The sequence below is a fragment of the Trichlorobacter thiogenes genome, assembly GCF_900167465.1.
Classification (GTDB): Bacteria; Desulfobacterota; Desulfuromonadia; order Geobacterales; family Pseudopelobacteraceae; genus Trichlorobacter; species Trichlorobacter thiogenes.
Map to the genome: position 1 here is coordinate 1 of NZ_FUWR01000001.1, position 57671 is coordinate 57671.

General features: G+C 52.7%; 53 protein-coding genes and 2 tRNA genes (1 of these 55 running past the window's edge). 10 read left to right on the forward strand and 45 right to left on the reverse strand.

All coding sequences use genetic code 11. The features are described from left to right. Positions 1-297 (forward strand): transposase (locus B5D39_RS00005; protein WP_139366628.1); only part of this gene is annotated, 297 nt, incomplete at its 5' end. Between the two features lie 65 nt (positions 298-362). On the opposite strand, the gene B5D39_RS00010 is transcribed toward B5D39_RS00005, so the two are convergent. Genes B5D39_RS00010 through B5D39_RS17175 form a run of 5 tightly spaced genes read right to left on the reverse strand, consistent with a single transcriptional unit; the run spans position 363 to position 4732 of the window. Next, on the reverse strand, positions 363-1196 hold the full coding sequence (locus tag B5D39_RS00010) for a CvfB family protein (protein WP_078788331.1): 834 nt from the start codon (positions 1194-1196) through the stop codon (positions 363-365). Between the two features lie 10 nt (positions 1197-1206). After that, complete coding sequence (locus B5D39_RS00015) at positions 1207-1806, reverse strand: PqiC family protein (protein WP_078788332.1); 600 nt, start codon at positions 1804-1806, stop codon at positions 1207-1209. Continuing rightward, positions 1803-3470, reverse strand: coding sequence for a PqiB family protein (locus B5D39_RS00020; protein WP_078788333.1), 1668 nt, complete (start codon positions 3468-3470; stop codon positions 1803-1805). The genes B5D39_RS00015 and B5D39_RS00020 overlap by 4 nt, the downstream gene beginning before the upstream one ends. Further along, positions 3467-4102: a paraquat-inducible protein A gene (locus B5D39_RS17170; protein WP_208610526.1), complete on the reverse strand. Its 636-nt coding sequence runs from the start codon at positions 4100-4102 to the stop codon at positions 3467-3469. Before B5D39_RS17170 ends, B5D39_RS00020 begins: the two co-directional genes overlap by 4 nt. After that, the gene (locus B5D39_RS17175) at positions 4103-4732 is read right to left on the reverse strand and encodes a paraquat-inducible protein A (protein WP_208610527.1); all 630 of its coding nucleotides are present in this window, start codon (positions 4730-4732) and stop codon (positions 4103-4105) included. 141 nt (positions 4733-4873) lie between these two features. Between B5D39_RS17175 and hemE the strand changes: the two genes are divergently transcribed. The 5 genes from hemE (at position 4874) to B5D39_RS00050 (ending at position 8826) form a co-directional block, all read left to right on the forward strand. Then, complete coding sequence (gene hemE, locus B5D39_RS00030) at positions 4874-5896, forward strand: uroporphyrinogen decarboxylase (protein WP_078788334.1); 1023 nt, start codon at positions 4874-4876, stop codon at positions 5894-5896. A 6-nt stretch (positions 5897-5902) separates the two neighbouring features. Next, positions 5903-6262, forward strand: a complete 360-nt coding sequence (locus B5D39_RS00035) for a VOC family protein (RefSeq protein WP_078788335.1) — start codon at positions 5903-5905, stop codon at positions 6260-6262. Then, the gene (locus B5D39_RS00040; RefSeq protein ID WP_078788336.1) at positions 6259-6732 is read left to right on the forward strand and encodes a WbuC family cupin fold metalloprotein; all 474 of its coding nucleotides are present in this window, start codon (positions 6259-6261) and stop codon (positions 6730-6732) included. Before B5D39_RS00035 ends, B5D39_RS00040 begins: the two co-directional genes overlap by 4 nt. After that, positions 6708-7295, forward strand: coding sequence for an SH3 domain-containing protein (locus B5D39_RS00045; protein WP_139366629.1), 588 nt, complete (start codon positions 6708-6710; stop codon positions 7293-7295). The genes B5D39_RS00040 and B5D39_RS00045 overlap by 25 nt, the downstream gene beginning before the upstream one ends. Before the next feature lie 226 nt (positions 7296-7521). Beyond that, positions 7522-8826: a pyridoxal phosphate-dependent aminotransferase gene (locus B5D39_RS00050; RefSeq protein ID WP_078788338.1), complete on the forward strand. Its 1305-nt coding sequence runs from the start codon at positions 7522-7524 to the stop codon at positions 8824-8826. A 151-nt stretch (positions 8827-8977) separates the two neighbouring features. Here B5D39_RS00050 and B5D39_RS00055 read toward each other — a convergent pair. The 18 genes from B5D39_RS00055 to ybgF form a co-directional block, all read right to left on the reverse strand. Next, positions 8978-9055, reverse strand: a tRNA-Glu gene (locus B5D39_RS00055). A gap of 6 nt (positions 9056-9061) precedes the next feature. Then, positions 9062-9137 (reverse strand) — tRNA-Lys (locus tag B5D39_RS00060). 46 nt (positions 9138-9183) lie between these two features. Next, positions 9184-10476: an adenylosuccinate synthase gene (locus tag B5D39_RS00065; RefSeq protein ID WP_078788339.1), complete on the reverse strand. Its 1293-nt coding sequence runs from the start codon at positions 10474-10476 to the stop codon at positions 9184-9186. 21 nt (positions 10477-10497) lie between these two features. After that, positions 10498-11787 (reverse strand): ATP phosphoribosyltransferase regulatory subunit, encoded by a 1290-nt coding sequence (locus B5D39_RS00070; protein WP_078788340.1) that lies wholly within the window; start codon positions 11785-11787, stop codon positions 10498-10500. 133 nt (positions 11788-11920) lie between these two features. Further along, entirely contained in the window at positions 11921-13456 is a 1536-nt protein-coding gene (locus B5D39_RS00075; protein WP_078788341.1) for a hypothetical protein, read from the reverse strand. 158 nt (positions 13457-13614) lie between these two features. Further along, positions 13615-15111 (reverse strand): hypothetical protein, encoded by a 1497-nt coding sequence (locus tag B5D39_RS00080; RefSeq protein ID WP_078788342.1) that lies wholly within the window; start codon positions 15109-15111, stop codon positions 13615-13617. 253 nt (positions 15112-15364) lie between these two features. Further along, complete coding sequence (gene mce / locus B5D39_RS00085) at positions 15365-15769, reverse strand: methylmalonyl-CoA epimerase (RefSeq protein ID WP_078788343.1); 405 nt, start codon at positions 15767-15769, stop codon at positions 15365-15367. Positions 15770-15960: 191 nt separating this feature from the next. Next, positions 15961-16929, reverse strand: a complete 969-nt coding sequence (meaB, locus tag B5D39_RS00090; protein ID WP_078788344.1) for a methylmalonyl Co-A mutase-associated GTPase MeaB — start codon at positions 16927-16929, stop codon at positions 15961-15963. 9 nt (positions 16930-16938) lie between these two features. Further along, a complete protein-coding gene (gene scpA, locus B5D39_RS00095; RefSeq protein ID WP_078788345.1) occupies positions 16939-19080 on the reverse strand; it encodes a methylmalonyl-CoA mutase in 2142 nt (713 codons plus the stop codon). 146 nt (positions 19081-19226) lie between these two features. Continuing rightward, positions 19227-22124 (reverse strand): ATP-binding protein, encoded by a 2898-nt coding sequence (locus B5D39_RS00100; protein ID WP_078788346.1) that lies wholly within the window; start codon positions 22122-22124, stop codon positions 19227-19229. Between the two features lie 45 nt (positions 22125-22169). Then, entirely contained in the window at positions 22170-23894 is a 1725-nt protein-coding gene (locus B5D39_RS00105; protein ID WP_078788347.1) for a carboxyl transferase domain-containing protein, read from the reverse strand. A 65-nt stretch (positions 23895-23959) separates the two neighbouring features. Further along, on the reverse strand, positions 23960-24526 hold the full coding sequence (locus tag B5D39_RS00110; RefSeq protein ID WP_078788348.1) for a helix-turn-helix domain-containing protein: 567 nt from the start codon (positions 24524-24526) through the stop codon (positions 23960-23962). A gap of 143 nt (positions 24527-24669) precedes the next feature. Beyond that, positions 24670-25956, reverse strand: coding sequence for a (Fe-S)-binding protein (locus B5D39_RS00115; RefSeq protein ID WP_078788349.1), 1287 nt, complete (start codon positions 25954-25956; stop codon positions 24670-24672). Between the two features lie 235 nt (positions 25957-26191). After that, a complete protein-coding gene (gene trmFO, locus B5D39_RS00120; RefSeq protein WP_078788350.1) occupies positions 26192-27496 on the reverse strand; it encodes a methylenetetrahydrofolate--tRNA-(uracil(54)-C(5))-methyltransferase (FADH(2)-oxidizing) TrmFO in 1305 nt (434 codons plus the stop codon). Continuing rightward, on the reverse strand, positions 27493-29769 hold the full coding sequence (topA, locus tag B5D39_RS00125; protein WP_078788351.1) for a type I DNA topoisomerase: 2277 nt from the start codon (positions 29767-29769) through the stop codon (positions 27493-27495). The genes trmFO and topA overlap by 4 nt, the downstream gene beginning before the upstream one ends. Positions 29770-29783: 14 nt before the next feature. Next, the gene (dprA, locus tag B5D39_RS00130; RefSeq protein WP_078788352.1) at positions 29784-30878 is read right to left on the reverse strand and encodes a DNA-processing protein DprA; all 1095 of its coding nucleotides are present in this window, start codon (positions 30876-30878) and stop codon (positions 29784-29786) included. Positions 30879-30942: 64 nt separating this feature from the next. Then, the gene (locus B5D39_RS00135) at positions 30943-31959 is read right to left on the reverse strand and encodes a LysM peptidoglycan-binding domain-containing protein (protein ID WP_078788353.1); all 1017 of its coding nucleotides are present in this window, start codon (positions 31957-31959) and stop codon (positions 30943-30945) included. A 12-nt stretch (positions 31960-31971) separates the two neighbouring features. Continuing rightward, complete coding sequence (ybgF, locus tag B5D39_RS00140; protein WP_078788354.1) at positions 31972-32718, reverse strand: tol-pal system protein YbgF; 747 nt, start codon at positions 32716-32718, stop codon at positions 31972-31974. A 162-nt stretch (positions 32719-32880) separates the two neighbouring features. On the opposite strand from ybgF, the gene B5D39_RS00145 reads away from it, so the two are divergent. Genes B5D39_RS00145 through dnaB form a run of 4 tightly spaced genes read left to right on the forward strand, consistent with a single transcriptional unit; the run spans position 32881 to position 38409 of the window. Further along, the gene (locus B5D39_RS00145) at positions 32881-34122 is read left to right on the forward strand and encodes a peptidase U32 family protein (RefSeq protein ID WP_078788355.1); all 1242 of its coding nucleotides are present in this window, start codon (positions 32881-32883) and stop codon (positions 34120-34122) included. Then, complete coding sequence (locus tag B5D39_RS00150) at positions 34119-35846, forward strand: phospholipid carrier-dependent glycosyltransferase (RefSeq protein ID WP_078788356.1); 1728 nt, start codon at positions 34119-34121, stop codon at positions 35844-35846. The genes B5D39_RS00145 and B5D39_RS00150 overlap by 4 nt, the downstream gene beginning before the upstream one ends. A gap of 20 nt (positions 35847-35866) precedes the next feature. Further along, on the forward strand, positions 35867-37030 hold the full coding sequence (locus B5D39_RS00155; protein WP_078788357.1) for a DegT/DnrJ/EryC1/StrS family aminotransferase: 1164 nt from the start codon (positions 35867-35869) through the stop codon (positions 37028-37030). 2 nt (positions 37031-37032) lie between these two features. Next, entirely contained in the window at positions 37033-38409 is a 1377-nt protein-coding gene (gene dnaB / locus B5D39_RS00160; protein WP_078788358.1) for a replicative DNA helicase, read from the forward strand. A 62-nt stretch (positions 38410-38471) separates the two neighbouring features. On the opposite strand, the gene flgL is transcribed toward dnaB, so the two are convergent. From flgL to B5D39_RS00270, 22 genes are all read right to left on the reverse strand, one after another. Next, the gene (flgL, locus tag B5D39_RS00165; RefSeq protein ID WP_078788359.1) at positions 38472-39557 is read right to left on the reverse strand and encodes a flagellar hook-associated protein FlgL; all 1086 of its coding nucleotides are present in this window, start codon (positions 39555-39557) and stop codon (positions 38472-38474) included. Between the two features lie 12 nt (positions 39558-39569). Then, positions 39570-41009, reverse strand: a complete 1440-nt coding sequence (gene flgK, locus B5D39_RS00170; protein WP_078788360.1) for a flagellar hook-associated protein FlgK — start codon at positions 41007-41009, stop codon at positions 39570-39572. Between the two features lies 1 nt (position 41010). Then, positions 41011-41508, reverse strand: a complete 498-nt coding sequence (locus tag B5D39_RS00175) for a flagellar protein FlgN (RefSeq protein ID WP_078788361.1) — start codon at positions 41506-41508, stop codon at positions 41011-41013. Between the two features lie 4 nt (positions 41509-41512). Next, a complete protein-coding gene (locus B5D39_RS00180) occupies positions 41513-41893 on the reverse strand; it encodes a rod-binding protein (RefSeq protein WP_078788362.1) in 381 nt (126 codons plus the stop codon). 42 nt (positions 41894-41935) lie between these two features. Beyond that, complete coding sequence (locus B5D39_RS00185) at positions 41936-43027, reverse strand: flagellar basal body P-ring protein FlgI (protein ID WP_078788363.1); 1092 nt, start codon at positions 43025-43027, stop codon at positions 41936-41938. A gap of 9 nt (positions 43028-43036) precedes the next feature. Continuing rightward, positions 43037-43711: a flagellar basal body L-ring protein FlgH gene (locus tag B5D39_RS00190; RefSeq protein WP_078788364.1), complete on the reverse strand. Its 675-nt coding sequence runs from the start codon at positions 43709-43711 to the stop codon at positions 43037-43039. A gap of 15 nt (positions 43712-43726) precedes the next feature. After that, positions 43727-44464 (reverse strand): flagellar basal body P-ring formation chaperone FlgA, encoded by a 738-nt coding sequence (flgA, locus tag B5D39_RS00195; protein ID WP_078788365.1) that lies wholly within the window; start codon positions 44462-44464, stop codon positions 43727-43729. 3 nt (positions 44465-44467) lie between these two features. After that, positions 44468-45256: a flagellar basal-body rod protein FlgG gene (flgG, locus tag B5D39_RS00200; protein ID WP_078788366.1), complete on the reverse strand. Its 789-nt coding sequence runs from the start codon at positions 45254-45256 to the stop codon at positions 44468-44470. Positions 45257-45278: 22 nt separating this feature from the next. Beyond that, positions 45279-46055 (reverse strand): flagellar basal-body rod protein FlgF, encoded by a 777-nt coding sequence (gene flgF / locus B5D39_RS00205; protein ID WP_078788367.1) that lies wholly within the window; start codon positions 46053-46055, stop codon positions 45279-45281. Between the two features lie 23 nt (positions 46056-46078). Continuing rightward, on the reverse strand, positions 46079-46831 hold the full coding sequence (locus B5D39_RS00210) for a FliA/WhiG family RNA polymerase sigma factor (RefSeq protein ID WP_078788368.1): 753 nt from the start codon (positions 46829-46831) through the stop codon (positions 46079-46081). Further along, complete coding sequence (locus B5D39_RS00215; RefSeq protein ID WP_078788369.1) at positions 46828-47757, reverse strand: MinD/ParA family protein; 930 nt, start codon at positions 47755-47757, stop codon at positions 46828-46830. The genes B5D39_RS00210 and B5D39_RS00215 overlap by 4 nt, the downstream gene beginning before the upstream one ends. Further along, a complete protein-coding gene (flhF, locus tag B5D39_RS00220) occupies positions 47754-49076 on the reverse strand; it encodes a flagellar biosynthesis GTPase FlhF (RefSeq protein ID WP_078788370.1) in 1323 nt (440 codons plus the stop codon). The genes B5D39_RS00215 and flhF overlap by 4 nt, the downstream gene beginning before the upstream one ends. Then, entirely contained in the window at positions 49066-51156 is a 2091-nt protein-coding gene (gene flhA / locus B5D39_RS00225) for a flagellar biosynthesis protein FlhA (protein ID WP_078788371.1), read from the reverse strand. Before flhA ends, flhF begins: the two co-directional genes overlap by 11 nt. 314 nt (positions 51157-51470) lie before the next feature. Continuing rightward, on the reverse strand, positions 51471-52544 hold the full coding sequence (gene flhB / locus B5D39_RS00230) for a flagellar biosynthesis protein FlhB (RefSeq protein ID WP_078788372.1): 1074 nt from the start codon (positions 52542-52544) through the stop codon (positions 51471-51473). 3 nt (positions 52545-52547) lie between these two features. Continuing rightward, the gene (gene fliR / locus B5D39_RS00235) at positions 52548-53345 is read right to left on the reverse strand and encodes a flagellar biosynthetic protein FliR (RefSeq protein WP_078788373.1); all 798 of its coding nucleotides are present in this window, start codon (positions 53343-53345) and stop codon (positions 52548-52550) included. Between the two features lie 6 nt (positions 53346-53351). Beyond that, a complete protein-coding gene (fliQ, locus tag B5D39_RS00240; protein ID WP_078788374.1) occupies positions 53352-53621 on the reverse strand; it encodes a flagellar biosynthesis protein FliQ in 270 nt (89 codons plus the stop codon). 12 nt (positions 53622-53633) lie between these two features. Continuing rightward, positions 53634-54404: a flagellar type III secretion system pore protein FliP gene (fliP, locus tag B5D39_RS00245; RefSeq protein WP_078788375.1), complete on the reverse strand. Its 771-nt coding sequence runs from the start codon at positions 54402-54404 to the stop codon at positions 53634-53636. A 27-nt stretch (positions 54405-54431) separates the two neighbouring features. Further along, positions 54432-54836 (reverse strand): FliO/MopB family protein, encoded by a 405-nt coding sequence (locus tag B5D39_RS00250; protein WP_244161313.1) that lies wholly within the window; start codon positions 54834-54836, stop codon positions 54432-54434. A gap of 26 nt (positions 54837-54862) precedes the next feature. Then, positions 54863-55162 (reverse strand): flagellar motor switch protein FliN, encoded by a 300-nt coding sequence (fliN, locus tag B5D39_RS00255; protein ID WP_078788377.1) that lies wholly within the window; start codon positions 55160-55162, stop codon positions 54863-54865. Next, positions 55146-56141 carry a flagellar motor switch protein FliM gene (fliM, locus tag B5D39_RS00260; RefSeq protein WP_078788961.1) on the reverse strand — a complete coding sequence of 332 codons (996 nt, stop codon included), beginning with the start codon at positions 56139-56141 and terminating at the stop codon, positions 55146-55148. The genes fliN and fliM overlap by 17 nt, the downstream gene beginning before the upstream one ends. 23 nt (positions 56142-56164) lie before the next feature. Next, on the reverse strand, positions 56165-56722 hold the full coding sequence (locus tag B5D39_RS00265; protein WP_078788378.1) for a flagellar basal body-associated FliL family protein: 558 nt from the start codon (positions 56720-56722) through the stop codon (positions 56165-56167). Between the two features lie 188 nt (positions 56723-56910). Beyond that, positions 56911-57671, reverse strand: partial view of a flagellar hook-basal body protein gene (locus B5D39_RS00270; protein WP_078788379.1) — the 3' portion only. It continues 142 nt past the right edge of the window; 761 of the gene's 903 nt are visible here — the last part of the coding sequence; its start codon lies off the right edge, out of view; its stop codon occupies positions 56911-56913.

Below are 57671 nucleotides of genomic sequence, written 5' to 3' on the forward strand. Positions count from 1 at the left end.
CTGAACCGTAAAAAAATCAGCGCACTTGTCGGTGTCTGCCCCTATAACCGAGATAGCGGACACTTCAGAGGCAAACGCTGTATCAGTGGTGGCAGAGCCGATATACGAAGCGTACTTTACATGGCCACTCTTGCGGCAACACGTTTCAACCCGGTTATCAAGGCATTCCATAAGCGACTGAAAGAGGCTGGCAAAGTGCCAAAAGTAGCGATAGTAGCATGCATGAGAAAGCTACTGACCATTTTAAACGCCATGATTAAAACCAGTCAAAAGTGGAAGCCAGCTATGGCTAACTAAATGTTACTACTTGACAGAGAACACAGTTGCTCTGTGCACTCTGTGGCCAACTGTTGTTTTGCGGTTTAATTTTTTAGCCTGATACCATCCTCTGCCATATTGATCAGACCTTCGCGGTACAGCCCGCCCACCGCTTTTTTGAAGCTCTTTTTGCTTAACTTCAGCAGTTCAGAGATGGATTCCGGGCTGCTTTTATCGTTTAAGGGCAGAAAGCCGTCTACAGCACTATTCAGTGCAGCCAGCACCAGACCCCTATCAGAGCGGGCCTCCTGGGCGCCTCCCCTGCGCAGGGTGATATCAATCTTGCCGCCGTCCCGAATCTTTTTTACATAACCCCGCAGCTGCTCCCCTGCCTTTGGTTTGCCATACAGTTCACTGCTAAACAGCATCCCGACGTAGCGACCATTAACCACCACCTTGGCCCCCAGATCGGTGTAGGCATAGATGAACAGATCAACGGCATCCCCTTCAGACAGAGAGCTATCTGCAGGCTTCAGAAACCGGTCCAGCCTGGCTGTGGCGGCAATCCTGCCACTGCTGTCCTGATAAACCCTGACCAGCACCTGCTCACCTTTTTTGACCGGAGCAAGCTGCTCGCTAAACGGCAGCAGCAGGTCTTTGTCCAGGCCCCAATCCAGGAAGGAACCGACCTTGGCGTTGGTGACCTTTACCTTTAGGAGGGCAAACTCACCCACCACCGCAAACGGCCTCTGGACCGTTGCCACCGGCCGATCCTCTGAATCAAGATAGACAAACACCTCCAGCTCGGTTCCGATCTTTGCGCCTTCAGGAATAAACTTGCCCGGCAGCAGGATATCTCCCTCATCAGAGGTTAAAAAGGCACCTGACGGAGTAATTCTGGCAATTTTAAGATGGTGATACTGGCCAATCAACTGCATAGGGACGCTCTCATTCTTTTGTTTGTAGGCTGCGTAGGGATTGGACCACTTCTTTGGACAGGGTTGCAACTGCCCGGCTGTAGCCAGCCACTACAGCTTCATAATCAGCAGCAGCAACCGGTTCAACCAGCTTTGAGCGGCCTGTTACCGGCTTGGCACCTTTTGCGCTGCGAATCTCCCAGAGCGCATCAACCACAACCGCGTTACCCGCCTGTTCAAAACGCTGAATATCCACAAACAGCCGATACTCTGCACTGTTTGCCGCATGTTGAGGGTAGGCTGAGACACGGTCACTGTTCATCAAGCGGGAAATATTTTCTGCCAACAGCCGTGGTAGTGCCGACTTTAACGGTTCTGCCCAACGCTGGGTTTCAAGGATGGCAACCCGTGTGCCTGCATCCGGCACCACCAACTGGGGCCGGTCCACCAGCTCTGGCAATGTTACTGATGCAATGGCGATGCTGGGACTTGCCCCCCTGGGGGTCGTCGCCTCTGCCACCAACGGTGTCAGGGTATAAAAGGTAGTCTGGGGTGATCTACCGCATCCGCCCAGCAGAAACAAGCCGGACAGGCCGCACATCATGGCGGTAAGCAGGGGTTTGACACTCATCGCAGATCCTCCTTCTTGCCACGGAGCAGAGCTTCAGGGTTACGCTCCAGATACTCACCCAGTACCCGTAACGACTGGGCTGCCCGCCCCAGTTCACGCAGGGTGTCACGCAGGTCAACCTGCAGCGGCGCATCAGCCGACATGGTCTGTTTGACCTCTGCCAGGGCCTTATTGGCACCGTCCAGGGTCTTGCGGACATCCTCCATCATCAGCCGCGTTTCCGGCACCACCGTTGTATCAATATTCTTCAGCAGTTTATCAGCACTCTTCAGGGTGACATCCAGCGACTGTACGGTTTTGCGTGCATCACCGGTCAGTTCTTCAAGCGGCATCTTCTCAAGCTTTTGTACTATCTTCATCAACGAAGTCTGGAACTGCGCCATATTGCCGCTAATGGTAGGCAGTACGGCAGGATTTCTGCCCCAGTTGATTCTGGCCGGGGCTGCTTCAGGAAAGAAATCCAGGGCCACATAGAGCTGGCCGGTGAGCAGGCTGCCACTTTTAAGCTGCGCCCGGAAGCCTTTTTTTACCATGGCATCCAGCAGTTTATGCGAGTCTGCGAGCGATTTCTGATCAGTGGAAGAAGAGGAACGGGGCTTGAGCCGTTCTGGGTAGAACCGGATCTGGACCACCATGGTTACATTCTTACTTGCCGGGTCCAGTTCAGCCTTGATTTTGGCAACCTCTCCCACCGTGATGCCACGCAGATCCACCGGGGCGCCAATCGTCAGGCCACGAACTGACTCTTTGAACACCAGGATATAGTTTTCAACAATATTATCCGGGCGTTTTAACGCCTCTTCCTTATTGCTGAACAGGGTAAAGTTCCTGCCCTGCTCTGCCTGGGGCGCCTCATCAAAGTCATCGGGGGTCTGGAAGGCGATCCCCCCCATCACAATTGAAAGCAGTGATTCGGTATTAACCGTCATGCCATTGGCGTCCAGCTTGAAGTCAATACCACTGGCATGCCAGAAAAGGGTGCTGTTTCTGACAAATTTATCGTAGGGGGCCTGTACAAAGACCCGCAGCGTGACCGTCTCACCATCTTTCTCCAGATCAGAAGAGACCACTTCCCCCACCTGCAGATGCCTGAAAAATATCGGCGACCCCACAGAAAGTGATCCAATGTCAGTTGCATGCAGCACAAACTGGCGGCCCGGCATATCCATGGTAACCACCGGCGGGGCTTCAAGGCCGGTAAAGGCGGTTTTATCCTCCTTTGACTTACCCGCATCCATACCGATATAGGCCCCCGCGGTCAGAGTCCCCAGACCTGAAACACTGCTGCCGGTAATCCGTGGGCGCACCACCCAGAAACGGGTATCAGACTTGAGGAAATCAGCCGCCTCCTTGGCCAGATCTGCAGTAACCAGAACACTGGAACGATCCTTGGCAATGGTGATTGATCTGACCAGGCCGATCTGGACATCCTTGTACTTGATCTTGGTCTTACCCGCCTCGATCCCCTCACCACTCTTGAAGCTGATGGTAATGACCGGACCTTTTTCGACATACGCCTTGACTGCCAGTGAAAGGCCGACGATCAATGCAACGATCGGTATCAGCCAGATCAGCTGTGCTGAACTTCGGCGACGTCGATCAATAATGGCATCGGGAATATCAGCCGGTTGTGCAGCTTCTTGCTTAGAGTCTGTTTCACTCATAATTCTCTCTCTTTTCTCAGCGGGTCCCACATCAAACGCGGGTCAAACTCCATGGCTGCAAACATGGTCAGCACCACCACCGCACCAAAGGCGATGGCTCCGGTACCTGCCCTGACCGTAGCAAAGGACTGGATCTGCACCAGGGCTGCCAGCAGCGTTACCACAAAAATATCCAGCATGGACCAGCGGCCCACCAGCTCCACAATCCGGTAGAGCAGAATCCGGTGTTTAATCCCCCAGGTTGAACCTCGGCGGACTGAGACAAGTAACAGGGTTAATACCACCAGCTTAAAGAGCGGCACCAGGATACTGGCAACAAAGACTATCACAGCAATACCGGGGTTACCGTTATGCCAGAGGTGAATCACACCACTGAGAATGGTATCCTTGCGGTAACTTACCAGGGTGCCGGTTTCCATCATGATCATCAGGTTTGCCGGAATGTAGAGAATGTATGCTGCGATCAGAAACGCCCAGCAACGGTGCAGGCTGTCTGGTCTGCGGAAATGGAGCCGCGTATTGCAGCGAGGGCAGCGGGCCGCCAGATCACCCTGCTCAAGCCTGGAAACCAGACCACAGACATGGCAGGCGCAGAACCCCTGGCCTGCCGCTGACCGGCCGGGCCATGCCATCTACAGCCCCTCCCGGCGTTGTTTCAGGTCCAGATGCATCCAGACATCCCGTGGATTAAACGAAGAGGCCAGCGCCGCCAGCAGCAGGGTTAAGCCACCAAATGACCAGAGCGCCACCCCCGGTATAATCTTGAAATCCTGCACCAGCTTGACCAGCGAAACCAGGATCCCCAGCATGAATACCTCAACCATCCCCCACGGTTTGATGGTCTGTAACAACCGCATGACCTGGCTGGTTCCTGGCAGCAGATGTCCACGGTACAACGGCAACAGCAGATAGAGCATCAAGCACAGCTCCAGGGCCGGCACCAAAATAGCGGTTATAAAGGTAAGGCTGGAGACCAGCGGCATATCCTGATTCCAGAGGTCATGTACCGCCTGCAACAGGGTGACCGCATTGCCGTTACCCTGCAGGTTGATCCCCAGAATGGGAAAGCTGTTGGCAATCAGGTACAGGATGGAAGCAGCCACCGTCAACGCCAGGCTGCGGTTAATGCTGTCTGGAAGATTGCGATACAGTGTTGCTCCGCAACAACAACAGCAGGCCGCCTTCCCTTGCGGCAAAGGGATTTCACGCAGCAGCAGATCACATTCATGGCAGGCTATCAATGTTTTGTGAGGTTCAGGCATAGTCGAAAACTATAAACGACAGCCAGAGAAAGTCAATCAGTCGTAACACTCTGCACAGGTATGTCTGACGGCTTTTTTGTGGCACGAACAGGGCCGATAATGCTATAGTGCCGCCGTTTCCAGATCTGCGAGGTATATACCATGAACAATCGTTTTCTAGATGCCTGTTGGGGCAAGCCGGTGGACCGCACTCCGGTCTGGCTGATGCGTCAGGCTGGCCGTTATCTGCCTGAGTATATGGCTGTCCGTTCCCGCTGCAGCTTTCTTGAGCTGTGCAAAACCCCTGAACTGGCTGCGGAAGTTACCATCCAGCCGGTGGATATTCTGGGGGTGGATGCAGCCATCCTGTTCTCCGACATCCTGACTCCGGTTGAGCCGATGGGGCTGAAGCTGGACTTTGTGCCGGGTCCGGTCTTTGAAAATCCGGTTCGCACCATGGCTGATGTAGAGAAACTCCGCATTCCAGATCCTGAAAGCGACGTTCCCTATGTGCTACAAGCGATCAAGATCCTGCGCAAGGAACTGGCCGGCAAGGTGCCGCTGATCGGTTTTGGCGGGGCTCCCTTCACCCTGGCCTGCTACATGGTGGAAGGCAAAGGCTCCAAGGACTGGGCCACCATCAAGCGGATGATGTATGCCGCGCCAGAGGTCTATGCCGCCCTGATGGAAAAGGTGACCATGATGGATATGGAATACCTGAATGCCCAGATCAAGGCCGGTGCCCAGGCGATCCAGATCTTTGATACCTGGGGCGGGGTACTCTCACCAACCGATTATGAAAAATATGTCCTGCCCTATACCACCAAGCTTATCAACGGACTGAACCGCAAGGAGACTCCGGTCATCCATTTTGTGAAAGGTTCCGGCACCATGCTGCCTGTTGTACAAAAGGCTGGCGGTGATGTGATGGGTCTGGATTGGCACATTAACCTTGGCGCTGCCCGCGATATTCTGGGGCCGGAGATGGCGGTACAGGGCAACCTTGATCCAACCACACTCTATGCCCCCCATGCCGTCATTGAACAGGAAGTCAAGCGGGTGCTGGATGAAAACGGGGGACGCCCCGGCCATATCTTTAACCTGGGCCACGGCATTCTGCCCACCGTACCGCCAGAAAATGCCAAATTTATGGTTGACTGCGTACACAGACTTTCACAGAGGTAAGCGACCATGTCCGTTTCCATGAAAAATATTGTACTGTTTGTGACTGACCTGCAAAAGGCCAAGACCTTTTATGCTGATCTGCTGGGTCTGCCCCTGGCTGGTGAAAGCCAGATGATGATGGAGTTTTTTCCCGGCTCCGGCACCACCCTGGGGATCGCCTTGGCGCTGCAGGATGATGCCCGGGCCCTGGTGGGGCGCTATACCGGCATCTCGCTTAACGTAAAAGGGATTGATAAGCTCTGTGATCGCCTAAAGGGTGGCGGTGCAACCTTTATTGAACCTCTGGAAGAATCCCCCTGGGGAAAGATGGCGGTGGTGGCTGATCCTGACGGCAATCAGTTTGCATTGGTGGAAATGCCCAAATGATCACCGTAGATAGCCAGCTGCTGAATCAGTTGACTGAAAAGGCCAAGGCATCGCCCCGCCTGCGGATGAACCACAATTTTCATCCGGCCAACGAATCCGCCTGCCATCGTCTGCTGAATGCTATTGAGCCTGGCTCGTATATTCGCCCCCACTGTCACCTTGATCCTGAAAAGGATGAGAGCTTTGTCTTGTTGCGTGGCCAGCTGGGGGTGATCTGTTTTGACGCTAACGGTGCGGTATCCGAGAAAGCCCTGCTGATTGCAGGCTCAGATCAGGCCGTTATCACTATTCCCCATGGTGTCTTTCATACGGCTGTCAGCCTGTCACCGGGCACCATTTTCTTTGAAGCAAAGGCAGGCCCCTATATCCCGTTTTCTGAAGCAGAGGTCGCTCCCTGGGCGCCACTGGACACAGACCCTGCCTCACCTGCCTACCTGCAACAGTTATGCGCGCTTTTCAACTCACACTAATTACCTTCCTGCTGTTTTTAAGCACCACGAGTCAGGCCGCCCCTAAAATGCGCCCCTACAGTGGTATCGGTGTATTGCAGATCTCCTCTGTTGGTGTTACCGACGCACTTCAGCTCTATGGCGATCCTGGCGTCGCCCGCTGTTGCAAGGTTGAGGCATCTGCCATCACCCATCTCAACAGCTGGCTGTTTGGCAATGACCAGCCACCATCCTTGCTGGTGACAGCCCGTAAAGGCGAATGGCTTGAGGTGGAGCATGACGATGCTGGCAGAACCGGCTGGATCATGCAGGAGCGCCGCTGGAGCTACACCCCCTGGGAGCAGTACCTGAAAGGCAAGCTGATTTTGTTTCTCCGCAACAGCCCCAAAAATCAGATTCAGGTTGTCGCCCGCCCCGGTGTCAGCAAAGGGGTACCAACAACAACCAAACAGCCGATGAAGGTGATTATGGCACAGGGCGACTGGGCCTACGTACTACTTGATCAGACCAGCGCAGGCTGGATCAGATGGCGCGACGCCGATGGACGCCTGCTGGTCGGTTTTGAGTCTTCTTTGCCCAAATAATCCGTTGACGGCCCGTTACTGCACATGTTAAGAGAGCAGTCTATGTATTCTTTAACTACTATCAATGCAGCAGCACGAGCTATCACCGCCGCGGCAGACGCAGCCGCGGAGATCTCTGCTGCCCGCTGATCGTTTCGACACAACCGTTACTGAACAGCCGTAGGCATGCAGCCTGCGGCTGTTTTTTATTATTAGTCGTCAATTTAGATACTGGAGGAGCTAAATCATGCGTGTGCAGCTTGTACCGGCCGGAACCGGTGAACTGACCTATGAAATCAGAAACATTGTCAATGTTGCCGAGAAACTTCAGAAGTGCGGCGTCACCATCAATTGGGAAAACATCGGTGACCCGATTGTCAAAGGGGAGCAGATCCCTGGCTGGATGAAAGAGATTGTCTCGTCAGCGGTGATGGACAACGAGACCTGGGGCTATTGCCACACCCGTGGCGTTCTGAAGACCCGTGAGTTTATCTGTGAAACCACCAACCAGCGTGGTGGCGCACAGATTACCCCTGAAGACATCATCTTCTTCAACGGCCTGGGTGATGCCATAGCCAAAATTTACGGCTGCCTGACCCCTGATGCCCGCGTCCTGATGCCGTCTCCTTCCTACACTACCCATACCCTGGGTGAAGTCGGACACGCCAATGCCCCATCGGTACATTTCCGTCTTGACCCGGAAAACGGCTGGCGCCCGGATCTTGCAGAGCTGCGCAGTCAGGTCCAGAACAACCCATCGGTCTGCGCCATCATGATCATCAACCCGGACAACCCCACCGGCATGGTCTACAGCAAAGAGACCCTGCAGCAGATCGTTGCCATAGCCAAAGAGTTCGGTCTGTTTATCATCTCTGACGAAGTCTATAATAACGTCGTCTATAACGGAGAAAAAACGGTTCCGATCAGTGACGTGATTGGCGATGTGCCGGCCATTTCGCTGAAGGGGATCTCCAAGGAGTTCCCCTGGCCCGGCTCACGCTGCGGCTGGATTGAGGTCTACAATGGTCAGTCAGATGAGCAGTTCCGCAAGTATATCAATTTGATCCTGACCAGCAAGATGAACGAGGTCTGCTCAACCACCCTGCCGCAGACCGTTATCCCGGCCATCATGCAGCATCCCCAGTATCAGGTCTACCTAAAGGAACGGATCAGCCTCTACGAAAAATCCAGCAACATCACCTACAACTTCCTTAAGGACGTGCCTGGGCTGCTGGTCAACCGTACCAACGGTGCCTTTTACATGGCTGTAGCCTTCAAGGAAGGGGTTTTGAACAGCAGCCAAAGCCTTCCTATTGCAAATGACGAAGTACGCAATCTGGTTGAATCGCTGGTTAACCAGCCTGGCGTGTCTCCAGACAAACGTTTTGTCTATTACACCCTGGCAGCCACCGGCATCTGCACGGTACCACTTTCATCCTTTGCCACCAGCCTCCAGGGCTTTCGGGTTACCCTGCTGGAACGTGATCCTGCCGAGACTGAACGGATCTACAAGACACTGGCCAGCAAAATCAAAGAATATCTGGCATCCTGAAACAGTAAAGGGAGGCGTAAAGGCCTCCCTAATATTTCTTGGACAAAGTCCTCGCCTCTGGCGGGGACTTTTTTATTGTCACACAAACAGAAAAGCCCACGATTGCTCGTGGGCTTCTGTGCTCAAACCGGACAATGTCCGGGATTTTAATTGGCGTCCCCAGCCGGATTTGAACCGGCGTCGCCGCCGTGAAAGGGCGGTGTCCTGGGCCGGGCTAGACGATGGGGACGCATGATGGTGAGCCGCGCCGGGGTCGAACCGGCGACCACCTGATTAAAAGTCAGGTGCTCTACCAACTGAGCTAGCGGCTCAAGGAATCTCTATTTACAACAGATCGATCGGCGATGTCAATGCTTTTTATTCACCAAACGGATTTTTTAACATCATGGTCTGATCACGACGTGGACCAACCGAGACCATCACGATCGGACAACCAGCCAGCTCTTCCAAGCGCTTGACATATTTCTTTGCATTATCAGGCAGTTGATCAAATGACCGCACACCGGTAATATCAGTATTCCAGCCTGGCAGCTCTTCGTAGACCGGCACACAATTTTCAAAGGTCTCAAGCTTCGCAGGGAGGGTTTCAAGCGCCTGCCCCTCAAAGGTATAGCCGGTACAGACTTTAATGGTCTCAAAATCGCTCAGCACGTCCAGCTTGGTCAATGCAATACCGGTCAGACCATTGATGCGCACGGCATACCGAATCACCATGGCGTCAAACCAGCCGCACCGACGGGGACGACCGGTGGTGGCACCAAACTCGCCGCCCACCTGACGCAGTTTCTCGCCGGTTTCCTCCAGCAGCTCTGTAGGAAACGGCCCGCTACCGACACGGGTCACATAGGCCTTGGAGATACCGACAACCTCGTGGATCTCACGGGGGGAAACACCGGTACCGGTTGCAGCTCCACCAGCGCAGGTTGAAGACGAGGTAACAAAGGGATAGGTACCATGATCAACATCAAGCAGCGTACCCTGGGCACCTTCAAACAGCAGCTTCTTACCGGCAGCAACCGACTTTGACAGCACCAGTGAAGTATCAGCCATATACTTCTTCAGGATCTCAGCAAAGTCCTGATAGGTACGATAGATCTCATTATAGTTCAGCGCTTCTTCGCCAAGCCGCTCAAGAATGGCATTTTTCTCGTCAAGGTTTTCACGCAGCTTGCGACTAAACGCCACCGGATCAATCAAATCCATCAACCGGACACCGCGACGGCCAATCTTGTCTTCGTAGCAAGGGCCGATACCACGACCGGTGGTGCCGATCTTCTTGTCACCACTCTTGGCTTCACGGGCAATATCAATCGCCTTATGGTACGGCATAATGATATGCAACGATTCAGAGAGCAGCAGAGTGCTGTCATCTTCAAGGCGACCAGCCGCCTTCAGACGGTTGACCTCCATAATAAACACTTCAGGATCAAGCACCACGCCATTACCGATCACGCAACGCTTGCCAGCATGCAGCACACCGGAAGGGATCAGGTGCAACACCACCTTCTCATCACCAACCACCAACGTATGTCCGGCATTGTTGCCGCCCTGGTAGCGGACAATCTCGTCTGCATACTCGGTATAGATATCAACAACCTTGCCCTTGCCTTCATCGCCCCACTGGGCGCCTACCACTACCACGTTTGCCATTGTCATGTACTCCTGATTGTTTCAGCTTCGTGGCAAAAACTGCTGCCAAAGCTGTTCACGCGTTATATTTTGCTCTGTGCGGCCTACTGACTGTATCAGCCTGTACTGTCCCTGCTCTTGCACACTGCCACCAATTACCAGCACAGCCCGTATGCCGGATTGAGCAGCGTAGCTGAGTGATGAATCAAGATCCCGTTTGATGATATCTCGAGCCACAGCATAGCCGCGCTGCCGGAGTTCACGGGACAGCTCAAGCGCCTCGCGCCGATCATCAGCTGCGTTAAAGATCAGCAGATCACGCTGTTCGTGCTGCACCTCGCCCTGAAGCTCAAGCGCCTGCATCAAGCTGAAGAGGCTACAGGTAAAACCGGTCGCAGGGGCATCAAAACCGTAACGGCCGATCAGGTCATCATAGCGCCCACCACTGAACAGAGCATCACCAATCCCCGGCACAAAACCTTCAAAGGTCAGACCGGTATGGTAATCAAGGCCTCGGGTTTCTCCCAGGTCGATGGTCAAGCAGTCACTCACACCGTGGAGAGCCAAAATTTCAACTACCTCAACAATATTCTGCAAGGCCTGCCTTGAACGCTCATTCCGAACAATTCGCGCAGCCTCTTTAAGCACCTCACAGCCACCAAACAATCTCGGCAACGCCATCAGCTCTGAACGAGACGACTCAGACACGGGATAACGACCAAGCAACATCTCCACCGAAGAAACATCCTTTAACGCAACCGCCTGCTGAATAGCCCGCAACGGCTCGCCAACAAGGCCTGAAGCCTCAAAGACCCCCTGGCAAAAGGCAACCTGCCCCAGATCCACCTTAAAATCGCGCAATTTGGCAGTTGTCATCACCTCAACCGCCATGGCCACCATCTCGGCATCTGCCTCAGGCGAATCAAGACCGATAAGCTCAACACCGGCCTGCATGATCTCACGACTACGACCACTCTGCAGCTCTGCGTGACGCAGCACCCGTCCGGCATAACTGATCCGGTGCGGTAGCGGTTGATCTTTCAGACGAGTGGCAACAATCCGCGCAATCTGCGGGGTGCTGTCTGGTGGTATGGCCAGCAATCGACCGGTCTGCCAGTCGTCAAAGCGGAAGGTTCGGGCCCGTAACCCCTCACCCATACCAATTGCCAGCACATCCTCAAACTCAAGTGCGGGCGGCAAAACCTGCTGGAACCCCCAGGCAGCGGCAACCCTCAGAACCTGCTGTTCAAGCTCCGACAAGCGGGCAGCACGGCCCGGCAGGTAATCAGCCACGCCACGGGGCAGGCTGGTATCTATTTGTTTAGCGATCAATTGACTCTACCTTCTTTTCTGTAAGCACAGACGCACAAAAGCCGGAGGAGTATGCCATATCCCCCGACAGGTGTCAAAACAAAGGCGGCATGGTTTCCCAGGCCGCCTGTATGTATATCAATTTACAAAACGACTATTCAACCTTCTTAATCTGCAGTGCTGTCGCGCCCTTGCTACGCATTAGTACATCTTCACGCTGGGTCAACTGAAGCAAAAGCAGCTCACTCTTGCCCTCATCAAACCAAAAATCAGGCATGTAATTCTGTGTATCTTTGGTACGCCAGACCTCTTCCAGAGCAGCGCCATTCCAGTACAGACTGTAAACTGCCCCGCGCTTGTACATACGGGCATTGCCCAGCACCCAAAAACCATCATTCTTTCCAACCAATACTTCTTGTTTTGAGGTAACCTGGATACGCTGATTCATAAAGAACCACCGATATTTATCCCCATATGTTCTGACACGGTCCAGATCTTCTACCTGATAATAAAGCTCAGAACCACCAAAGGCATCATTGCTCCGCCAGAGTTCTTTATGTTCCTTGTCGTAGACGATCAGGTAGTTATTCTCATGGTATACGACTGTCAGTAGTTCTCCGCTGGGATGTTTAAACTGGTTAAAACTATAAACATTACCGTAACGAGGCATTGAGATTTTATTCTTCTTAATGATCTTCTTACCCTGCCACACCACTTCAAACACATCACCGTAGAACTGATCGTCTCCACGTCCCTGTTCCTGCGCATACAGCTTTAGAGGGCCGCCAGCGAGCGCAATAGCCCTAAAAAAATAGGGAAGACCTTCAGCAATCTTCACTAACTTATTATTTTTTAGCGCCCAGGCCTCTGACGACAGCTCCCCACCATTCATAATGGTTACATATAGTTCCGGCGCTCCATTTGCGTCCGCATCAATATAATCGAGCCCGACAATTCTCTTGCTGCCATCCAAGCTGAATCCTGTGAATGGGCGACCTTCTCCCTCGTAGAGTGCAGCCACAGATTGGTTCTGGGCCATAAACAATAATCGCTTACCGTCTGCTTTCATTTCTCCCATTGCCAGCAGATTATACATACCGTCCAGCCGCTTGATCTCACCCTTGTTAGGCGCCCCACGATAAAAAGCCTGCGGCCTAACGATGTCGCCTTGTGGAGCTCGCTGTAGATCCCCTTGATCGCCAGGCATAGCAGCACGAACAATATCGCCGCCATGCTGACGTACCGGCACTGTTGTCAACGGCACAGCTACGACCTGAGCTATACGAGGAATACCGTTTGCTGACAGCTTAGCCTCAAGATCAGTTATCAGCTTCTGAGCCAAGCTTGCTGCTGCCGCAAACAGAGCATCCTGACCACCGTCACCACTAACAAAGGTCCTCGTCACCGTCTGACCACCTGTGGTCTTGACAACCGCATCAATATTATACTGCTTGCCGATGCTTATGTAAGTACCATTTACCACCACCTCAGCCTCGGCAGCAGTTGCCACTGAAAGCAATTTGTCACTGGAAAGCCGCGATGCCAACAAAGACTGTACAGCAACTTTTGTTTCATCTTTGGCAGCAGCACCTACGGCGTTCATCTCACCCACATAGACCCGTAATGGCGCAGCAGCAAAGCAGGGCACAGCAGTTAATAAAACAACAAGTAGCACCAGTAGTTTTTTCATACTTCCTCCAAGTCATTGCAACCTTCAAAGCGCACAGAGTATGTCATATTGGCAGAGACCTGTCAAAACAAAGCCTTTACGCAGCACCACCTACAGACTTCACATAAAAAAACGGCACAGTTTCCTGTGCCGTTTTCAACCATCTAATCCAAGTTAGACTAGAATGTGTATGAAGCCTGCAGACGCATGGTGTATGGGTTCTGCGGTGTGGTGGCAGAAACACACGTTGCTGCAGTTGATGCAGCATCATTACATGCAGAATTCTTGTAGTAACCACCAAGCACCATATAAGCTGCCTGAGCCTTCAGGGTCAGGTTCTTGTACAACTTGTAGCCAACTTCCATGTTCATTTCTGTACCCATGAAGTCGCTATTGTTATTTCTAGAACCAGCACCTGCAATTGCCTGTGCCAAATCAATGTGCTGCTCAGCCTGAGATGCTGGCGCCCATGCAAAGCCTACGTTTGCGTTAGTAAAGAATTTTTCAGTAATGTCTGCATCAACACCAAACGTAGCCAGAGCAATGTTGCTAACCGGCTTACGGATGGCGTTATCAGTACCGGTACCGCCCATGGAGGTGTTACGGGCAACAATCATCATGCCGCTCTCATTGTAGCTGTTTACGCCGGAGGTAACCCAGCCACGGTTCTGTGCATCAGGAGCAGTGTTGTTATTACCGGAAGCATACAGCAGGGCGGTCTTCAGCTTGCTTGAGCCCATCTTCATGTCTGCTGCCACGTTAGCAGCATAGCCATGATAATTAGTCTTTTTCCCAGCAGAAGCAACAGTACCTGCTGCGCTATAACCGGCCTGCATTGCAGCAAAACCGCTTAGATTCAGACCACCCATTTTAGTTTGGCCGGAAAGACCAAGGGTGTGAATGATGATTCTGTCACGTGCCGAAACAGAAGCAGCCGTTGCGGTAGCAGCAGCAGCAGCAACATTTTTGTAGTTTGCCAAAAGGTAGTAGGACAGCGCAACCTTAGTATCTTTATTGACAGCATAGGTGTTGTCCATGATGAACAGATCTGCTGCCTGGTCACCGAGACGGGTTGTTGTCGTAGCTTTTTGCTCATTCTCATCAAAACGGCTGAAGCCCAGACCCAAGGAATAGGCACCCAGCTTAGTGGTTGTGTAGATGGCAGGAACATCTGCGTCAATCAAGAGACCTTTGATGGTATCTTTGTACGGCATCAGACCGACTTTGGTATTGAAGTTCTTGCCAACGTTGAAGTCAAGATACAGATGCTTGGTCCAGATGTTGGTACCATCGGTATCAAGCGTACCACCGTCAGACTTGTTTGCGTATGCATTGGTAGTAACACCACCGAAGCGAGTGTTCATCTCAAACTGGGTAACCATCTTCAGGTCATCACTGGCCTTGGCAATGTACTGAATCCGTGCCCGCTGATCCATGTAGTTGTTTACTTTACGTTGTTTGTTAAAGTTACTAATAACACTCACTGGGCCATCATTAGAGAAAACGGTAGCTGGGTTAATTGCTGCTCCATCACCCTTGTCAAAGTTTGAGAAATAGGTCTTAAAGGTATACATCCCGTGGAACTCGTTCTCAAAGGCCATTGCAGGAAGGGCAGTTACGGCGGTCAGGGCACCGGCTGCGGCGATGGTTAACATCTGCTTTTGAAACTTAGTCATGAAACTTTCCTCCTTCATGTGGTGTATGTACTGCCTAATAAAATGAAATTTCTTCCGATAAACTACTTTTTTGATTGCTTGGGAGTCTCACCACCCTTCATATAAATTTATGAGCAATTAAAGCAACTTACAATCATTATCTTAATATTCAACTACTTATATGTTCTACTAATTGCCGGGAATAATACAATAAATATAACAGCTGTCAAGCCTAAATCTGTAATTACTCTCATCTACTTCTCTCAAGCCCTTGTTAATGCCCGCTTTGGCACAGCTCAGTCAGAACCCCGTTACTGCTTTTAGGATGCACAAAAGCTATCCTGGTTCCATGGGCACCGTTACGTGGTGTCTCATCAATCATCCGTGCCCCCTGTACCAACATATGGGCAATTGCAGCCTCAATATCCTCCACCTCATAGGCAACATGATGGATGCCGGGGCCGTTCTTTTCCAGGAACTTGGCTATGGGGCTATCCGGGCTGGTAGGCTCCAGCAGCTCAATCTTGGACTCACCAACCTGCAGCATGGCAACCTTTACCTTCTGTTCGGCAACTTCTTCTTCGCCCTTGAAGGCCATGCCAAGCGCATCGCGATAAAACGGCAGAGTAGCATCCAAAGATTGCACGGCTATGCCGATATGGTTAATTTTTTGTAGCATTTTAGCACCTCTCACTTACTGCTCAGATCCGTATTGTAAAAATCGTATAATCTTTAACGCAGAGGTGCAGAGTAGCAGGGACGCAGAGTTGGTACAGAATAAAATCAATATTTGCTGCGCCTTTGCTCCTCTTGCCGCTCTGCGTTAAGGTTTAAAAGAATCTCCGTACCTACGTTGTTAACAAATCCATCTTACCGCCTAAAAACATCCAGCAGACGCCTGGACGCTGCAGACGGAGTGGTAATCCCTTGTGATACTGCTTCCTGCAATTGCGGGAAGATCCCCTTCACATCCTTGTGATTAAGAAACAGCCCCTTCAGGTCATCCATCAACAAAGCCCACATCCAATCCACTGACTGGTGTTTACGGGCCTCGTCAAACTCTCCTGATTGCTGCATGGTAGTACGGAAGCTGTCCAGCATCTCCCAGACTGCCGACACCCCTTCGTTGCGCAGTGCGCTGACGGTGAGTACCGGCACAATCCAGTTGCTACTTTTGGGCCGCAGGATATGTAGGGCGTTTTCATACTGCTGCCGGGCAAGTGCCGTCTTTTGTTGGTCAATATCAGACTTGTTGATGATGATGGCATCGGCCAGCTCCATCACCCCTTTTTTGATCCCTTGCAGTTCATCACCGGCGGTGGCCAATTGTAGCAGCATGAAGAAGTCTACCATGGATGCCACGGTGGTTTCAGACTGCCCCACCCCGACGGTTTCTACAATAATGATATTGTATCCGGCGGCCTCGCAAAGCAGCATGGTCTCACGGGTCCGCCGGGCAACGCCCCCCAGGGTGTCACCGGCTGGAGATGGGCGGATAAAGGCATTGGGGTCACGGGACAGTTCTTCCATCCGGGTCTTGTCACCCAGGATACTGCCACCGGTAATCTGTGATGATGGATCAACCGCCAGTACCGCAACCTTATGCCCCTGTGCGGTCAGGTAGCTGCCAAAGGCCTCAATAAAGGTAGACTTGCCAACCCCCGGCACACCGGTAATGCCAACCCGTAAACTGTTTCCGGTATGGGGCAGCAGGATGTCAAGTAGCTGTGCAGCCTTTTGGGCATGCTCAGGTTTCTTGCTTTCGATCAGGGTAATCCCCTTGCCCATGGCACGGATGTTCCCTTTTCGGATGTTATCGGCGAGTGTGTGCAACTCCATATAAATTGTTTACTTTGCCTTTTTAATCGCTTCCAGGGTCTCGCGGGCCGATTTGGTGATCGGCGTGCCCGGTCCAAAGATGCAGGCTGCACCGGCAGCGTACAGTTCTTCGTAATCCTGACGCGGGATAACCCCGCCGCAGACCACAACAATATCAGCGGCATCAAGCTTTTTCAGCTCTGCCACCAGTTGCGGCACCAGGGTCTTGTGACCGGCAGCCAGACTGGAGACGCCGATTACGTGGACATCGTTTTCAACCGCCATCTTGGCGGTTTCTTCCGGAGTCTGGAACAGGGGCCCCATATCCACATCAAAGCCGACATCGGCAAAGGCGGTGGCAATCACCTTGGCGCCACGGTCGTGTCCATCCTGCCCCATTTTGGCAATCAGAATCCGGGGACGGCGACCTTCGCCTTCTGCAAAGTCATCAACATCTTTCTTTAGGGCACTAAACTCTTCGCTCTGTTCAAACACTTTGCCGTATACCCCCGAAACCAGCTTGATCTCTGCCTTGTGACGGCCAAAGATCTTTTCCATGGCATCAGACATCTCACCCACCGAGGCCCGCTTGCGGGCTGCATCCACACAGGCCTCCAGCAAGTTGCCCTGGCCGGATTCTGCAACTGCAGTAATGGCCTGCAGGGCTGCCTGACAGTCAGACTCATTGCGCTCTGCCCGCAGCTTCTTCAGGCGGGCGATCTGGGCCTCCCGCACGGCGGTGTTGTCAATATCCAGGGTCTCAATCGGATTTTCTTTTGCCAGCTTGTACTTGTTAACCCCAACGATCACTTCACTGCCAATATCAATCCGGGCCTGTTTACGGGCGGCAGACTCTTCAATCTTCAGCTTGGGCATACCGGACTCAATCGCCTTGGTCATACCGCCCAGACTGTCGATCTCAGCGATCAGCTTGCGCCCTTCCTCGATCAGCGAGGCGGTCAGGGACTCAACATAATAGGAACCAGCCAGCGGATCAACCACCTTGGTGATACCGGATTCCTCCTGAATCACCAGCTGGGTGTTACGGGCAATACGGGCAGAATGCTCGGTTGGCAGGGCGATCGCCTCGTCCAGTGCGTTGGTGTGCAGGGATTGGGTTCCACCCAGCACCGCTGCCATGGCCTCAATGGTGGTGCGGATCACGTTGTTGTATGGATCTTGCTCGGTCAAGCTCCAGCCTGATGTCTGGCAGTGGGTCCGCAACGCCAGTGACAGCGGATTCTTGGGATTGAACTGGGACATCAGTTCAGCCCAGAGGAAACGGGCTGCCCGCAGTTTGGCGATCTCCATAAAGAAGTTCATACCGATGGCAAAGAAGAATGATAGCCGCGGTGCAAACTGATCCACCTCCAACCCCTTGGCCAGAGCAGCCTTGACGTACTCTATTCCGTCAGCCAGGGTAAAGGCCAGCTCCTGCACATTGTTGGCACCGGCCTCCTGAATGTGGTAGCCGCTGATGGAGATGGAATTGAACTTGGGCATATACTTGCTGGTATATTCAATAATATCAGCAATGATCTTCATTGATGGGGTTGGCGGATAGATATAGGTGTTACGAACCATGAACTCTTTGAGGATGTCATTCTGGATCGTACCGGCTAGTTTATCCTGGGATACCCCCTGCTCCTCTGCCGCCACAATGTAGAGTGCCAAGATCGGCAGCACCGCGCCGTTCATGGTCATGGAGACCGAGACATCAGCCAGCGGGATCTCCTTGAACAGGATCTCCATATCAAGGATCGAGTCGATGGCAACACCGGCCTTGCCCACATCGCCAACTACGCGGGGGTGGTCAGAGTCATAGCCACGGTGGGTTGCCAGGTCAAAGGCAACCGAAAGGCCCTGTTGACCGGCAGCCAGGTTGCGGCGGTAGAAGGCATTGGACTCTTCTGCGGTTGAGAATCCGGCATACTGGCGTACGGTCCAGGGACGCCCGGCATACATGGTGGCCTTGGGACCACGCAGAAACGGCGCAAAACCGGGCATGGTATCGATGTTTTCCAGCTTTTCCAGATCAGCCTGAGTATAGAGCGGCTTGACCGGAATCCCTTCAGCCGTATCCCAGGTTAATGTGGCAGTGGTCTCTTTCTTGATCTCTTTGGCAGCCAGTTTTTCCCAGTCTGCTGTCGTCTTCTTGTCAAATGTTGCCATGGTGATTACCTCGCTTGTAAGCAGTAAAGGCTCCAGATAGCGATACCTGGAGCCTTTTAGTTGGAATTGTTGTAGAGGCTAGCCACCCCCACTCGCTCCGCTCGTTTCCCCTGCCTGAATCAGGAGGGGGTCAGGGGGTGGTATCGCTACAGCACCGCCTTCAGATAGGTAGCGGTACGCTCCCGCTTTTCTTTCTCAATAACCGCAGCATCCACCTCAACAAACTTCTCATCCGGGGTGATCTTGAACAGCGGCTGGCCCTTCTGGACAATGGTGCCATCGCCACCTTCCATGATGATCTTGTCAATGGTACCGGAGAACGGTGCCCGAATGGTGTTGAACATCTTCATGACTTCGATGATGTAGAGCGGCTGATCCTTCTCAAAGTGCATCCCTTCGGTGACAAAAGGAGGCAGACCAGGTGCTTCCTGGCCATAGTACATGCCGCCGCAGACCGCAACAATCTCGTCTGCCTTGGTGGCTGGCGGTGGTACCAGAATCTTCTTCATCCGGGCCTGCAGGTCCAGATCAGTCAGATAGTCAGGGATCACCACTTCCAGGTCATCCAACACCTTCATATCCCAGAACTTGGTGTTTTCGCCGATCAGGAACAGCATGCCCAGCATCTCAAGGCCAACCTCAAAGCCGTAATGGGCAGAACGGATCTGGTCCCACATCTCCTGATCAAAACCACCTTGCGGCTTATCCTTGTGCAGGATCTCGTTCAGTTTGTCATATTCGTCCTTGTGCAGGCCGAAATGTTCACGGATCTTACGTGAGAAATCAAGCCCTTGCTGGAGCAGCTCATTATCGTGATCCCAGATGATCTCTGCAGCCGGCTTATGGGGGCGGTAATCCATATGCAGATAGTCGTAGGTGTCACGCAGCACACCCAGCGGGTTACGCAGCCAGATTACCTTGCCCTTCTCAATCTTGAAGTTCTTGGTATTGACCGAAAGCCAACCGGACAGCAGATGGGGATCATCCAGCAGCCGCTCCATCGGACGGGTGATCAGGGTGCCTTTACGATCCAGCAGGGCTGACATGTTCTTCAGCTCTTTTGCCAGCACGTCTGGTTGATCACCAAACTGCTCGGTTACCAGCTTGGCATAATGCTTCTTCATCTGGAAGAAGGCGTAGACCACATCCAGCTTGTTGGCCTCTTCCTTCAGGGTACCCACCAGAGTCAGGTACGGTACCACAAAACGGGTGGTTGGTTTGGCCATAACATTGCGGCCCAGAAACCAGTTAACCAGACCATAGTGGAATTCCAGGTTGGTGGCCAGTGAGCTGCCCCGCAGGGTGGTGCTGCGCAGCACCTCAGACAGACGCTCGTAGCTGCAGAGGCGGTCTTCACCTTTGGTCAGCAGCAGGGCGATATTGGAGTCATAGGCACCGGCCACCTTGTACTTCATGAACTGATGGGTATCAGGGTTCAGCATGCTGATCCCCTGATCATCCCGCACCTCACCCTTGATCGGCTTGGACCAGTAACGGATCATACCACCGGCATGGGGGGAGAGGGAGGCATCAGTGGCGTTCAGGCGGGCTTCCACTGAGGCATTGAAGCGCACGACCCGCTCCGGCTTGGGCAGGTTTTTCTTATGTTGTGCCAGCAGGGCCATCGCCTCAACCAGCGACTCAACCATGAAGAAGTCGTTCTTGTCCTTGGGGTTGGTGAATTTCAGGGAGTAGCAGAGCTCGGTTACCCGGTGCTCCACCTGAATCCGGGTGTTAACCTCCATGAAATAGTGACGGTCACGGTCCACGATACACTCAAAGGTGGAGGCGGAGTCCAGACCAACGGCCTGGCCAAAGCGGGCTGATTCTTCTTCCATCCGCTGCAGCACCTTCAGATCTGACTCAAGTGCAGCAACCTCTTCCTTTTTCTTCTCTGCCTTGGCCTTGGCAATGGCGGCCAGCAGACCTTCCTGGGTTACCGACACTTCCAGCAGTTTCTGCTCATGCATCTGCAGGGAACAGTCACGACCGCCAAGAGAGATACACCAGTCACCGTTACCCAGCAGCTGGATCTCGTTATGGCGGGTCTGCTCAATGTTCAGTTCGATCAGGACGTTCTTGTTATCACCAACGCCGTTGGCCTTAACCTCCTGCAGCACCTCACGAACCATGGCAGGGGCCTCTGCAGCAGCCTTGGCAATCGCCTTTTCATCGGCATTCTTGGTTCCCAGCAGAGAGGCGCCAAGAATACGTTGACCTTTACCACCGCCACCACCAATCGCCTTGATCCTGAAACGACTTTGGGGATACTTGCGGAACAGCTCTGTCACCTCTGCCTGCACCTGGGCACAGAGTTCCTCAATGGTGTAGAGGTCAATTCCCTTGGCGTAGGAGGTCATCAGGATATGGTCAGCCAGGGTCTCCAGCGGCAGCTTGGTATCTTTCAGAATCTTGGCATCGCACTCCAGCCCTTCTGCCTTGACCAACGCCAGCAGCTTTTCGCGGCTGTCATGCTTCTTGACCAGGGTACGGGCAGTCACGTTATCAATACCAGGTGTTACCGAAACATTTACCAGCAGGGCGGTCCGCTTGGCTTCGTCCTTTTTACCGGCCCGGGCCTGGGTTGCAGCACAGGGACCGATAAACTTGAGACCGGCCTTTTCAATGGCAGCCACAAACTCTTCATCTTCAGCCATAAAGCCATAGCCGGCAAAGATGGAGTCATAGCCGTTATCCTTGGCAATGCCGATAATCTGGTTGATCCGCTCAACCCGCTCTTCCTTGCTGGCGCCGGAATAATCAGGTACCCGGTGTACGCGGTTTGAATCGGTCAGCTGGCGCAGTTCAGGGGCCAGGGCATTGGGGTAGACAATGGAGTCTTTCTCTGAGAGCAGGATGCCGTAGTGGCTGATCCCCATCTCTTGATAGACATCCATGGCTTCCTTACGGATTGGACCACGGCAGACAATCAGCGGCTTCAGCTCTTCGCAGGAAAAGGAACGGACCCACTCGGATGAAGACTTGCTCAATCGGCGATCCCGGTGAATCAGGGGGTTATGCTTGTAGTAGTCGGTCTGAGGCATGGGCTTATATCTCCAATTAAAATCAATAAGTTAAATAGTGACAGATTAATGGAACTCGCGCTGGATCGCCTGCATCGGACCGGGCTTATAGTGCCGCAGCAGGAAGTTCATGTTCTCGCCCAGGACCTTACGCAGATCGGTAGGCATTACCAGCGATGAGATGGAGCCCAGAGCCAGGCCTTCCTTCGGATTCATCAACTCTTTTTCATAGCGCAGGTTCAGAGCGGCCTCTTCAATCCTCAGCCAGTCAGCCACATCCTTCTCGGCATCCTTGGTGGCCTCACCGGCATCCATACCGGCTGCAACCCGCTCCTGGACCCCTGACTTGACCTTATCCTTAACAGCGCCACGCAGCTTACGCAGCTCGTCCTTGTAGACAAACTCTTTACCGGCCGGCCCCATAACCGCCAGACGGGTGGTAGGCAGCGCCAGAACTAGATCTGCGCCGGTTGGGTAGTTATTATAGGAGGCATAGGCCCCGCCGTAGGCGTTCCGGATGATCAGCAGGATGCGGGGGGTGCGGATATCAACGATGGAATCCAGCATGGCTCGGCCAGCCTGGACAATACCGCGGGACTCCTGCTCACGTCCGGGCAGGAAGCCGGTGGTATCTTCCATAAAGATCATCGGGATATTGTAGATGTTACAGAAACGGTTGAAACGGGCGATCTTATAGGCAGAATCCACTGAAATCTGGCCGGAAGCCACGGCAGAGTTGTTGGCCACAAAACCGACCACGTTGCCCCCCAGACGACCAAAGGCGGTCACTGCCTCACGGGCACGGTCCGGTTGCATCTCAAAATAGTCACCATGGTCACAGATCTGCTGGATCATGATTGAGACATCAAAGGGGGTGTTGAAACCGGTGGGGGAGTTAAAGGCCTTCTTAAGCAGTGTGTTGATCTCCCAGGTCTTACGATCAAGGGGATCGCTGGTCTTCTGGAAACGGGCCATGACGCTATTGTTGTCAGGCACATAGGAAAGCAGTTGCAGAGCCGAACGCAATGCACCGACCTCATCCTCAACGGTCAGGTCAGCCACCCCTGATCCACCGTGGACCTTGGGGCCGCCCAGATCTTCAGGGGTAACATCCTCACCCAGTACCGACTTGACCACACCAGGACCGGCCAGACCGAAGAAGGTGTCGTTGGGCTGGATCACAAAGCTGCCCTGACGGGGCAGATAGGAACCGCCACCGGCATTGAAGCCGAACATACACATAATGGAAGGGACCACGCCGCTGATCTTGCGCAGGGCGGTAAAGGCCTCAGCATAGCCGTCCAGACCACCCACACCGGCAGGAACAAAGGCACCGGCAGAGTCGTTCATGCCGATGACAGGAATCCCTTTTTCGCCAGCCATCTGAAACAGCAGGGCCAATTTCCGGCCGTTGGTGGCATCAATAGAACCGGCACGCACCGTAAAGTCATGGCCATACAGTGCCACGTCACGACCGTTTACATTCAGGATACCGGTAACCAGCGAGGCGCCGTCAAGGTTCTTGCCCCAGTTCTGGAACAGGACATTGGGCTCTTTCTCAGTTAATACCTTGATCCGCTCCCAAACGGTCATCCGCTTCTTGAAATGCTGCTTTTCAATCTGGGCAATGCTGACCGACTTGATCGGGCGCTGAATCAGGTCATGACCTTCCTTCATCGCCTCTTCATAGCCGCCCTTTTTGCCAGGAATCTCACCGGGAATGGTGAATTCAACGGTTTCCTGGGGAGCAAACGGGTTCTTCAGTGAGGGCTTGATCGCTTTCTTGGACATCTGAACCATCCTTCCTCTGCAGTGTAATATACGGACAAAACCTTCAGAATAAATAAATCAAACAGCTACCTGGCAACCACCGCCAGCACCTGCACTTCGGTGCCATCCTTGGATAACAGGCGATGCCGCAGGGATGAGTCAAAGTAGACACAATCCCCCTCACCCAGCTCATGGCGTTGATCTTCCAGCACCAATTCGGCGGTTCCCTTCATGATAAACAGGAACTCTTCGCCATCATGGCTATAGGTATTCTCTTCCGAGACCTTCTCCATGACAGAAAGCAGGAACGGCTCCATTTTTTTGTTCTGTTTGCGCCATGACAGCGATTCGTACGAGTAGCCCTGGCTGGTACCGGCACGGGAGATGACACGCGGCATCATCTTGCGCTCATCGGCACGCACGATCTCGTAGCGGCACTCCTCCTCTTCTTCAGCAAAGAAGTGGCCAATCTTGACATCAAAAAAGCGCGCAATCTTGGAAAGGGTAGCTATGGGTGGGGAAACATTATTGTTTTCGATTTGAGAAATCAGAGCAGGCGAAAAGCCGGTCTCCCGAGCAACGGCCTGGAGGGTCAGCTTCTTCGCCAATCGGAGTTTTTTGATTTTTGCACCAATATTGAATTCGTTGCTCATCACCTAATCCACCGGAATATAAACCTGTTTTGGTGCGGCGTTTGTATACAAAACCAGTTATATTGTCAATAAAATAGTTTTACTCGCAACAAAGTTGACAACAGTATCACTGTAACGATTTTAACAGCACTAAATCAGGCTTTTTACTCTCCCAAGAGCTGACGTGCCAGTAGTTCCACCGTATGGACCACCTCTACAGTAGAACCGTGTTGTTTCAGGCCGTCATCCAGCTGCATCATACAACCGGGACAACCGGTGGCTACGGCATCTGCGCCGGTGGCGATGATTGCCTCGCTCTTAAGGTCATTGATCTCCATGGAGGATCCGTAGTGATAGACATTGAAGGTACCGCCCAGGCCACAGCAGCGGTCCGCCCCTTCCATCTCCACCAGCTCAAGTCCGGGAGTAGCCTTGATCAGATCACGGGGTTGGGCAGTCAGCTTGCGGGTTCGCAGGTGACAGGGATCATGGTAGGTAATTTTGCCGGTTGCACCGGTGCCGGTTTCAGCAGGCTTCAGCCCCAGTTGGGCCAACAGCTGGGCAGCATCTACCGTCTTCGCGGCCAACCGGTCAAGTCGCTCACGCAGCTCAGGATTACGCTTGCCCACCACCAGCGGATAGAGCCGGTGCAGGGCACCGCCACAGGTGGCACAGGCACTCATCACATAATCAGCCTCGTAACGCTCCAGGGCTGCCAGGTTCCGCTCCGCCAGATCCCGGACAGTCTCGATATCTCCACCGGACATGCCGGGCAGGCCGCAACACTGCTGATCCTTGGGAATGATAATGGTACAGCCCAGGTGTTGGAACAACTTGACCGTGGCCACACCGACCCGTGGGTAGGCAAAGTTGGTCATGCAGCCCACAAAGAAGATAACCCGCGGTTTACCCGGTTCTCCCTCGATCACCTCTGGATAACGCTCCATAAACGTGGTCTTGGCAATGGCCGGGATGTAACGTTTATTGCCCACAAACGGTAGCGGAAAACGCAGACGCAGACCTGAGTTCTCCGGTACTTTCTTAAAGAACAACGGCCCCAACAGCGAGGCGGCCTTGGCACCCAGCTTCATCCGGGTACGGCTCTTGATCACCTGCCCCACGGCAGCATGGAAGGTGGTCAGGCCGCGCTTCTTTGCCAGTGCCTCACGGGCAGCAATCACAATCTCATCGGTAGGCACATCATTGGGGCAACGATCCACGCAACTACCACACAACAGACACTTGGACATGGCCAGATAGGTCTGGTCATCCAGATCTATGTCATCCTTCAGCAGATGCTGAACCAGGGTCAGCTTGCCACGGGCCGTGGCCGGCTCACGTTGAAAGGCGGTAAAGGCAGGGCAGTTGGATCGGCAGGTACCGCATTTGACACACTTTTTGAGTTCTTCTTCGATTCGCTGCAGGGTATCAGCAACTATTTGATCAGACATTTGGTAAAACCTCTTCAAACCTGATTATCAATCTTATTTACAAGTCACATTGTAAACAAACAAGGACAGGAAAAACAAACCATTTTAACGCAGAGGCTAAAGACGAGGCGCCAAGGCGCAGAGAAATTCAAAGGCAGCAAAAGGGGAAAAGCAGATTTTTTGAATAATTGCTCTCGTTCTCAGGTTTTTGAAAGCTTTTCTCCGCGTCTTTGCGTCTCTCATACATTTCTCTGCGTTAAAAAAGTCTTTGTTTCCAGCCTTCCAGCGCAATCAGCGCCCGCTCTGCCAGCAACAGCTTTCGATCCTTTTTCTTAACCCTGCTTTCAAGGGAGGGGAACAGGCCGTAATTAACGTTCATCGGCTGAAAATGACGGACATCTGCATTGGAAATATGGTGAATCAAGGCACCTAGCGCAGTTTCCTGCGGAGGCAGCGGCGGCTGATCCCCCGACACCAATGCTGCAGCCGTCAGGCCAGCCAGAAAACCTGAGCCTGCTGACTCAACATAGCCCTCAACCCCGGTGATCTGTCCGGCAAAGATGATACGGGGATCTGACTTCAGCTGCTGTGTGGGTAACAGCAGAGCCGGTGCATTAATAAAGGTATTGCGGTGCATAACCCCCAACCGGACAAAATCAGCCTGTTCCAGTCCAGGAATCATACGCAGTACCCGGCGTTGCTCCGGCCAGGTCATCTTGGTCTGGAACCCCACCAGATTATAGAGGGTCTTGTCATTATTCTCTGCCCGTAACTGCACCACGGCCCAGGGATCTCTACCGGTAGTCGGATCAGGAAGGCCAACCGGTTTCATCGGGCCAAAACGCAGGGTCTCATCACCACGCGCTGCCATCTCTTCAATCGGCATACAGCCGTCAAAGTGGACCACTTTCTCAAACTCGCGGGGTGCAACCTTTTCAGCAGCTTGCACGGCCACAATAAACGCCGTGTACTGTTCTTGATCCATGGGGCAGTTGAGGTAATCGTCGGGATCACCCTTGCCATAACGGGAGGCGGCGTAGATTTTGGACCGGTCAAGGGATTCTGCCGTAACAATCGGGGCTATGGCATCGTAGAAATAGAGCCGCTCACCCACCAGACGGGACAGCTCCTCAGCCAGGGCATCGCTGGTCAGAGGACCGGAGGCGATTACCACCAGCCCTTCGGCTGGAAGACAGGTCAGCTCTTCACGGATCAAGGTGATGTTGGGATGGGAGGAAATTCGTTCGGTTATCCAGGCAGAGAACAGGTCACGATCAACAGCCAAGGCGCCACCGGCAGGAACCCTGGTGGCATCGGCCGCCTGCATAATCAGGGAACCACAACGCCGCAGCTCTTCCTTCAGCAGACCGACCGCATTACCCAGATCTGCCCCCCGCAGGGAGTTTGAGCAAACCAGCTCAGCCAGTCCCTCCAGTTGGTGAGCCGGAGAATAGCGGTGAGGTTTCATCTCGTACAGGCATACTTGTACGCCGCGCTCTGCGGCCTGCCAGGCGGCCTCACAACCGGCCAGACCGGCGCCAATGATGGTTACTGGTGTCATGCGGAAGTCCAGTCGCACCCTTCCTTCGGACACTTCAAGAACTCACCCTTTTTCTTGTAGACCTTCTTGACCAGCACCGGGAAGCCGCACTTGGGGCAGGGTTGGGTAACAGGGGGATCCCAAAGGGCAAACTTGCAGTCAGGATAGCGGTTGCAGGAGTAGAACAGCTTGCCGTAGCGGGACTTTTTCTCGGTCAGCTCACCTTCCTTGCATTCCGGACAGGTAACACCGGTGCCCTTGGGCTTGTTGAGCGGCTGGATATTTTTACAGGCCGGATAGCCGGAGCAGGCCAGATACTTGCCGTAACGACCCGACTTGATCAGCATTGGCTGGCCGCATTTGTCGCATTTTTCTTCTGAGACTTCCGGTTCTGCAGCCTCTTCTCCGCCACTGTTTTCAAGATTGCGGGTGTACTTGCAGCCCTCTTTGAAACCGGTACAGGCGATGAACTTGCCCCGCTTGCCCAGCTTGATAGCCAATGGCTTGCCACATTCCGGGCAGGCCTCGTCCAGAGTTTCGGTGGTCAGGTCGTCTTTCTTGACCTCTCCCTCTTTCTGCTGCAGCAGGGTGATGAACGGGTTCCAGAACTCACGCAGCAGTGGCTTCCACTGTTTTTCACCACGGGAGACCTGATCCAGCTCTTCTTCCAGCCCGGCGGTGAAGTTGTAATCCACATACTTGGGGAAGTGGGCGGTCAGCAGGTCGTTAACCACCATGCCGACATCTTCCGGGAAGAAACGCTTCTTGTCCAGGCGGGCATACTTACGTTCCACCAGGGTATTGAGGGTACTGGCATAGGTGGATGGACGACCGATGCCGTACTCTTCCAAGGTCTTCACCAGAGTCGCTTCGGTATAGCGGGGCGGCGGCTGGGTAAAGTGCTGCTCCGGCAGCACTTCCAACAGCTTAAGCGCTTCACCCTCGTCCAGTGCTGGTAGCGTACCTTCTTTTTCCTCGTCTTCGTCATCCACCCCTTCAATATAGAGCTTCATAAAGCCGGGGAAGCGAATCACCGAGCCGGTTGCCCGCAGGGTAAAGCTGTCCTTTTTCTCACCGCTGACCGCGATATCAACCGAGGTCTGATCCAGTAACGCTTCAGCCATCTGGCAGGCAACGGTCCGTTTCCAGATCAGCTCATACAGCTTGAACAGGTCCGGGGTCAGGTACTTCTTCAGCTCTGTCGGGGTCTTGTCAATATAGGTCGGGCGAATCGCTTCGTGGGCTTCCTGGGCATTTTTTGACTTGTTCTTGTAAAAACGGGGTTTGGCCAGGGCGTATTCCTTGCCATAGGCCACACTGATCAGGTCATGGGCATCTTGAAGGGCCTGAGCCGAGAGGTTAACGCTGTCAGTACGCATGTAGGTGATCAGACCGACCGTGCCGCCTTCACCGATTGCCACCCCTTCGTACAGCTTCTGGGCCGTGGACATGGTCTTTTTGGCTGAGAAACCCAGCTTGCGGGAGGCTTCCTGCTGCAGGGTGGAGGTGGTAAAGGGGGGAGCAGGGTTGCGCTTCATCTCCTTGCGGGTTACCGATGCAACCTGGGCCTTGCCTTGTGCAATGGCAGCTTTAAGAGCATCGGCACTCTTCTGATCAGGAATATCAAACTTGCCCAGCTTCTTGCCATCCACCGCAATCAGACCAGCCTTGACAGTCTGACCACCCTGTTTTTCCAGCTTGGTAGCAATGGTCCAGTATTCCTGATCCACAAAGGCCTGGATCTCTTTTTCACGGTCGCAGACCAACCGTAGGGCAACTGACTGCACCCGGCCGGCTGAAAGACCGTAGCGGATCTTCTTCCACAAAAAGGGAGAAAGGTTGAAACCAACCAGATAGTCCAGAATAGAACGAGCCTGCTGGGCATCCACCAGATCTATGGCAATGTCACGGGGATTCTGCACGGCATGGATGATGGCATCCTTGGTGATCTCATGGAACACCACCCGTTGAATCGGAATCTTGGGCTTTTTATCCAGCCCCAAAGTAGCCAGCAGGTGCCAGGAAATCGCCTCTCCCTCGCGGTCGGGGTCAGTTGCCAGCAACAGTCGATCCGCCCCCTTCAGCTCTTTTTTGATGGCATCAATATGCTTCTTGCTCTCCGGCAGCACATGGTACTTGGGTTCAAAGTCATTGGCCGTATCAACCGAGCCCTGTTTGCTGGGCAGTGCCCGCACATGCCCGAATGAGGCCAGCACCCGATAATCAGCACCGAGGAATTTTTCAATGGTCTTGGCCTTGGCCGGAGACTCGACAATTACAAGTTGATGCGCCATAGGTTCTATAATCCTTAAGGGAGTGAATAGTATGATCCGGGAAGCTGTAACAGCATCCCTTTTAGTTCAAGGCCAAGCACCATAGCCGAAACCTCTCCGGGCGTCAATTCCAGAGCCTGGGTAATCTCATCCAGATGCCGTGGCCCCTGGGCCACCAGTTCATAGACCGCTGCCTCGCGGGGAGTCAGGTTACAACGTGGCACAGCAGCGTTTTGATTAAACAATGGCAATGAATGGTCTGACGTACCGATTCTGGTTGCATCAAGAATATCACTAACGCAGTCAACCAGTTGGGCACCTTCCTTGATCAGACGGTTACTGCCACGACAGGCAGGGGAACTGATCGGACCTGGCACCGCCATTACCTCACGCCCTTGATCCAGGGCGTAGCGGGCGGTAATCAGGGAGCCGCTCTTTTCAACCGCCTCAACCACCAGTACCCCACGGGACAGACCGCTGATGATCCGGTTGCGGCGGGGAAAATGTTCTGCCAGCGGCTGAGTTGCCATGGGAAATTCGGAGAGGATACAGCCGCTCTCAGCAATCTGTTGTGCAAGCTGCCTGTTTTCAGGTGGGTAGTCAACATCAACCCCGCAGCCAAGCACCGCAACCGTAGCACCGCAACCTGCCAAGGCACCGCGGTGGGCCGCCGTGTCAATACCCCGGGCCAGACCGGAGACTACCAGCACGCCTAGTGCTGCCAGTTCAGACGAAAGTCGTTCTGCCGCCTTCAGCCCTTCACGGGTTGCCCGACGGGAACCAACCACCGCAATTGCAGGTTCCCAGGCCGGGATTGTTCCCCGCAGGTACAACAACGGTGGCGGATCGCCGATCTCAAACAGTTGGCGGGGGTACTCAGCATCCAGAAAGGTAAGCAGCCGAACGCCGACATCTTCAATCCTGCGGCACTCCGCTTCTGCAAAGTGACGACAAGCCGGGGCTGCAATGGCCTCCACAATCTGCGGCGTGATTCCCCGGACCGTAGCAAGGTCATCAGGAGCTGCAGAGAGGACATGATCCGGCGTATCAAATCGTTCCAGCAGCCGCCGGAACAGGACCGGTCCAATCCCTTCCACTGTCCGCAATGCTATCCAGGACCAGTAGTCCATGCTGCTCCCTTAAAAAATGAAGGCCGACTCAAGGTCGGCCTTCACCATATCTGCCAGCTGCACTCTAGCGAGGAGCGCTGACAACCTCGTTGCCCTTAAAGATGGCATCAATACTCTTTACAACAATTGCAGTTGAGGTGTTTTGGCCAGCTTCAACAATCACTACTGCACCGACAACCTCACTGGGCAACTGACCAACATACCGATCAACCAGCATCTTCTCAATTGCCACCTTGCGGATGACATACAACAGATTGCCCGGTTCAGCCCCTTGTGATATGCCAAGATCAAGGTAGACAACATCACCGGCAGCAATGGCAGTATTCGCATTAGCACTTTCAACTATCACACCATGCAGCGGCTTGGAGGTCATCTTCAGGGAAACACTGCGTCGCTTAACCTGCTGGTAGGGAACCAGCAGGTCACCAGGCTCAACTTCCTTAAATGAAGAGCTGATAATACCACGGGAGTTCAGCTCTGTTACCTGAGTAAGCTGCACAGTCCCCAACGGGTACACCCGATACCCCAGCTCATCTCCAGTCACCGGATGCTTAACCTCTTTTGATTTACGCAAAATGGTATACTTGCTGCCATCAAGTCCACCATGACGTGTACCGATGTCAGTAAAAACTGTATCATCCTCACCAAGCACCAGGCGGCCATGCTGCCCTGCGATGATCCTGCCACTTGGGGCCAACTCTTTTTCCATCAGCCAACCTTCATTGCCCCGCACGGTAAAAGCTTTTTCTTCAGCTATTTCGGCTTCAGCAGCCTTGACTAACTGACCAGCCGAGGCCTTTTGGCCGCCAGCCTCTGCCGGAGCATCAACAACCTCCAGCTTCCCATTCACGAAACGGACAGTTTGTCCAGGATAGATAAAGTGCGGGTTGGTAACCTCGGGATTTTTTGCCCAGAGATTCGGCCAATACCGGGGATTATTAAGAAATTTCCCGGAAAGACCCCAGAGCGTATCACCTTTCTGGATCACATAGACCGTTGACTCCTCTGCAGCCCAGATCATACAGGGGACAAACAGCACCATTATCATCAGGGATATTACCAGCTGCATACGTGATTTCATGGTCACCTCATCTTAATGTCGGCCCGAAGCCGGTTGGTCGCTGGACATCAGTCGTTCCCGCGCCTTGACAGCTGCGGGGCTGGCAGGATAGCTGCGAATAAGCCGTTCAAACGACGCCTTGGCTTTATCCGGCTGTTTCTGGGCAGCATAACTGTAGCCAATTTTTAGTAGTGCATCAGACGCCTTCAAATGACGGGGCCAGCCATCTACAACCTTCTGGAATGCAACCAGCGCCTTGGGAAGATCAGAAACACTGTAGTAACATTCGCCAATCCAGTACTGTGCATTAGGGACATATTCGCTGGCAGGCTGTTCCTTTAAAAACAGCTCAAACGCCTGAATCGCACCGGAAAAATTATTGGTACTATAGAGACCAAAGGCCTTGACATACCCCTGCGGAGGACCGGCATCCCTGCCTTTGGGAGCTGGATCAGGATTAACCACCTCTACTTTTGGCGTAGCAACAACCGCTGCAGTTTGAACCTTGGCCTGCAAGGCCTGATTCACTTCCTTCAGCTCACGCACACCATCACTCAGCTCTTTAAAGACTGCTGTGCGCTGGGCATCCCGTTCCTCCAGAGTTGCCAACCTTCCGGAAAGCTCGTTCAAACGAGCCTCGATCCCCCCCGCAATTTGGAAAAGATGCTCAACCTTTGTTTCAGTTTCTGTTTGACGTTTAACCGCCAAATCATTGGCTGCACAGCCGCCAAGCAACAATGTACCTAACGCCAGCAGTCCCAATTTTTGCAGGTGGTTCATGCAACTCTCCTGTTTTTTCTTGGGTTTCGCTGTAATTAAAGCCAGAAAAAACGCTTTGTCAAGTGAAAGTCAGGTTTTTCCGGTTTGCATTTTACAGACAGACCACTCATGTGCTAGCATTTCGCCCTCTATGACTTTATTACTATTCCAACTGGATTTAACGTGAAAAAACCTGAATTACTGGCCCCGGCCGGCACCATGGAAAAGCTGAAATGTGCCATCAGATACGGTGCAGATGCCGTCTACATGGGCGGACCAGACTTTGGCCTGCGCAATATGGCCGGCAACTTCACCCTTGCCGAAATGCCTGAAGCCCTGACACTTTGCCATAAACACGGGGTCCGCTGCTACCTAACCATTAACAGTTACCCTGCCGACCACACCCTGAACCGCCTTGAAAGCTATCTACAGGAACTGGCTCCGCTTCCCTTTGACGCCTATATTGTCAGCGACCCTGGCGTACTGCGAATGATCCGCCGGATTTCACCAGAACGGGAGATCCACCTCTCCACCCAGGCCAATACCATCAATCACGAGAGCGTGCTTTTCTGGCAGGATCAGGGGGTCGGCCGGGTCAATCTGGCCCGGGAAATGACCCTGGAAGATATCAGTGCAACAGCCAGGGCGGTCTCAATACCCTGCGAGGTTTTTGTGCATGGCGCCCTCTGCGTCGCCTACTCAGGCCGCTGTCTGCTTTCCAGCGCCATGACCGGGCGCAGCGCCAATCTGGGGGAATGCACCCAACCCTGCCGCTGGAAGTACGCCCTGGTTGAGGAGCGCAGGCCCGGCGAATATCAGCCAATCGAAGAGGATTCAAGCGGTACCTTCATCTACAATTCAAAAGACCTCTGCCTGCTGGAGTATCTGCCTGACCTTGTCAGGGCAGGTGTTGGCTCCCTCAAGATTGAAGGCAGGATGAAGGGAATTCACTATCTTGCCGGTGTGTTGCGGATCTACCGCACTGCCCTGGACCGCTTTTACGCTAATCCCGATAGATACACGGCAGACCCGGCCTGGATGGAGGAACTGGCCACCATCAGCCACCGCGGCTATACCACCGGCTTCCTGCTGGGTGATCCCAAGGATGTTGGGCAATCCTATCAGGCCGGGTACCTGCGTAGCCACAAACTGGTGGGGACGGTTGAGTCGATGCGGGGACCAGAACTGGCAGAGGTGATGGTGAGAAACCGGTTTCAGGCTGGCGACCAGCTTTCACTGATGGGACCTGCCATGAAAAATGCTGATTTCATGGCCGCTGACCTGCAGCAACTGGACCAGCACGGGGAAGCAACACCAGTAGACATTGTTCATCCTAATATGCGTATTCTGATGCCGGTACCTGTCGGTACGGCCCCTGATGATCTAATCCGGCTACCTGCACCAATGCAGGAATTTGATTCATGAGTCCACTTTACGAGCATCTCAACCAGCCCGAGGGACATTGGCTGCGGGATAGTACTGTGCTGCTGTTCCTGTTCGGCTTCCTGTTTCTGACAGGGCTTGGATCAGCGCCGCTGATTGATCCGGATGAAGGGCGCTATGCCGAGATCCCCCGCGAGATGCTGGTCCGGGGCGATTTTGTCACCCCCACCCTTAACTATGTCAAATATTTTGAAAAACCACCGCTATTATACTGGGTAAATGCCGGTTCCATGGCGATCTTTGGCCAGAACGAGTTTGCAGCCCGGCTCCCCTCTGCCCTGTCAGGACTTTTTACGGTCCTGCTGACCTACCTTGCAGGACGGCGCCTCTTTAACCGGCGAACAGCATTGACCGGGACGTTGATTCTGGGTAGTTGTGCCGCCTTCCTGTTCCAGTCACGGATCATTCTGACAGACATGCTGCTGACCTTCTGCCTCTCAGCAGCCCTGTTCAGCTTTCTGCTGGCTGTTCGTAGCAGCGAACGACACCGCACCCACCTCTACCGTCTCTTCTTCATCTGCTGCGGTCTGGCAGTATTGACCAAGGGGTTAATCGGAATCGTGCTACCCGGTGGCATCATCTTCTGGTATCTGCTGCTGAGCAGGCGCTGGCACCTGCTGAAGGGAATCCCCTGGTTCTCCGGCCTGCTGCTGTTCGCTCTGGTCACCATGCCGTGGTTTGTACTGGTGTCACAGGCAAACCCTGAGTTCCCGCATTTTTTCTTTATCAGAGAGCACTTCCAGCGCTACACCAGCACCATCCATCGCCGCAGTCAGCCGTTCTGGTTCTTTTTACCAATCCTGCTGCTGACCATGCTGCCCTGGTCCTTTTTTCTGCCGGGCAGCCTGGGCAAGGCCTGGCAGCAGCGACAAAGTGACAGGGGGACCACCCTTTATCTGCTGATCTGGCCCTTAGTCATTATCTTATTTTTTTCGCTTTCCAGTTCAAAACTGATCCCGTACATCCTGCCAACCTTTCCGCCTCTGGCGCTATTGCTGGCTCACCGGCTTACCGCTCACTGGCATACCCGCAGACCCGATTACACAGCTGCGCAGGCAGCCCTCGCCACCATACTGCTCTTGACCGGTGTAGCTCTGGCTATACTGCCGTTACTAACCTGGCTCCCACCGCTGCTCCATGCAAGCGGTCAAACCGGTCGGGATCTGGCTGCCATGCTGACCGGGCCGACACCGGTACTTACCCTGCGTCAGACCCTGCTGCCCGGCAGCCTGCTGGTTATCTTCGGCCTGCTGCTGTTCTGGATCATCCGCACCCGTTCCAGCCTGCTGCTAGTTGGGCTGCTCTGTTGTTTTGGTATCCTGCTTGACCTGCTGCTGCCCTGGGCCTTTAGTCAGTATGGTGCAGCTCGGCTCTCCTCCCGCAGCTTGGCCAAGGCCGCACTGCAGCACAGTGGCCCGGACACACTGCTGGCCCAGAGCGGCCCCCGCCAGGGGATGAACTTTTATACCGGTAAACGTCTGATCACTGTAGGTGATGCCGATGAACTGAGCTTTGGCAGCAGCCAGGGCAATCAGTCCGGCTGGTTCCTCACCCAGGAACAGTTCATGGGACTCTGGTGCTCAAACCGCCAGGTCATGATTGTTATTCCCCGCCATGAGGCAAGCCGGTATGAAGCAGCTCAAACCGGGCTCCCCCCCCGCACTCTGGCAGACAACGGGGCGTTGCTGTTGTTGTCCAACCGCTGATTGAAGGAGTATCTACCTGTATGCGTGAAACATTTCTGCCCTTTTCCACCCCTACTCTGGGAGATGAAGAAATCAACGAGGTTGTTGACTCGCTTCGTTCCGGCTGGATCACCACCGGCCCCAAGGTCAAACGTTTTGAGGATGCCTTCAAGGTCTATGTGGGCGCCCCCTTTGCTGTACCGCTCAGTTCAGCCACTGCCGGTCTACATCTGACCCTGCTGGCACTGAAGATCAAAGAGGGGGACGAAATCATCACCACGCCAATGACCTTTGCCTCCACGGTCAGCATGATCATACTGGCCGGTGGTACGCCGGTACTGGCTGATATTGAACCCGGCACGCTGAATATTGATATTGCCAAGGTTGCAGAGAAGATCACCCCACGCACCAGAGCGGTGATTCCGGTCCATTTTGCTGGGCAGTCCTGTGACCTGGACCCGCTGTTTGCCCTAGCCAGACAGCATAACCTGACCATTATTGAAGATGCTGCCCACGCAGCTGGCACTGAATACAAAGGACAGAAGATCGGTAGCCTTGATTCCATCTCCATCTTCTCGTTCCACCCCAATAAGAACATTACCACCGGCGAAGGTGGTATGGTCTGCACACCGGATGAAACCCTGGCTGAAGAAATCTCACTGCTGAAATTCCACGGCATGAGCCGTGAGGCCTGGAAGCGGTTTGCAGCCAGCGGCACCCCCAACTATGATATCATGCTGCCGGGCTACAAGTACAACATGATGGATATCCAGGCGGCCATCGGGCTACACCAACTGCCCCGTCTGGATGGTTTTATTGACCGTCGCAAAGAGATTGCCGAGCAGTACAATGCCGCCTTTGCCGGTCTGGCGGAACTTGCCCTGCCCGGCTATGCGCCATATCAGCAACGCCATGCCTGGCACCTCTATACGCCTTTGATCAGGATCGAGCTTTTAACCATAGGCCGGGACCAGTTCATGGCAGAGCTGAAAAATCTGAACATCGGCAGTGGGCTGCATTACAAGGCGATTCACCACCACAGCTGGTACCGCGAGAATCTGCCAATGGCCGACACGGAGCTGCCCAATGCCAGCTACGCCTCTGACCGGATTCTGTCGCTGCCGCTGTTCCCCACCATGAGCGACAATGATACAGTTGATGTGATAAGCGCAGTAACCGACGTCATCACCCGGTTCAGGAGATAGGTATGTCCCAGGACCAGATTCACAAACTTCCCCCCCAGAGCCTTGAGGCAGAAATGTCGATCCTGGGTGGTATCCTGATCGATAACGACGCCATCAACCGGGTGCTGGAGATGCTGGAGCCGGAGGAGTTTTACCGGGAGGCGCACCGCAAGATTTTTGGTGCCATGCTGGAGCTGTCTGACCGGCGGGAACCCTGCGATCTGATCACCCTGACCGATGCCCTGAAACGTCGTGGCGATCTGGACAGCTGCGGCGGGGCCGCCTATCTGGCCACCCTGGTTGACTATGTCCCCACCGCCGCCAACATCACCTACTACTGCAAGATCGTAAAGGAAAAGGCCCTTAACCGGCGCCTGATCACTATTGCGACTGATATCGCCACCAGGGGTTATGACGAGCAGGGAGATGTCAATGAATCGCTGGATGAGGCCCAGAAGGCGCTCTTCAGCCTGGCAGAAAACAAACTCCGCCCACAATACTATCCGGTCAAGGATGTCATTAAAGACACCTTCAAGATGCTGCAAACCCTGTATGAAAAGAAGGAACAGATCACCGGCACCCCCACCGGCTATATTGATCTGGATCATATGACTGCCGGTCTGCAACCGGGGGACCTGATCATTGTTGCTGCCCGTCCTTCCATGGGCAAGACCACCCTGGCGCTCAATATTGCCAGCCACGCCAGCGCTGAGGCCAAAGAAAAGGTCGGCTCAGTCATCTTTTCACTGGAGATGGGCAAGGAACAGCTGGTGATGCGCTTTCTCTCGTCACTGGCCCGTGTTGATGCAGGACGGATGCGTACCGGCCATTTTCTGGACAGCGATTGGCCAAGACTGCAGCGAGCAGCAGCCACCTTGCATAATGCCAACATCTTTATTGACGACACCCCGGCCATCAGCATCCTGGAATTGCGGGCAAAGGCCCGCCGTCTGAAGACGGAACATAACATCGGGCTGATCATCATTGACTACCTGCAGCTGATGCGTGCCGGAGCCAATCCGGAATCCCGCCAGCAGGAGATTTCCGAGATTTCCCGTTCGCTAAAGGCCCTGGCAAAGGAACTGCATGTACCGGTTGTAGCGCTGTCACAGCTTAACCGCAGCCTTGAAAACCGCAGTGACAAACGCCCCATGATGAGTGACTTGCGTGAATCAGGTGCCATTGAGCAGGATGCCGACGTGATTATGTTTGTCTACCGGGAAGCGGTCTACTGTGAACATTGCCGCAAAAAGGATGGCAGCTGTACTGCCAACCATGAACGCAGCGCCGAGGTCATCATCGGCAAACAGCGTAACGGTCCGATCGGTACGGTAGAATTGGCCTTTATGGGTGAGCACACCAGGTTTGAGAATCTGGCCCGTTCTGGCACGAACGAATAGCAAAAAGGGTCCTGTATCAATTGATACAGGACCCTTCAGATTTCTACTTCTTGGTCAGCAAACTAAAGGTAATCTAGCAATGACATCTGGCTAATCTTGGCAGTTGATGAATAGGTGGCATTTAATGCTGTTTCTTGCTGGCTCATCTCAATCCCCAGCTGAGCGTAGTCAACGTTCTGTATATTACCGTATACTGTCTGCAAGGTACTGATAATCGTCTTGTTCATTGTATTGGCCGAATCAAGGCGTACCGTACGTGACTGAAGATCGCTCTGTGCTGCATTTAACTGTATACCAGCCTGATACAACGCCTGTTTGCCTGCCTGAATGCCAGGTATATTGGATGCGGCAACATCTGCAATTAATTGATCCATGGTTGCCAGTATATCAACACTTCCGTAGGGACTGCCCGGCGCCGTGGGGGTCAGCAGATGATTTCCTGGAAAATTGATTGCCTGAGTAACCCCCTGGTTGATCTCAATACTGGTAACCCCGCTATCACCGGCATAGGTATTAAGCGCAGCTCCGGTTGCCGTTGCTGTTGCATTGGCACTAAGGGTCAATGAGGCTGGCGGCCCAGCGTTGATAGCAGCAATAGTAGTCCCGGCCGGTATACCAGCACCGCTGATTGCCATACCGGCACTCAGTCCGGTTACGCTATCAAGATTGCTGATCGTCGGTGACCCACTGGTGGTATCTCCGCTATTGATCAAAAAAGGCTTGGTGAGTGACTTTGTGCCGCTAAACAGATAGACCCCGTTCAGCTGGGTGTTGCCCATATCAACAATATTCTGCTTGATACTCTTCAGACTCATTAGTGCATTATTGATGACATTAGGATCTGTCTCGCCACCCGAAAGCGAAGAAACCGCTTTTTTTGCCATTTCAATAAAACTATTCATACCGGTCAGGGCAGTATTGCTCATCTTTAGCCAGGTATCTGATTTACTGATGTTGCTGGTATACTGATCAGCAACAGTCATCCGATCATTCATATTGACCAGCAAACTGACCGAGACCGGGTCATCACTTGGCCGGTTATAGTTACTGCCTGATGCAATCTTCTCCTGAATGCTGTCCATACGGGCACGTGTGCTTTGAATATTATACAACGAGTTTTGCATGGTTATGTTTGGTGTTATTCTCATGGCTCACTCCTACTACAACATTCCTATCAAGGTATCCATCATCTCAGTCGCTGTAGTAATCAACTTTGCCGAGGCCTGATATGAGCGTTGGTACTGAATTAAGTTAGCCAATTCCTCATCAAGCGAAACGCCCGAACTGGAATCCCGCAGAGTCGTCAGCTGTTTCATAAACGCCGCATCCTGTTTTTCCACATTCTGGGCAGACTGCACATCTACCCCCACCTGCGCCACCAACGTATTATAATAGTTACCAAAGGATGAGCTTGAAAGAGCCGTAAAGGTCTGTCCCTGAAGCTGCACCATACTCAACGCATTGGCATTGTCACCGGGAGCCGTTGCCGAACCGGATGCCGCAATTCCTGACTGGGTCACCAGAGGATTCAATGCAATTGTTGATGCCTCGCTTCCAGCGGTAACCGTAAAGAGATCTAAACCGGCAGCTCCGTTCAGGTCAAAACCGGCATTATGAATTGCGTTTATACCGGGCTTGGCTGGCGGACCAGCCTCTCCATTGACCATTACATTTGCCAGATTGTTGATATAGGCTTGGTAGGCAGGAATAAAGGTATCCCGCATCTGCAGTGTCGCCCAGAGTTGTCCACCATTGGGCGCCGTGTACATGGTGCCATCAACCACCGCCGTTGTTGCCGGGTTAACGGCATCCACCGCCGTCACGGTGTAGTTTGTCGGAGGCTGTGTAGAAAGGGTTAAACTGCCGTACTGCGTTCCCTTGACCAGATTTATTGTTGTGGCACCACGGGTGACATAGACATCTGTTGTGCCATCCGTATTTTCTGTGTACTGGACCCCCATCCGTTCAGCAAGGTCCCTGATCAGATAATCACGCTGGTCGCGCATTTCATTGGCATTACCGGACACCTGTTCAGTAGTGTCAATCTGGCCGTTAAGAAGTGCTATTTGTTTTAAGGTACTATTGATATCGTTTGTTAATGAAGGCAGGGCATCGTTTTGTGCCGTAGCTGCATTACTCAGTGTTTTGTCAACATAGTGAAACTGATCAACCATGATCTGAGCCCGCGAAAGAACGGCCTGACGCTCAGGCTGACCGGTCGGATTTACCGAAAGATCCTGCCAGGCGTTAAAAAAACCGGCTATTGAGGCCCCTAGCCCCTCCTGGGCGACCTCATTGAATACAGGCTGAATCTGCTGTAATACCTCTGCCTTTGTTGAGTCATAACTTCCGACAGTACCAGCATTAACCAGCTGTTTCTGCAGAAGGCTATCATAGTATCGCTCTACCGTTGAAACCTTAACCCCTGACCCCAAAGGAAAACCATTATGCGTACTGGGGGGGGCAGACTCAAGAATGACACGTTGGCGGGAATAGCCCGGTGTGTTCACATTGGCTATATTTTCACTCGCCACCTCTGAGGCAACTTGAAAAATCTTGAGGCCAGCTTTTCCTATTTCAAAGGCTGCGCTCAGTCCCATGTTACGCCTCCTTACTCACCATGACCGCTCCACTTTGGGCATTTGAGAGGTAGGTGCCGCGGACACCGTAGGTGTTAGAGGTGTTCAGTATTCTCAAAATAAATCCCAAGGAATCATTTACGACCCCCAGAAAACGTTCCAGCATGCCACGATTTTGATTGGCCAACACAGAAACCTCTAAACCGGCCTGCCTGGCTGCCTGCTGTAATGGCTCTACCTGCCCCCTGATGGACAATGGCATTTTTTCAATAACCTCAGAAAGTGTTGACGATGAAGCCAGGCCATACTGGACTGCAGTTGCCGACAGAACACCATGCAAGGTCTCAGTCATCAGGCGCTGGCGCTGAATCAGCTGTTCCTTTTGGCTATTTAATGCCTCCATTACCTGTGTATTAAGGGCGGCAATCGCCTTTTGCTCATCCTGCAGCGTCTGCTGAAGTTCCTTAAGGATTTTAGTCTGTTCAATGAGTACATCCGTCAAGCGATGCGCTGTTGCCATGTCACTACTCCTCACCTGCCGTTGCGGCTATCTTCTTCTGGGGCGGAACGGCATACCGTTTCAACAACTCTTTTTCAACCATCGACGCGAGACTGTTTGGGCCACCACGTTTTGCCGCTGCTGCGGCATATTCCTGATCAAGCATATAGCGGTAGGTTTCTTCTGCCTTACCGCCGCCTGTCAGTTTATCTTCTGCGACGGTTTCACGCATGGACTTCAACATCATACCGGTAAACATTGCCTCAAAATCCTGCGATATCTTTTTCAGCTGTTTACGCTTTGCATCTGTCAGCTGTTCCCCGCGCACCTTTGCACGTGAGCCAAGTTGCTCGGCCTTATTGTCCTGCATCAGTAGATCTGGTGCTATGGTCAAAGTGCTATCCATTATGGTTATCCTATCGGTAGTCTTATCTACTTACTAAAACGGTTAGATAATAACCAGCTCTGCCTGGAGTGCTCCAGCGGCTTTAATCGATTGCAGGATTGAAATCAGGTCCCGTGGTGTAACCCCCAACAGATTAAGCCCCCGCACCACATCACCAATGGTGTTACCCTCAGGCAGCAGTGAGAGCCGTTTCTGCTCTTCCTGCACTTTCAGCTCGGTACGGGAAACCTCTTTGGTTTCCCCTTTTGACAGAGGCTTGGGCTGAGACACCTTGGGGGTCTCTTTAATGGTCAACGTCAGGTTGCCGTGGGATACAGCAACAGCTGCAATCTTGACCTTATCCCCCATGACGATGGTGCCGGTCCGTTCATTGACTACAACCCGTGCTGGCTGATCCTGTGTAACCTCCAGATTTTCTAGCTGAGCAATAAATTCAACCGGGCGAGAGGTAAATTCGTCAGGGATCTGCACCATGACAGAACCGCCATCACTACTACCTGCTACCCCTTTAAAGCTCTTATTAATGGCGGCAACAATACGCGAGGCTGTAGTGAAGTCAGATTGTGCCAGATTCAGGCGCAGGCTTGATTTACCGGCAAGCACGTTGGGGAGTTCCCGTTCAACCAGGGCACCTGCAGGTATTCTTCCTGCGGTGGGATGGTTTTTAGTTGCCGAAGCACCTTGGCCGCCAAAGGCAAATGAATTGGTCAGGATAGAGCCCTGGGCTACTGCATAGACCTGATTATCCGCACCTTTGAGCGGTGTCATAATCAATGTTCCACCTGCTATGGTCTTGGCATCCCCCAGTGACGAGACAAGCACATCCAGCTTGGTGCCCTGCTTGGCAAAAGGAGGGAGAGTAGCGGTTACCATGACAGCGGCAACGTTTTTAACCTTGATATCAGCGCGGTTGACCGTAACTCCCATCCGCTCCAGCATATTGACCAATGATTGTACCGGAAATTTTGTCTGGTCGCTGTCACCGGAGCCGTTCAGCCCCACTATTAGACCATAGCCAACCAACTGGTTGTCCCGTACTCCGTCAAATGCAGCAATATCCTTGATCCGCGTGGCATGCACCAGTGCTGGCACAAGCAGAACTGCACAGATAACAAACAGAGCTATTCGCTTCATACTATCACCTCAGAATGGCCAGAGTTTATCCAGTACATTCATCAACCAGCCCGGTTTTTGCCGGTCTGTTATGATGCCTTCGCCGGAATAGCTGATCTGGGCATCGGCTACATAAATTGAATTAATCGTGTTTTCCGCCGTTATATCACGCTGACGGATAGTTCCTTTAACCGTTACAATCTGATCCTCGTAGTTTACCTTTACATTGCGACGGCCTTCTACTTTCAGATTCCCGTTAGGGAGTACATCAATAACCTTGGCTGAAATGGTTGCAGTCAGTGTTTCCTTGCGGGATGTTGAGCCGCTTCCGTCAAAACTGGAACTTGCACTGGCGTTCAGCAGTTTTGACAAATCGGCAAAGTTGCTGGTGATGATCTTCGACTCCTCAAGCCCCAGCATATTGGGGATACCGGCGCTGATTTGCGAGGAACGGCCGGTGGCTGTGGCTGCCTGTTTGCTGGCGCTGGCAGTTTCAGTCACGATAATAGTAACGATATCACCGATCCTGCGTGCCTTGCCGTCTTCAGTCAGTGCAATGGATGAGGCCTGCCAGATTGATCCGTTACCATAGCTTTGAACCGGCGGCTTTAACTGCTGGTCAAAGGTTGGGCTTACCACCTCCGTCTGTTGGACCACACAGCCGGACAGCAGTAGCGCTGAAAGTGCAACAAGATACCGTTTCATGCTCTTCTCCTCAGATTAAAAACCGATCTCAACGGTTGAGGCATCCAGTATGCGAGCAGCAATCTCCTTATTAGAGACCATATTCTGGACCCGGATCAGGTCACCAATACCACCGGCACTTCTGGCCCGACCTGAAACGGTGATCCTCACCCCTGCATTTTCAGCGATGATTGTTACCAGCTGACCGCTGACAATAACCGGCACGCTAACCAGCTGATTGCTCTTAATCGGCGCCCCTGCCCTGACTGTCATACGCAGCTTCTTACCTACTGCATCTGCCATATTTTTAACCGGATGTCCGCCTGCCTGGGACAGGTCATGCTTTTGAAGCAGCAGATCCGCTTCAGTCAGTACGGTGCCTGCAAGCAGCTGTCGGGCTGCCGTCAGCATTTCAGTTCGCGCATCAACCTGAACGCGCAGTGAAAAATTCTTTTCAACAACCCCGTTTACCCGCACAACCAATACAATTGTTGCTGCCCCCCAGCCATCCCATCCAGCCGGGGCAATCAGCTCAAGATCACGGGGGCCGTTTGAAACACGTATCCCCTGCGGGATGGTGAGTTGGCGCAGGGTGGTTTCCCAGCCTCGCCCCTCCATCTTTTCTGTCAGAAATCGCTCTACAGCACCCCTGACTTCCTGTTCCGAAAGCAGCACCGTTGCGGTTGTCGCTGCATGGCAAGATACAGCGCCCATCAGACAGTACAGACAGCTAATCGCCAGCAACCGGGTCAGTATCAGATTAACGAGGCGCATCAGTTACCGCTTCAGGTTGTTAGCCAGCTGCAACATTTCATCGGAGGTGGTGATCGCCTTTGAGTTGGCCTCATAGGCCCGCTGGCCGATGATCATGTTGACCATTTCCGTGGCCACATCAACGTTACTCATCTCAAGAAATCCCTGGGTAATCGTACCCAGACCGGTCTGTCCCGGTGTGCCGGTGGTTGCATTGCCGGAGGCATCGGTCTGCTGATAGAAATTCCTGCCCATGGAGGAAAGGCCGGCAGGATTGGTAAAATTGGCAAGCTGGATGTTACCCACGGTTGACGCGGTGGACTGCCCGGCCTGAACCGCCGATACCGTACCATCAGTTCCGATGGTTATCTTGGTGGAGTTGTTGGGAATCACAATCTCCGGCAGCATCGGATACCCCTCGGGGGTCACCACTCGACCATTGCTGTCCAGCTTGAAAGCGCCAGCCCGGCTGTACGCGGTACTACCGTCCGGCATCTGGATCTGAAAGAAACCATCCCCTTCAATAGCCATATCAAGCTGCCCGCCGGTATTTGAGAAATCACCCGGGGTAAACTGTTTTGATACGGCAGCCAGTTTTGCCCCCATACCAAACTGAATCCCGACCGGGATCTGCGCCGCATTGGTTGAAGGAGAACCGGGATTTTGTACTGTCTGATACATCAGATCCTGAAAATCAGCTCTGCTCTTTTTAAAACCTGTGGTGTTCACGTTGGCAAGGTTGTTGGCAATAACGTTAATGTTGCTGGTTTGGGTATTCATGCCGGACGCTGCGGTCCATAGAGATCTCATCATGGCTTAGTACTCCTTGGTTGTATTAAACACGTGCCAGATCGTTTACTGCCTTGGCAGCCATATCATCAAAGTTACGCACCACACGCTGACAGGTTTCAAAGTAGCGGCTGGCCTCCACCATCTGCACCATTTCAGCGACTGAATTAACATTCGACTGTTCAAGCGAGCCCTGTGCCACTGAGGTCAGGGGGCCGGCCACCTGTGGCGTAGCGCCTTCTCCGGCCACAAAAAGAGTCCCGGCAGCCTTGGTCAACTGATACGGTTTTTGAAAATCAAATAGTGCTAGATTGGCTACCGGCTCTCCATTGAGCGTGATTCCACCCTGGCTGTCCACCACCGGTTTACCGCCTCCGGCCTGCCCGGCAATATCAATAACGATCGGCTGGCCCTCTTCAGGACGATCACCTGCCTTTGAGAGTACCGGATATCCGTCAGCCGTCACCAGGGTGCCGTCACTGGAAAGCCTGAAGTTGCCCTGCCGGGTGTAGGCAATACCATCAGGTGTCCTGACGGCAAAAAAGCCGTCCCCCTGCAGGGCAACATCCAGCGGATTACCTGTCTGGATCAGTGCGCCTGCAGAATAGTCTGTCAGCATCCGTTCCTGTAGCAGGACAGGGTCTGCTGTCTTGGCTGGTGGTACAGCCGGAGGATTTTGATTGCCTGCAAGCACTGACTCAAAAGCCAATCGATCTTGCTTAAATCCGTTGGTTGCTGCGTTTGCAAGGTTTGAGGCAATCACGTCCAGCCGTTTCATAGCGGCTAAATTGCCTGATAATGCTGAGTACATTCCGCTGTTCATTCGTTACCTCCTTCAGCGCTCCGTCAAGGCTTAAAGGGCTTAAGTTTACCCTTCAAACGAACCATGGCCTGACTGAGAATTTGACAAATCCGGGACTCTGTCAGCCCCAAAACCGCGCCGATCTCTTTCAAATTCATCTCTTCGTAGTAGTACAGGGTCACTGCAAGACGCTCTTTTTCTGGCAAGGCATCAATCGCTGCACCGATCGCATGGGCGACCTGCCCAGACATCACCTGATTCTGCGGCCCTTTATTCTCATCGTCACCAAGAATATCTGCCAGGCTTAATGAGTGCCCTTCATCATCATCCCAGCTATCGTCAATACTGATAAAACTGAACTCATGTATTTCTTCCAGCATACAGTAATACTCTTCCAAGCTGACCTGCAGGGCTTCTGCCATCTCCGTGCCGGTTGGATTACGCCCCAGTTGATGTTCCTGGCGGTGCATCTCCCGCTCCACCATCTTGCACTTGTCACGCATGGTGCGGCTTAGTGGGTCACTGGCCCGTAACTCATCCAGAATGGCGCCCCTGATATGCTGTTCAGCAAAGGTCTTGAACTGCACTCCCCTGCCTGGGTCAAACCGGTCAGCAGCATGGATCAGACCAATCACTGCAGCGCTGGCAAGATCCTGCGGATCAAGGTGGGACGGCAGCTGGGCTGCAAAGCGATTGACCAGATAGCGCACCAGCGGCAGGTGCGACGTAATCATGGTTTCACGCAGTTGGCAGCTCCGTTCGCCGACCTGTTCTTCATAGGCCCTGAGTCTGCTCATACCCCGCCTCCCCCTGACCCTTCCAGATAGCGTCGGAAGAAGAACTGGATATTTCCTTTCAAGCGGGTCTGACGTGAGTTTTCAATAACCCGTCTGGCCAGGGTGCTAAAACAGTTTGAGGCATCAGAATCCGGGTACAGCTCATAGACCGCCTTCTGTTTTTTTACCGAGTCAATCAATCGTTCATCCCGCACGACACAGCCCAAATAATCAAGGGAGATATCCAGAAAACGCCCGGCCACATTGGCCAGCTTGCGAAACACTTCAAGGGCATCTTCACTGTCACGGGCCATATTAATCAACACCTTGAAATGGTGTTCTGAATAGCGGGTGGCCAGTAACTTGATCAGGGCATAGACATCGGTGATTGAGGTCGGTTCCGGTGTCACCACCACCAGAATCTCCTGGGCTGCCACCGTAAAGTAGGTGACGTTTTCAGAGATACCGGCCTCAGTATCAATGATCATAATGTCAAACTCTTCCTCCAGCATATCCAGCTCATCCAGCAGCTTCAGCTTCTCATGCTGACCAAGACTGGTGTATTCCTGCACCCCTGACCCGGCCGGGATCAGCTTGATACTGGGGGTGACCTCGACAATAATCTCTGACAGGCTCTTCTCTCCGGACAGGACATGGTTCAGGTTGTACTGAGGCGAAAGTCCCAAAAGCACATCCAGGTTACCCACCCCCAGATCCCCATCAATGATCAGGACCTTCTTCCCCTGGGCCGCCAGAGCCATGGCCAGATTGGCCACTACGTTACTTTTGCCGACGCCCCCTTTGCCGCTGGTGACTGAGATTACCCGTATCCCCTGTTGATCTGTCAGCGAAGCAGCACCAGATGGAGTCGGGCTGTTCTGCTTGGCAGTTCTGGCCATCTGACGCAGGGTATCGGCCTGATCACCGGTTCCGCGCACTGCACTCATTGCGCACCCTCCTTCAGAATCAGTTCTGCCAGTTTTTCCGATGTTGCAACCTCAATATCCTCCGGCACCCGCTGTCCCGTCGTAAAATAGGCGATCTGCAGATTTGCCTTTAAAAGCAGATTTACAATGCAACCAACGCTTTCGCACTCATCCAGCTTTGTGAAGACCACTTTACTGATCGGGAAAATACTGAAGCGATTAAGGATTACTTCCAGTTCCCGATCTTTCGTCGTTGCCGAGAGGCAAAGATAGATATCGGACTGAATTGTTGTCTCAAGAAAGCCCTTCATCTCCTCCAGCTTGTCAGAATCTTTGTGACTACGCCCGGCAGTGTCGATCAGGATCAGATCGCAATCGGAATGACGCTCAACCGCCCGCTCAAGTTCTTTGGGTGTAGAGGCGACCTCAAGGGGAATTCCCATAATCTTGGTATAGGTCTTCAGCTGCTCCACCGCCCCGACCCGAAAGATATCCATGGTGATCAAGGCAACCTTGTTGCCACGATTAAGCGCATACATGGCGGCAAGCTTGGCAGTCGTGGTGGTTTTGCCAACCCCTGTCGGGCCCACCAGAGCGATAATCCGTGGGGCATTTTTTTTCATCCGCAGGTTGCCGGCAAAGCGGATCAAACGGCCAAATGCCTCACCCAGGCGTCCCTTCAGCGTTTCTTCGCCCTGCCCCATCGGCAACGTATTAACGGTCTCGATAATTTTACCCTGCAGATCCGGTTCAATCCCCTGCCGTTCCAGCTCCCGTACCAATGGCGGTTTTTCTGAAGGCACCCCGATTCCGGCGCTTGTTTGAATCGCTGCATCTGGCCACTGTACTGACTTAACGCCACCTTCCTGGCTTCTGACCAGGGTATTCAACAGCAGCTTTTTGATCTCTTCCAGGTCCTGACGGGGAATATTATTAAGATTGATCCCCCCGTCACCTGTTTTACTCTGTTGGTCAGCGGGTAACGAGGCCTGCTCGCTCTGACGCTGACGCAGCTCCTCATCCCGCTTGGTCATCACCTCAACTTTTTCACGCAGGTCACGCAGCTCACGGGCCAGAGGGGCCAGCATGGAATTCTCAAACTCTTCTTTGGTTGTCCGCTCACGCTCCGGTCGCTCACGCACCGGTGGTGGTGGCGGGGGCGCAGGCCGGTGGGGGTCAATTGCAGCGGTCACCTTGACCACCTGCTTGCTGAAAAAGCCCAGGATACCACCCTGTTTTTCCTTCTTGGTGGACAGGATCATTGCATCAGGACCCAGCTCAGCCTTTACCAGCCGCAAGGCTTCTGCCATGGTTGGAGCTTGAAAGGTTTTAACCAGCATGGAAGGTCACCACTCCTAATGACTGAATTTTGACATTTTGGGGAATTTCATTATGGGACAGCACTGCAACATGGGGTACAAAACGTTCGATCATCTTTTTGACATGCCGTCTGATTGAGGGGGAGGCCAGAATAACCGGCTGGGCACCATACATGCCAAAACGATCCACCATGCCACGTACCGATGCAATAATCTGCTGGGCCGAACCAGGCTCAATGGCAAGATAACTACCCTGGTCCGAGGGCTGGATCGCTTCGGCAATGGTATCCTCAACTTCACGATCAATGGTCACCAGATACAGTGTATCCTCATCCATCTTAAACTGGTCTACGATGAAACGTCCCAGCGACTGGCGCACAAATTCGGTCAGCACATCAGGATCTTTGGTCAGACCGGCATAATCAGCCAGGCTTTCCAGAATGGTACGCAGGTCACGGATGGAAACCCCTTCTTTAAGCAGGTTTTTGACCACCCGCAGTACAACTCCCAAACCAAGCTGCCCAGGAATCAGTTCATCAACCACTTTAGGTGCTGTGGCCGCCACATTATCAAGCAGTTGCTGCATCTCCTGACGCCCCACCAGATCTTGAGCATACCGTCGAATCGTCTCACTGATATGGGTGGCAATAACCGTGGTGCTGTCCACCACCGTGTAACCATTAACCTGCGCCTGCTCACGATCCTCATTACGAATCCAAACCGCCGGCAGCCCAAAAACCGGTTCCTTTGCCGTGGGACCAGGCAGTTGCGCCATCACCGCACCGGAGTCCATGGCCAGGTACTGACCGGTCATCTCGCTACCACCCACACGGGCACCGCGAATCAAGATGTTGTATTCATACGGCTTCAACTGCAGGTTGTCGTGAATATGGATCGGAGGGACCACAAAACCCATCTTTTGAGCAAACTGGCGACGGATCGACCGGATACGCTCCAGCAGTTCACCATCCTGAGAGGCATCAACCATCGGCACCAGACCATATCCAACCTCCAGTTCAAGGGTATCCAGGGGACGGATGGCAGAGGCCTGGTCCTGGGCCTCTTCTTCGCCAGCTGCCTCAGCTGCCGCAGCCTCTTCTTCTACCACCTGAGCCATTTCACGGGACATCCGCCCCACCAGCCACGAAATTCCCGACAAAAGCAAAAAGGCAAAATGAGGCAGCCCCGGAATCATGGCAAACAGGAACATAACACCGGAAACAACATAAAAGGCTTTGGGATAATTCAGGAACTGTGCGGTCACTTCCTGACCGAAGTTATTTTCGTCGGCAGTCCGGGTTACAATAATACCTGCGGCGGTTGAAATAACCAGTGCTGGGATCTGGGCCACCAGTCCTTCACCAATCGTCAGCAGGGTATAGTTGGTTAAGGCCACATCAAGGGCCAGTCCCTGCTGCCAGACACCGATGATCAAGCCACCAAAGATGTTCACCAGCATAATCAGGATACCGGCTACGGCATCACCTCGCACAAACTTGCTGGCACCGTCCATGGCCCCATAGAATTCTGACTCACGCCGAATCTTCTCGCGACGCTTTCGGGCCTCTTTTTCTGTCAAAAAACCGGCAGAGAGATCGGCATCAATCGCCATCTGCTTGCCTGGCATGGCATCCAGGGTAAAACGTGCCGAGACTTCTGCCACCCGGCCAGCACCCTTGGTAATAACCACAAAGTTAATGATGACCAGAATCAGGAACATGACCGCGCCAACCACGTAGTTGCCCCCGACAACAAAGGACCCAAAGGCCTTGATGACCGCCCCGGCGGCCTCCACCCCTTCCCGCCCATGCATCAGGATCAGACGGGTTGATGCAACGTTCAAGGCAAGTCGAAACAAGGTGGTGACCAGCAAGACAGAGGGGAAAACAGAAAAATCAAGGGGGTGGCGGGTATAGAGACAGACTAGTAGAATAGCAAGCGCAATGGTAATATTGGCAGCCAGAAAGATATCCAGCATAAAAGCCGGCAAAGGAATAATCATCAACGCCAGCACGCCGATCAGGGCGATAGCAACGTAGATGTCAGAATTTTTTCTAAAATTGCTCAGTTCAATAGCCTGGGCAGTGGTTCCGTTTGCCATGGTTCTATCATATCCTTACGGCCACAAAGGCCATTGGGTCAGGAGCAGCCGACACCACCCCACGGCGTATGTATGCAGATTTCATGCCGTCAAAATTCGGTCACACCCGCCCTGAGACACCAACGACGCCTCTGCAATTACAGCCACTTACCTAATCACCCCTTCCCGTAAAAAAACAGTCAAAGTCATATTATTGACTTTGACTGAATTATGACTCACTACACTCTCTTGTCATTAAGCTGCCGTCAAACCACCAACAGGCAGCAGACGGTTAAGACCTGGCACAAGGCAACTATCAGGTATACGCCCTGAGACTACATAGCACCCTTGAGCCGATAGACATACGCCAACACTTCCGCAACAGCAGCATAGAGTGACTCTGGAATTTCCTGATTCTCTGACACCTGATCATAAAGCTCCCGGGCCAGAAAACGGTTTTCAACCAGCGTAACCTTGTTTTCACGCGCCATCGCCTTGATTGCAAGAGCCATCTCATCCATCCCCTTTGCGATTACCATCGGCGCAACCATCTTACTGCGATCATACTTAAGCGCTACGGCAAAGTGGGTCGGGTTAGTGATAACAACATCTGCCGTAGGAATAATCTTGGTCAGGCGCCTCCGGGCTGACTGAAACTGCATCTTCTTGATCTTGCCCTTTACTTCGGGGTTACCTTCCTGATCCTTATGCTCGTCCTTGACCTCCTGCTTGGTCATCTTGAGATTCTCGGTATAGCGCCATTTTACGTAGAACATATCAAAGATCGAAATGATAATCATAATCCCACAGGTGTGGGTAACAATCTTAAATGCCACATGCCCAGTGTATGCCAGAATGCCATTTACGTCAGATTCAGCAAGCACCATGATATTTTGTAATTCGTCCCGTAGCACCTGGTAGGCAATCCAGCCGATCACAAAAATCTTGAGTAACGACTTCAGAATCTCTACCAAAGCCTCCTTGTTAAACAGCTTACCAAAACCGCTGATAAAATTAAGCTTATCAAAATTAAAGCTGATTCGTTCCCATTGGAAGTCTATACGCCCATTATCCTGAACAATATGGGCCAGCACTCCGGTTGCCATGATGGTCAGGATAATGGGCGCGATCAGCAGCAAAATTACACCAAAAATACGCAGCAGCATGGTGTAGACATTCCGCTCGGTTAGTTCAAAACTACCAATCTGGGAATAGACCTGCACAGTCGTACTTTGCAACCCATTCATCAGATAACCGCCCAGCAGATATAAAGCAATAATACCAGCCAACAGCGTAAGACTCTGGCTAAGCATCTGCGAAGCTGGAGGGGCCCCTTTCTCCCTGGCCTTCTCCAGCTTTCTACCGGTCGGTTGTTCTGTTTTAGAGTGTTTGTCGTCGTCTTCTGCCAGGAATCATCCCCCCTTTGCAAGCAGCCTGAAGATCGTTGCCACCTGGACCGCCAGATTACCAAACGAGAGCTCCAGCACATGAAAGAAGAGCAAAAGGGTCATCCCCAACACCATAAACCCAAGCCCGATATTAAGCGGAAAGCTGACCATAAATATGTTCATCTGGGGAAAGGCGCGGGCCATGATGCCAAGAACAACACTGGTTAAAAGCAGTGCTACCATAACCGGCGCGGCCAGCCTGATTCCCAGAATAAAGACATCAGAAGTGGCTTTCACCAGAAAATGAATCAGCGCCTCGCTCATCTTCCAGCCACCCAGCGGTATGACCGTAAAGCTGTCAACAATAGCCCGGATAAACACATGGTGAATATTCAAGGAGAGAAAAAACAGGGTAGCCAGCAGGCTCTGCATGACCGACATGATCTGCATCTGATTACCCATGGAAGGATCAATTACCGATGAGATACTAAAGCCCATCTGAAGACCAATAATTTGACCGCTGAATTCAACGGCGGCAAAGATGATCTGGGTCACAAAGGCCAGCGTGAGACCGATCAGCATCTCGCGCATGACCAGCAGTCCCAGGGTAAAGGCATCACCAGGAATGGGTGGAGGGGCAATTTTCAGGATTGGATAGCAGACCAGCGTTATGGAGAGAACCGCTACAATCTTGATGCGGGTTGGCAGACGACGCCCACCGAACAACGGAAGGGCAGCGAACAGACCTCCAATGCGGCATAGTACCAAGGCGAACAGAAATACATCGGCTTGACTTGGCAGCGGTGATACAAAGGGGAACATGCCTGACTAGCGCCGCATTACGGCAATCAGCGCATAAATCTCGCGAGTAAAATCACTCATGTAGCTCATCATCCAGGGGAAAAATATAATGATGGCCACCATAACCGCAACAATCTTCGGGGCAAAGGCGAGCGTTGCTTCGTTAATAGAGGTAACCGCCTGAAAGACACTGATGGCAAGACCGACCACCAGACTGAACAGCAGCAACGGAGCTGCCAAAAGCAAGGTAGCCTCAAAACTTCTACGTGCCAGTTGAACAACCAGTTCGGGGGTCATGGCATATCCTTTCTAACCAAAACTCTTGACCAGAGAACTGATAACCAATCCCCATCCATCTACCAGTACAAACAGCAAAATTTTAAACGGTAACGATATCATGACCGGTGGCAGCATCATCATACCCATAGACATCAGCACTGATGCAACCACCATATCCACCACAATAAATGGTATATAGATCAAAAAACCGATCTGAAAGGCGGTACGTAGCTCCGAAATCATGAAGGCCGGAACAATGGTGAGGGTTGGGATATCATCGGCATTTTTGGGACGGGCCTGCTTGGAAAGACTGACAAACAGGGCCAAATCTTTTTCCCGCGTCTGCGACAGCATAAACTTACGTACCGGCTGTGTCGCTTTCTCAAAGGCCTGTTCCTGGGAAAGGACACCTGCCTTGTACGGCTGATACGCGTCTCGATCAACCTGCTGCCAGACGGGAGTCATGATGAAAAAAGTCAGAAACAGCGAAAGGGCCAGAATTATCTGGTTTGAGGGGGCTTGCTGAGTACCCAGGGCAGTTCGCAAAAACGAGAGCACGACAACGATACGGGTAAACGAAGTGGTCATGATCAGCAGGCTGGGAGCCAGTGAAAGCACCGTAAGCAACAAGAAAATCTGGATCGTTGTCGCCACTTCGCCTGGCTTTGTTGCCGTACCCACACCAATATTCAGCGATGGCAACGGAACCGGTGCTGCCGTTGCAAAGGCTACGGTACCAACAACGACGGTAGCCAGCAAAAACAGGGTTCCCCAAAAACGTTTTCCTGCAAAAGAGGTCATAGTCAATCCAGAACGCGTAAAATCACCTTAACTACGCGATGTTGCTCGCTTCAACAAAGAGAAAAATGACAGCCTGTCAGGTGATTCATCAATCACTTCAATTTCTTCCAGCATCGGCACCTGCTTAATCAGATTAAGGTTATCACCACTGCTTGCGAGCAAGAGATACTCTCCAGCAACCTCAATCAGAACAAGTGCCTTACGGGGCCCCAGTGCACGAACTTCGAGTATCCTGATATGCTGGCTACCAACTTTTAACGCAGGAATTTTACGCATCAACCGGGTTGCGAGATAGTATGTCAACAGAATCAAACCGACAACCAGCAATAACGCAGCAATCATCTGAAGGAAACTGGAAAGAAAACTGAAATCTCCGCCGCCTGCCTGCCCTTCAGCTCCCTTTGCCAATGCAGGGAACAGCCCTATCCCCAAAAGTAACAGCAGGACAGACTGTCTGATCACAAAATTTTCTCCACCCGTTCATTCGGGCTGACAATATCAACCAGACGGACACCGAATTTTTCGTTAACCACCACGGCTTCCCCCCTGGCAACCAGCTTAGAGTTGACGAAAATATCCAATGGTTCACCGGCAAGTTTAGTCAACTCTACCACTGCCCCCTGATTCAGTTGCAGGATATCCTTAACCAACAGCTTGGTGCGTCCCAGCTCCACCGTAACCTGAAGCGGGATATCAAGTATAAATTCCAGATTTTTCCGTTCCTGTTCAGCTTCTGCGGCATCAGGCTTGTCGTTCACGTGGGTTCCCCTTGTTGGAGATGATATCGCTAATCTGCATCGCTTTGTTGCCATGCCGTATTCCAGGAATGCCCTGATATTTTGGCACTCCTTCAACCTTCACCATAAGCTCGCTGGTGCAGGGTTTATCCAACATAATAGTATCACCAACTTCAAGATCAAGAAGCTCTCTAAGTGAAATCAGAGAATTACCTAATTCAACCGTAAGCTCCATTGGCGCATCAAGTATTTCTGACGAAAGACGATGTGACCACTGCGGATCAATGGCCATCAGGTCAAACTGCATTCCCTCCTTAAGCTTGTCCCGAATCGGCTCTATGGTCATAATCGGGACGACAAAGATCATCGTACCGACATTTTCTTCTATATGTACCTTTACCGTCATGGTTACCACCTGATATTCAGGCGGCACAATAGTAACCAGACGGGGGTTCATCTCCATCCTCAAAATACTTAATTTAGCTGGATACAGCGGGGCCCAGGCCTTTTCAAGGTCTGTCATGACATCAGCCAGCACCATTTCAACCAGCCTCAGCTCAAGGGTAGTGAAAAGACGATTCAACGCCAATGCTGTACGGCTGGTCCCCCCCAGCACGCTGTCAACAATAGCAAATGCAAGGGAGCTGTCCATTGCTATCAGGGCAGCACCCTTAAGGGGATCAAGCTTGAAAATCGCCATACAAACCGGCGACGGCAATGTTTGCAGAAAATCATCAAATTTGTAGGAGCGTGCACCGACCTTCTTGATCTCAACTACCTTGCGAAGACGGTTTGAAAGGGTAATCCGGTTAAAACGGATAAAGCCGTCATAGACGATATCCAGGTTCGGGACAAAACCGCGGTAGGCCTCTGTGTTAAAGAGGTCATAGCTGACGGCAGTACTTTCTGATTTGGAAAGTTCCTTTTCAGGCTCAATCCGTCCGTCAAAAACGGCATTCAGCAGCGCCTCAATTTCAGCTTTGGTAAGAATTTTCTCCATGGCCACCCGACGTCCCCGTTCAGCTACTGGACAACAAAGTCAGTGAAATAGACCTTGCTGACCTTACCTTGGGCCACGATCTTACTGATAGCGGTCAGTATTTCTTCCCTCAGCTGATTTTTGCCTTGGGCATCCTGAATCTCCTGCAACGTTTTGGTAGTCAGCACCACCAGAATAGCATCTCGAATCGCTGCAAGGCGTCCTTCCAGCTCTGGCTTGATGGCAGCATTCGACATCTCGAGCTCTACTTTTACCTTGAGATACCGCAGTTCCTGGCCGTCGTAGATATTCACAATAAAGGGCTCAAGCGTAAACACAGTAGAAACACCGGGCGCACCGGCAGCACCACCATGACCGCCACCAGCAGCCGGAGCCGCAGCGCCATGCCCTCCCTCAGCAGCAGCCGGAGCGCCATGAGCATCAGCCCCTTCTTTTTTCTTATCGCCCTTACCCATCATCATGAACACAACTACGCCGGCAATAACCAACACCAGCACTGCCGCCCCAATGATAATAAACAGCTTCTTCTTACCGCCACCCTCTTCCGGGGCTTCGGCCGCTGCCTGCTCTTCTTTTGCCATTCGCTCCTCCGGTATCTATCCACCATAAGCTGATCAGTTACTTCATAGCATATTTAAAACGAAAACGAAGTTTTTGCAACCACTTGCAATCATTATTCTTGTAGTATTGAACAATTGCGCCCCCGTCCACCTGCAAAAATCTGCAGGCAAACGGGGGCAGTATCAGCCTATAACGCGTTAACTAGCTATTAACGCTTGAGATTCAGAACCTCCTGGGTCATCTCATCAGCTGTGGTAATGGTCTTTGAGTTGGCTGAATAGGCCCGCTGAGTCAGAATCATTTTTACAAACTGGGCCGCCATATCAACGTTGCTCAATTCCAGCGAACTGGATTTAATTTCTTCTGAACTACCGTTGGCTCGGTTGATTGCTGCAGAAAATGCCGTTGTAGGAACGCCAGCATCAGCACTACTTCTAAACATGGTGCCGCCAACTTTCATCAGGCCAAGCGGATTTGTTGGGTTTACAACAGCTATGGTATGCCCAGCATCTCTTACAACAGTGTAGTTTGCCGTTGTTGCAGGAAGACTGGCTCCACTTCCGTTATAATAGTAAGCATTACCGTTATAGTCTGCATAGGTGATTACTCCCTGCGAATCAATTGCCGTTATCTTGGCAAAATCTCCCGCTGCCGGTGCGGCCGGAGCAACGGTATGCTGAAATAAAATTGGTGCTCCTGTAGCAGCTTCAAGCGACAAATAGCCATCAGGATTTGTCAGGTTATACGAGCTATTCACCCTGAGGGCACCGGCACGTGAGAGGTACGCCAAATCTTGTGAAGCGACTGCAGCGACAGTATTAGGAGCAGCAAAAGCAAAAAAACTGTTGCCCTGAATGGCAACATCAGAAACCACCTCAGTGTTTTCAAAGGCCCCCTGTGCATAGATGTTATCTACCTTTTGAATCTGGACACCACGACCAATCTGCGAATTGTTTGGACCAGTTGCCG

Bases quoted from the DNA above. Each gene is read 5' to 3' on its own strand.
- fliP (WP_078788375.1), bottom strand. From the start codon at position 54,404: ATGACCTCTTTTGCAGGAAAACGTTTTTGGGGAACCCTGTTTTTGCTG.
- B5D39_RS00210 (WP_078788368.1), bottom strand. From the start codon at position 46,831: ATGAGCAGACTCAGGGCCTATGAAGAACAGGTCGGCGAACGGAGCTGC.
- scpA (WP_078788345.1), bottom strand. From the start codon at position 19,080: ATGGCAACATTTGACAAGAAGACGACAGCAGACTGGGAAAAACTGGCT.
- B5D39_RS00265 (WP_078788378.1), bottom strand. From the start codon at position 56,722: ATGGCAAAAGAAGAGCAGGCAGCGGCCGAAGCCCCGGAAGAGGGTGGC.
- flgG (WP_078788366.1), bottom strand. From the start codon at position 45,256: ATGATGAGATCTCTATGGACCGCAGCGTCCGGCATGAATACCCAAACC.
- flgA (WP_078788365.1), bottom strand. From the start codon at position 44,464: ATGCGCCTCGTTAATCTGATACTGACCCGGTTGCTGGCGATTAGCTGT.
- B5D39_RS00115 (WP_078788349.1), bottom strand. From the start codon at position 25,956: ATGTCTGATCAAATAGTTGCTGATACCCTGCAGCGAATCGAAGAAGAA.
- fliM (WP_078788961.1), bottom strand. From the start codon at position 56,141: ATGGAGAAAATTCTTACCAAAGCTGAAATTGAGGCGCTGCTGAATGCC.
- B5D39_RS00100 (WP_078788346.1), bottom strand. From the start codon at position 22,124: ATGCCTCAGACCGACTACTACAAGCATAACCCCCTGATTCACCGGGAT.
- B5D39_RS00155 (WP_078788357.1), top strand. From the start codon at position 35,867: ATGCGTGAAACATTTCTGCCCTTTTCCACCCCTACTCTGGGAGATGAA.
- flgF (WP_078788367.1), bottom strand. From the start codon at position 46,055: ATGAACAGCGGAATGTACTCAGCATTATCAGGCAATTTAGCCGCTATG.
- B5D39_RS00135 (WP_078788353.1), bottom strand. From the start codon at position 31,959: ATGAAATCACGTATGCAGCTGGTAATATCCCTGATGATAATGGTGCTG.
- B5D39_RS00010 (WP_078788331.1), bottom strand. From the start codon at position 1,196: ATGCAGTTGATTGGCCAGTATCACCATCTTAAAATTGCCAGAATTACT.
- B5D39_RS00105 (WP_078788347.1), bottom strand. From the start codon at position 23,894: ATGTCCAAGAAAGCGATCAAGCCCTCACTGAAGAACCCGTTTGCTCCC.
- B5D39_RS00185 (WP_078788363.1), bottom strand. From the start codon at position 43,027: ATGAAGCGAATAGCTCTGTTTGTTATCTGTGCAGTTCTGCTTGTGCCA.
- trmFO (WP_078788350.1), bottom strand. From the start codon at position 27,496: ATGACACCAGTAACCATCATTGGCGCCGGTCTGGCCGGTTGTGAGGCC.
- B5D39_RS00075 (WP_078788341.1), bottom strand. From the start codon at position 13,456: ATGAAAAAACTACTGGTGCTACTTGTTGTTTTATTAACTGCTGTGCCC.
- B5D39_RS00045 (WP_139366629.1), top strand. From the start codon at position 6,708: ATGCGCGCTTTTCAACTCACACTAATTACCTTCCTGCTGTTTTTAAGC.
- B5D39_RS00150 (WP_078788356.1), top strand. From the start codon at position 34,119: ATGAGTCCACTTTACGAGCATCTCAACCAGCCCGAGGGACATTGGCTG.
- B5D39_RS00180 (WP_078788362.1), bottom strand. From the start codon at position 41,893: ATGGATAGCACTTTGACCATAGCACCAGATCTACTGATGCAGGACAAT.
- B5D39_RS00215 (WP_078788369.1), bottom strand. From the start codon at position 47,757: ATGAGTGCAGTGCGCGGAACCGGTGATCAGGCCGATACCCTGCGTCAG.
- flhA (WP_078788371.1), bottom strand. From the start codon at position 51,156: ATGGCAAACGGAACCACTGCCCAGGCTATTGAACTGAGCAATTTTAGA.
- B5D39_RS17170 (WP_208610526.1), bottom strand. From the start codon at position 4,102: ATGGCATGGCCCGGCCGGTCAGCGGCAGGCCAGGGGTTCTGCGCCTGC.
- mce (WP_078788343.1), bottom strand. From the start codon at position 15,769: ATGCTACAAAAAATTAACCATATCGGCATAGCCGTGCAATCTTTGGAT.
- dnaB (WP_078788358.1), top strand. From the start codon at position 37,033: ATGTCCCAGGACCAGATTCACAAACTTCCCCCCCAGAGCCTTGAGGCA.
- fliQ (WP_078788374.1), bottom strand. From the start codon at position 53,621: ATGACCCCCGAACTGGTTGTTCAACTGGCACGTAGAAGTTTTGAGGCT.
- B5D39_RS00110 (WP_078788348.1), bottom strand. From the start codon at position 24,526: ATGAGCAACGAATTCAATATTGGTGCAAAAATCAAAAAACTCCGATTG.
- B5D39_RS00020 (WP_078788333.1), bottom strand. From the start codon at position 3,470: ATGAGTGAAACAGACTCTAAGCAAGAAGCTGCACAACCGGCTGATATT.
- B5D39_RS00065 (WP_078788339.1), bottom strand. From the start codon at position 10,476: ATGGCAAACGTGGTAGTGGTAGGCGCCCAGTGGGGCGATGAAGGCAAG.
- hemE (WP_078788334.1), top strand. From the start codon at position 4,874: ATGAACAATCGTTTTCTAGATGCCTGTTGGGGCAAGCCGGTGGACCGC.
- fliR (WP_078788373.1), bottom strand. From the start codon at position 53,345: ATGTTCCCCTTTGTATCACCGCTGCCAAGTCAAGCCGATGTATTTCTG.
- ybgF (WP_078788354.1), bottom strand. From the start codon at position 32,718: ATGAACCACCTGCAAAAATTGGGACTGCTGGCGTTAGGTACATTGTTG.
- B5D39_RS00080 (WP_078788342.1), bottom strand. From the start codon at position 15,111: ATGACTAAGTTTCAAAAGCAGATGTTAACCATCGCCGCAGCCGGTGCC.
- B5D39_RS00040 (WP_078788336.1), top strand. From the start codon at position 6,259: ATGATCACCGTAGATAGCCAGCTGCTGAATCAGTTGACTGAAAAGGCC.
- B5D39_RS00050 (WP_078788338.1), top strand. From the start codon at position 7,522: ATGCGTGTGCAGCTTGTACCGGCCGGAACCGGTGAACTGACCTATGAA.
- topA (WP_078788351.1), bottom strand. From the start codon at position 29,769: ATGGCGCATCAACTTGTAATTGTCGAGTCTCCGGCCAAGGCCAAGACC.
- flgK (WP_078788360.1), bottom strand. From the start codon at position 41,009: ATGGGACTGAGCGCAGCCTTTGAAATAGGAAAAGCTGGCCTCAAGATT.
- flgL (WP_078788359.1), bottom strand. From the start codon at position 39,557: ATGAGAATAACACCAAACATAACCATGCAAAACTCGTTGTATAATATT.
- B5D39_RS00190 (WP_078788364.1), bottom strand. From the start codon at position 43,711: ATGAAACGGTATCTTGTTGCACTTTCAGCGCTACTGCTGTCCGGCTGT.
- meaB (WP_078788344.1), bottom strand. From the start codon at position 16,929: ATGGAGTTGCACACACTCGCCGATAACATCCGAAAAGGGAACATCCGT.
- B5D39_RS00035 (WP_078788335.1), top strand. From the start codon at position 5,903: ATGTCCGTTTCCATGAAAAATATTGTACTGTTTGTGACTGACCTGCAA.
- B5D39_RS00175 (WP_078788361.1), bottom strand. From the start codon at position 41,508: ATGGCAACAGCGCATCGCTTGACGGATGTACTCATTGAACAGACTAAA.
- B5D39_RS00015 (WP_078788332.1), bottom strand. From the start codon at position 1,806: ATGAGTGTCAAACCCCTGCTTACCGCCATGATGTGCGGCCTGTCCGGC.
- B5D39_RS17175 (WP_208610527.1), bottom strand. From the start codon at position 4,732: ATGCCTGAACCTCACAAAACATTGATAGCCTGCCATGAATGTGATCTG.
- flhF (WP_078788370.1), bottom strand. From the start codon at position 49,076: ATGCTGGTTAAAACCTTTCAAGCTCCAACCATGGCAGAAGCCTTGCGG.
- dprA (WP_078788352.1), bottom strand. From the start codon at position 30,878: ATGGACTACTGGTCCTGGATAGCATTGCGGACAGTGGAAGGGATTGGA.